This is a genomic window from Kineococcus sp. GCM10028916, from assembly GCF_042674865.1.
Classification (GTDB): domain Bacteria; phylum Actinomycetota; class Actinomycetes; order Actinomycetales; family Kineococcaceae; genus Kineococcus.
In genome coordinates this window covers 403,700-461,370 of sequence record NZ_JBHTFM010000016.1, presented here as the reverse complement: position 1 = coordinate 461,370, position 57,671 = coordinate 403,700, and the positions used below count along the sequence as shown (strand labels likewise).

Sequence of the window (57,671 nt, the reverse complement as noted above, 5' to 3'; positions counted from 1 at the left end):
TGCTGCGCACCGAGGGCGTCCGGCCCGGCGACCGCGTCGCCCTGATCCTGCCCAACGTGCCCCAGTTCCCCGTGTTCTACCACGGCATCCTCCGCGCCGGTGCGGTCGTCGTCCCGATGAACCCGCTGCTGCGCGGCCGCGAGGTGAACCACCACTTCGCCGACTCCGGCGCCGTCCTCGCCTTCGTCTGGCACGCCGTCGCGGACGCCTCCCACGCCGGCGCCGTCGGCACCCCGACCCGGGTGGTCGTCGTCGAACCGGAGGCCACCGCCGCCCTGCTCGCCGGCGTCGACCCCGACCCCGCGGCGCACGCACCGGACCCCGACGACACCGCCGTGATCCTCTACACCTCCGGCACCACCGGTTCCCCCAAGGGTGCGGAGCTGAGCCACCGCAACCTCTTCAGCAACGCCGTCACCTCCCAGGAGAGCCTCATCCGCCTCGGCGGGGACGACGTCATCCTCGGCGCGCTGCCGCTGTTCCACGCCTTCGGCCAGACCTGCGCCATGAACACCGCCCTCATCGCCGGGCGCACCATGACGCTGCTGCCGCGCTTCAGCGCCGCCGCGGCGCTCGCCGTCGTGCAGCGCGACCGGGTGACCCACTTCGCCGGCGTGCCGACCATGTACGTCGCGATGCTCAACGAACCCGACGCCGAGTCCTACGACCTGTCCTCCTGGCGTTCCTGCGTCTCCGGGGGCGCGTCGTTGCCGGTGGAGGTCCTGCGCGGTTTCGAGGCGCGCTTCGGCGTGGAGATCCTGGAGGGCTACGGGCTGAGCGAGACCTCCCCGGTCGCCTCCTTCAACCACCCCGGCACCGTCCGCAAACCCGGCACGATCGGGGTCCCGGTGCGCGGCTGCGAGATGGACCTGCGCGGCGCCGACGGCTCCGTCGTCACCGAGGGGGTCGGGGAGATCGTCGTCCGCGGGGAGAACGTCATGAAGGGCTACTGGCGCAACGCGACCGCGACGGCGCAGACGTTCGTCGACGGCTGGTTCCGCACGGGTGACCTCGCGACCCGCGACGAGGACGGGTACTACACGATCGTCGACCGGGCCAAGGACATGATCGACCGCGGTGGCTACAACGTGTACCCGCGCGAGGTCGAGGAGGTCCTCTACGAGCACCCCGCGGTCGAGCAGGTCGCCGTCGTCGGTTTCCCGGACCCGTTGGTGGGGGAGGAGATCGGCGCGGCCGTCGTCCTCAAGGAGGGGGCGCACGCGACGCCCGAGGAGTTGCAGCAGCACGTGAAGGACGCGCTCGCGGCGTACAAGTACCCGCGCCGGGTCTGGATCGTGGAGGAGCTGCCGAAGGGCCCCACCGGCAAGATCCTCAAACGCGAGATCCACCCGCCCGTCCGCAGCACCGAGCACGAGGAGCGCCCCGCATGACCAGCCCGACCGGAGTGGACTACTACGAGATCGCCGGCGACCTCACCGACGCCGAGCGCGAGGTCTGGGCGAGCGTCCGCGCGTTCGTCGACGAGAAGGTGATCCCGGTCGCGGGCGGGTACTGGGAACGCGCCGAGATGCCGCTGGACCTCCTCAAGGAGTACGCCCAGCTGAACCTCGTGGGCGACGGTCTGCAGGGACCGGGGATCCCGGCGCTGAGCCACACCGCAGCCGGTCTGATCACGATGGAACTGTCCCGGGGCGACGGGAGCTTCGCGACGATGCTCGGCGTCCAGGCCGGTCTCGCGATGCGCTCCATCGCGTTCCTGGGCTCGGAGGAGCAGAAGGAGCGCTGGCTGCCGCCGATGGCGCGCCTGGAGGTCCTCGGGGCGTTCGGGCTCACCGAACCCGACCACGGGTCCGACGCCGTGGCGCTGGCCACGACCGCCCGGCGCGAGGGTGACGAGTACGTCCTCGACGGCGCCAAGCGCTGGATCGGGTTCGGCACGATCTGCGACGTCTGCGTCGTGTGGGCCCGCGGTGAGGACGGCGCCGTCCAGGGCTTCCTCGTCGAACGCGGGACGCCGGGGTTCAGCGCCACCGCCATCCAGGGCAAGGCGTCGTTGCGCGCCATCCACAACGCCGACATCACGCTGACCGGCGTGCGGGTGCCGGCCGCGAACCGGCTGCCCGGTGGGAACTCCTTCCGCGACACCGGTCGCGTCCTGTCCGCGACCCGGGCCGGGATCGCCTGGGGGGCGCTGGGCCACGCGACGGCCGCCTACGAGACGGCGCTGGCCTACTCCCTGGAGCGCAAGCAGTTCGGCCAGCCGCTGGCGAGCTTCCAGCTCGTCCAGGACAAGCTGGTGCAGATGCTCGCCGAGGTCACCGCGATGCAGCTGTTCTGCCTGCGCGTCGGCAAGCTCGCCGACTCCGGCCGGCTCACCGACACCCAGGCCTCGCTGGCCAAGGTCAACGCCACCCGCAAGGCCCGCTTCGTGACGGCGATGGCCCGTGACCTGCTGGGCGGCAACGGGATCCTGCTGGAGCACCGCGTCGCCCGGCACATGGCCGACGTCGAGGCGCTGCACACCTACGAGGGGACGGAGTCGATCCAGACCCTCATCGTCGGCCGCCACCTCACGGGCATCTCCAGCTTCACCTGATCCTTCCCTCCTCGTGATCAGGCACGTTTGCAGGTGACAGCGTGCTCGATCACAAGGGTTGACCGTGGATCCTGTTGGATGTTGGATCGTTTGACTGGTCCAGCGAAGGAGACGAAACCGCCGTGAACGCGTTCCCCGCTCAGCGCACCGCCGTCGTCACGGGGGTCGGTGCCCCGCGCGGCATCGGTCGCGTGGTGGCCCGCCGCCTCGCCCGCGAGGGCTGGAGCCTCGCCCTCGTCGACGTCCGCGAGGACGGTGTCGCCGAGATCGCCGAGGAGCTGTCCGCCTCCACCTCGGTGCTCGGCGTGGCCGTGGACATCAGCGCCCAGGACGACGTCGTGGCCGCCTTCGCCCGCATCGACGACGCGCTGCCGCCCGTCGTGGGTCTCGTGAACCTCGCCGGGATCGCCTGCCCCACGCCGTTGATGGAGCTGACGGTGGCGGAGTGGAACCTCAGCTACGCGGTGAACGCGACGGGGTCCCTGCTGATGATCCAGTCCGCGGCGAAGCGGATGCAGGAGGTCGGGGTCGGGCGGATCGTCAACACCTCGTCGATCACCGCGCTCGACGGGGGCGGGACGTTCTCCAAGACCGCCTACGCGGCCTCGAAGGCCGCCGTCCTCGGGCTGACCAAGGGCGCGGCCCGTGAACTCGGCCCGTTCGGCATCACGGCGAACGCGATCCTGCCCGGTCCCGTCGACACCGACATCATGGGCGGGAAGCTCACCGACGAGCGGAAGGCCGACATGTCGGCCGGCATCCCCGTCGGCCGCGTCGGCCAGCCCGACGACATCGCTGCGATGGTCTCGTTCCTGGTGAGCGAGGACGCGGGGTACGTGAACGGTGCGGAGTTCCAGGTCGACGGCGGGAAGCTCATCCACTGACGGTTCAGGCGGGGACGGCGGACTCGCGGTCGTCGAGGGCGCGTTCGCGCACCTTCTCGAGGTGCTCGCGCACCGCGAGTTCCACCCCGTCCGGTTCCCGGCGGCCCAGGGCCTCGACGATGGCCGCGTGCTCGGCGATCGCCAACCCGGCGTCCGTGACCCCCACGCCGGGGACCAGGCGCAACCGGAACCGCTGGATCTGGCCGTTCAGCCCCTCGAACGCCTCGGCGAGGAACCGGTTCCCGCCGGCCCGGTTCAGGACGTGGTGGAACTCGTTGTCCGCCGCGTGGTACTCGCGGTACTCCGCGAAACCCGGTCCGGTGGGTGCCGCCGCCATGCGTTCCACGGTGGCCGCCAGCACGGTGAGCAGGGCGTCGTCCACGTGCGCCGCGGCCAGCGCGGCGTTGCGGCACTCCAGCAGCAACCGCGCGTCCATGAGGTCGTTCACCTCGGTCGCGCTCAGCATGTCCGCGACGAAGTACCCGCGCAGGGCCGCGCGGTGGATCAGGCCGGTGGACTCGATGCGGACCAACGCCTCCCGCACCGGCGTGGGGGAGACCCCGAGGTCGCGCGCGAGGCCGTCGATGCTCAACGAGGAACCCGGAGCGGCGTGCCCGTCCATCAACCACGTGAGCAACGAGGTGTGGACGGCGTCGGCGAGCGAGGCCCGGGACGGGGCGGTGGGGAGGGTGGGGACGTCGCGTGCCACTGCCACCACCCTCCCGGACCGAGAACTCTCGGCCGACAGGCTATCCCGCCGGGTGGAACCGCCGTCCGGTGACGCGCTCGGAGGCCCCGACGCGGTCGAGGTAGGGGGTGATCCCGCCGGTGAACAACGGGTGCCCGGTGCCCAGGACGAGGCAGACGTCGACGTCCTGCGGGCCCGCGACGACCCCCTCGTCCAGCACCCGGCGGATCTCGTCGGCGAGCGCGTCCTGCACGTTGCGCAGGACCTGCTCGCCGGTGAGCGGTTCGGTGGCCACCGAGAACAACCCCTCCGCGGCCCCGGTCTCGGCGACCGGGCCCTTCGGCGTGACGAGTTCCGGCGAACCGGCGTCCACCCAGCGCCGCAGGTTGTCCGAGACGCGGTAGCGGTCGGGGAAGGCCGCGGCGAGCGTCTCGTGCACGTGCAGCATGACCGCCGGCCCGACGAACGACGCCAACCGGAACGGTGACATGGGCAGCCCCAGCGGGTCGAGGCTGCGTTCCACCTCGAGCAGCGGGGTTCCCGCGTCGAGGGCCCGGACGACCTCGTCGAACATGCGCGTCGAGATGCGGTTCACCACGAACGCGGGTGCGTCCTGGACCAGGACGCACGTCTTCTTCAGCCGCTTCCCGACGGCGAACGCCGTGGCCAGGGCGGCCTCGTCGGTCGTCCCGGTGCGCACGACCTCGACGAGCGGGAGCACCGCGACGGGGTTGAAGAAGTGGAACCCGACGAACCTCTCGGGGTTCTTCAGGACCGAGGCCATCTCCGTCACCGACAGCGAACTGGTGTTGGTCGCCAGCACGGCGTCCTCACGCAGCAGGGGTTCGATCTCCCGCAGGACGTCCTGCTTGACGGAGAGTTCCTCGAACACCGCCTCGATGACGAAGTCCGCGTCGGAGAGCGCGCCCTTGTCGACCGAACCGGACACCGACGCCGTCAGACGGTTCGCGGTGTCCTGGGTGATGCGGCCCTTGCCGAGGAGTTCCCGCACACCGGTGCGGACGAACTCGACGCCCTTCTCGACCCGTTCGGCCGAGACGTCGGTGAGCACGACCGGGACCTGCAACCGGTGCAGGAACAGCAGCGCGAGCTGGGAGGCCATCAGACCCGCCCCGACGACGCCGACGCTCGTGACCTTCCGTGCCGCCTCGGCGGGCGGTGCACCGGCGGGCTTCTTCGCGTAGCGCTGGACGAGGTCGAACGCGTACAACCCGGCCCGCAGTTCACCGGAGACGATGAGGTCGCCCAGGGCGGCCTCCTCGGCGCTGAAGTGCGTCGCACGGTCGTTCGTGCGGGAGGCCTCGAGCAGGTCCAGGGTGCGGTAGGGCGCGGGTGCGGCGCCGTGGACGCGGGTGTCGGCGACGGCCCGGCCGCGGGCGATCGCGGCGTCCCAGGTCGGCGCGTCGACGAGTTCGCGACGCGCCACGGTGGTCGTGCCCGCGAGCACGGACGCCGTCCAGCGCAACGACTCCACGAGGAAGTCGGCGGGTTCGAACCCGGCGTCGACGATCCCCGCCTCGAGCGCCTGCGGACCCGAGAGCGTGCGGTTGTTCGCCAGCGCGTTCTCGATCGCGACCTTCACCGCGACGTCCGGGCCGGCGATCCGGGGGAGCAGGTACGTCCCGCCCCAGCCGGGGACCAGACCGAGGTGGGCCTCCGGCAACCCCAGACCGCGGACCGAGCTCGACACCGTGCGGTAGGTGCAGTGCAGGGCCGTCTCGAGGCCGCCGCCGAGGGCGAGCCCGTTGACGTAGGCGAACGTGGGGACCGGCGCGTCGGCGAAGCGGCCCAGCACCCGGTGGCCCGCTTCCGCCGTCGCGACGGCGTCCTCGCGCGAGGTGGTGTGCGCGACGGACTTCAGGTCGGCGCCGGCGCAGAACACCCCGTTGACCCCGGTGACGCCGATGGCGACGACACCCTCGTCGCGGACCAGCCGTTCGGCCTCGTCGATCGCCTGCTCGAGGGCGGGCAGGGTGTCGGAACCGAGGACGAAGGGCCGCCGCGGGTCGCCGGAGTCGAGAGTCAGCAGGGCCATCCTCCCGGGACCGACGACACCGGAGGAGGCGGGCAGGTCGAGGGTGCGGACGAAGACGGGCATCAGTTCGCTCCTCCGTCGAAGCCCTGCCAGGACGGGTTCTCCCAGACCACCGAACCGCCCTGACCCAGGCCCACGCACATGGCGGTGAGGCCGTAGCGGACCTCGGGGTGCTCGGAGAACTGCCGGGCGAGCTGGGTCATGAGCCGCACCCCGGACGCCGCGAGGGGGTGCCCGATGGCGATGGCGCCGCCGTAGGGGTTCACCCGCTCGTCGTCGTCGGCGATGCCGAAGTGGTCGAGGAAGCTGAGGACCTGCACGGCGAACGCCTCGTTGAGCTCGAACAGGCCGATGTCGTCGATGGTCAACCCGGTGCGCGCCAGGACCTTCTCGGTGGAGGGGATCGGGCCGAGGCCCATGACCTCGGGTTCCACGCCGGCGAACCCGAAACCGACGAGCCGCATCTTGGGTGTCAGGCCCAGTTCCCCGGCCACGTCCTCCGCCGCGATGAGGGACGCCGTCGCCCCGTCGGTGAGGGGAGAGGCGTTGCCGGCCGTGACCCGCCCGTGCGGCCGGAACGGGGTGCGCAGGTTCGCGAGCGCCTCCACGGTCGTCCCGGGGCGGGCCAGTTCGTCCTCGGTCGCGAGCCCCCAGCCGCGCTCGGAGCTGGCGGAGGCGACCGGGACGAGGTCGGCGCCGACCTGGCCGTTGGCGACGGCCTTGGCGAACTTCGCCTGGGAGTTCACCGCGAACTCGTCCGCGCGCTGCTTGGTGAGCTGCGGGAACCGGTCGTGCAGGGCCTCCGCGGTCTTGCCCATGTCCAGGGCGTCGGGGGAGACGATGCGTTCCACCAGGAACCGCGGGTTGGGGTCCATGCCCTGCCCGAGCGGGTGGTGGCCCATGTGCTCGACGCCGCCCGCGAGCGCCACGTCGAGGGCGCCGATCGCGATGGAGGCGGCGGTCGTCGTCACGGCCGTCATCGCGCCGGCGCACCAGCGGTCGATGGCGTAGCCGGGGGTGGTGACGGGCAGTCCCGCCAGCAGGGCCGCGCTGCGGCCCAGGACGAGGCCCTGGTCGCCGGACTGGGTGGCGGCCGCGATCGCGACCTCCTCGACCCGTTCGGGGGGTAGGGACGGGTTGCGCCGCAGGAGTTCGCGCAGGCAGGCGACGACCAGGTCGTCGGCGCGGGTCTGGGCGTGCAGGCCGTCGGGACGGGCCTTGCCGAACGGGGTGCGGACGCCGTCGGCGAAGACGACGCTCCGACCCGGGGCGGGCGTGTGGACCACAGGACCTCCTCGTCACTGGTGCTGGCGGGCACCACCGTACGCGGCGTCCGGTTTATCCGGTACCGGGAGTCCCGCTTAACGCCCGGGAGGAGGACAGCGCAGCCTGCAACGCGTCCTCGCTCAGTGCGGTCCCGGGCAACGGCGTGGGGTGGCGACGGGCGGTGCAGAGGCCGTCGAGCGCGATCGCGAGCTGGCGGCGCCAGGCCTCGCCGACGTCCAGCACGTGCACGGACTTCAGGAGCACCACGAGGTCGCTCGTCTCCACGTCGGGCCGCAGCCGGCCGGCGCAGCGGGCGCGCCGGACCAGCTCCTGCAACCGGGGCCCGAGCTCGGCGCGGGCCAGGGTGAGTCCGCTGCGGCCGTGCTCCGCGCAGAGGACCGCGTCGCGCAGCCCCCGGTCGGCGGCCATCCGCTCGCACGCGCCGGTGAGGAAGCTCACGACGGCGTCCCAGGGGTCGACCTCCGCGGCCGCCCTGTCCGCCAGGTCGACGAGCTCACGGATGCGTTCCTCGAAGAGCGCCTCGACCAGGGCGTCCTTGTCCGGGAAGCGGCGGTAGACCGTCCCCACCCCGAGGCCGGCGTGGCGCGCGACGTCGTCGAGGCTGGCGGCCAGGCCGCGGGTGGCGAACACCGCCCGGGCGGCGTCGAGCACCCGTCGGCGGTTCAGCTCGGCGTCGCGCCGCAGCGGGCGTGCCGCCGGGGAGGGGGTGGTGGTGCTCACGACCTGCCCATCGGCACGTCCGCGGACGAAGTGGAGGACGGGCCTCAACTTCCCGCGCGGCGCGGCCGAAGCAGAACGGGAGACCAGCAGACCCCCGTCACGGAAGAGAGCTCGTGAGCACCGAGGCCACCCCGGCAGACCCGCCCCTCGACCCGGTTCGTGAGACCGCGAGCGCGGTGCCGCCGCGTCCGCGCACCTCGCCCGAGAACGACGTCCCGGCACCCCCCGCCGACCGTTCGCGCTGGCTGGTCCTCGCGGTCCTCTCGCTGGCCCAGCTCATGGTGGTCCTCGACTCCACGATCGTGAACATCGCCCTGCCCACCGCGCAGGCCTCCCTCGGGTTCTCCGACGACGACCGCCAGTGGGTCGTGACCTCCTACGCCCTCGCCTTCGGTGGTCTGCTGCTGCTCGGCGGCCGCCTCTCCGACGTCGTCGGCCGCAAGCCGATGTTCCTCACCGGTCTGGTGGGTTTCGCCCTCGCCTCCGCCCTCGGCGGTGTCGCGCAGGGCTTCGGGATGCTCATCGTGGCCCGCGCCCTGCAGGGTGCCTTCGGCGCGATGCTGGCCCCGGCCGCGTTGTCGCTGCTCATGACGACCTTCACCGCACCGGGGGAGCGGACCAAGGCGTTCGGCATCTTCGGGGCGGTCGCGGGCGCCGGCGGCGGCATCGGGCTGCTCCTCGGCGGGCTGCTCACCGAGCACCTGTCCTGGCGCTGGTGCCTCTACATCAACGACGTCCTCGCCGTGGTGGCCGTCGTCGCCGCGTCCCTGCTGCTCAAGCACCAGCGGTCGGCGAACCCCGCCCCGCTGGACTGGTTCGGCACCGTGACCGCCGTCCTCGGTCTCGTCGGGATCGTCTACGGCCTCGGCAACGCCGAGACCCACGGCTGGACCTCCCCGAGCACGTGGGGGTTCCTCGTCGCCGGGATCGTCCTGCTCGTGGTGTTCTGCTGGTGGCAGACCCGCGCGGCGCACCCGTTGCTGCCGCTGCGCGTGGTCCTCGACCGCAACCGCGGTGGGTCGTTGCTGGCGATGGCCGTCGTGGGCGCGGGCATGTTCGGGGTCTTCCTCTTCCTCACCTACTACCTGGCCAAGCAGCTCGGGTACACCCCCGTGCAGACCGGGCTGGCGTTCCTGCCGATGATCGGCGCCGTCTCGGTCACCGCACCGTTCGTGGGGGCCCGGCTGCTGCCGCGCGTGGGTCCCAAGCCCCTCGTCCCCACCGGCCTCGTCCTCGCCGCGCTCGGCATGGCCCTGCTGACCCGCATCGACGTCGACTCCCACTATGCCTCGGTCGTCCTGCCCGGGTTGATCGTCGAGGGGGTCGGACTGGGCTTCATCTTCTCCGCGGCGATGGCCACGGCCACCCTGGGCGTCCAGCCCGCCGACGCCGGCGTCGCGGGCGCCATGGCCAACACCGTCCAGCAGATCGGTGGGTCCATCGGCACCGCGCTGCTCTCTGCGCTCGCCGGCAGCACCGTGACGAACTACCTCGCCGACCACGTCGACGGTGAGCCGTCCCCGGCCGACCTCGCCCAGGCCACGTTGTCGAGCTACCACGTCGCGTTCTGGGTCTGCTCGGGGATCTTCGTGGTCGGTGCCCTCGCCACCGGTCTCCTGCTGCGCCGCGGGGCGCCGCAGTTCGACCCCGACGCGGGTCCGGTCATCGCCCACTGACCACGCGTGTGACGCTGGGGCGGGCGTGCAGTTGACTGGGACCGGCACGGGTGGGGCACGGGTGGGGAGCACGGGTGAGGGAGAACGCATGAGCACCGAACAGGACGTCGACGCACCGGGAGCGACGCCGCCACCGCAGCCGTCCGCGGGCGGCAGGCTCTTCGCGGCCGTGCGCGAGGTCGTCCTCGTCGTGGCGGTGGCCCTGGTCGTCTCCCTCGTCGTGAAGACGTTCCTCCTGCAGGCCTTCTTCATCCCGTCGGAGTCGATGGAGCAGACCCTCGACGTCGGCGACCGGGTCATCGTCAGCAAGCTGACGCCGGGCCCCTTCGACCTCGCCCGCGGCGACGTCGTCGTCTTCCAGGACCCGGGGGGCTGGCTGCCCCCGGGCAGCACGGTCCAGCGCGGCGCGGTGGCGACGGCCGTCTCCGACGTCCTGACCTTCGTCGGTCTGCTCCCCGAGGACTCCGACGACCACCTCATCAAGCGCGTCATCGGCCTGCCCGGCGACCACGTCGTCGGCACCGACGACGGCAGCGAGATCACCGTGAACGGCACGCCCGTCGACGAGTCGGCCTACCTCGCCACCGGCGCCGAACCCACCGAGGTCGACTTCGACGTGACCGTCCCCGCCGGGGAGCTCTGGGTCATGGGCGACAACCGGCAGAACTCCCGCGACTCCCGCTACAACGCCGGGTCCACCGACGGCGGCTTCGTCCCGATCGACCTCGTCGTGGGTCGCGCCTACAGCGTCGTCTGGCCGGTCTCGCACTGGTCGTGGCTGGGCACCCCCTCCGCCTTCGCCGACGTGAAGGACCGGTAGCTCGCCCCATCGTCCCCCGGAAGGGGAACGTTCCGTGGCTGGGGTGGCGTCTGTCCGCCGCCGAACGTTCCACTCGCGGTGTGCGGAGGACGTGCCAGCATGCCGTCGTGCTCGAAGAACTCAGACGTCAGCTGGCCGAGGTCGGCCCGGCCACCTTCACCGCCCGCGACTACCGTCCCGCGACCGTGCGTCACGTGGTCCTGTTCCGCTACCGCGACGACGTCACCCCCGAGCAGCAGCAGGAGGTCCTGCGCCGGTTCCGGGCGCTCGCGGACTCCGAGCGCGACGGTGAGCGCTACGTCGTCTCGATCGAGGCGGGGGAGCAGGCCAGCGGTGAGGGAGCGGCACCGTTCCGCCACGGCATCGTCGTGACGTTCGCCTCGGAGGGCGACCGCAACTACTACGTGGGCACCCCCGTGCTCGACGACCCCGCGCACCTCGACCCCGCGCACGCGCGGTTCAAGGAGTTCGTCGGACCGTTGCTGCACCCCACCGACGGGGTGCTGGTCTTCGACGTCGTCGCCTGAGCAGAGCCCGGACGCACGAGAGCGCGGACAGGTCCGGGGACCTGTCCGCGCTCCCGGTGGTGGGTCAGGCGGTGAGCCCGCGGGTCGGGCGCAGCAGCTTGATGACGAGCAGGACGCTGGCGATGATCGTCACGGCGGCGAGGGTGCGCCAGCCGACGGTGAGCACCACGCGCTGGAACTCGATGCTGGCCTGGGTCAGCCAGTACCAGGCGCCGACGGAGGACGCGACGACGGACCCGACGATGGTGGCGAGCAGGGCGCCCGCGCCGCTGCCGCTGCGCTTGCCGGCCTCCGCGGCGGCCTGGTCGGCCCAGAGGTCGCGTCGCTTGCCGAGCAGGTGGGTGACCCAGGACTTCGCGGTGTTCCAGCCGGAGAACCACAGCCACATCTCACCGGGCAGCCAGAGCACGGCGAAGAGGTAGTCCGCGCGGGTCCGGTGGGGGGAGAGGTGGGCCATCTTCAGCTGGTAGAGCGCCGCGAGGGCGGTCGGGGTGATCCACCACCAGGACCAGACGAACTGCGAGACCGACAGCGACGCGGCGAGCAGGGCGACGAAGGCGAGACGCATGACGACGTTCAGGCCCAGGCCGATGTGCTGCAGCCAGAACGGCAGGGTGCGCTTGGACAGCGGCATGCTCGTCATGAGCGAGATGAGCCCGGCGTTCCACTTGGCGCGCTGACCCGAGAGGGCGCGGACGGTCGGCATGGCGCCGACCTGGGCGCGGGCGGTGGCCGACATGACCGTCGTCCAGCCGATCTCCTGCAGTTCCAGGCCGAGCTGAGCGTCCTCGGTGGCGGTCTCGTTCGTCCACGGCGCGGGGCGGCGGTGGCGGCGGGTGACCTCGTCGATGGCGCTGAAGCGGAAGGCCGAGCACTGACCGCCGACGATCGTGGTCTTGCGGGCGCGTTCGTTGGCGCGGACCTGGAACTGGGTGAAGTCCATCTTCTGGGCGCGGACGAGCTGGCGGTTGAACCAGCCGCCGGTGCCCTCGGCGAAGTGGTACTTCGCCGACACGGCGGCGGCGCTGGGGGTCTTGAGCAGCTCGGCCTCGAGGTCGGCGAGGCAGTCGGGGTCCAGCACGACGTCGGCGTCCATGCTGACCATGACGTCGAACGCGCCGCCGGCCAGGAACTCCGCGTAACCGGTGGCGAGGGCGCCGACCTTGGCGTCGGTGTTGCCGACGGTCTCGATGACCTTGACCCCGCGGTAGCGCTTGGCGATCTTCACGGTGGCGTCGGTGCAGTTGTCGGCGATGACGACGATGAGGTCGGGGGTCCTCGACTGCGCCATCAGCGACTCCAGGCACGCCTCGATGTCCTGCTCCTCGTTGTGCGCGGGGAGCAGCACGGCCATCTTGGCGGTGCGGCGGGTCGCCGGGCGGTAGCGCAGCCGGTGGATGGTGACCTCGAGGGCGCGGCGGGCGGTCACCGCGGTGTCCGCGATCCGGTCGGCGATGCTCGTCCGGGGAGCCGGCACGCTCAGGCGCGGCACGACGGTTCCTTCGACGACCCGGGGCTCGGGCTGGACCAGCAGGGGGGCGAGGTCTTGGACGGCCATGGGGGTTCCTCCGGGGGCGGGGGGAGTTCGGGGTACTGCGAGGGGCTCATCAGTGACGTTAGGTAGCCGATTGCTCCACCAACAGCTCCGTTCCGCCGCTAGAGGTAACGCTGCGGTGATGAACAGACCGCTTGGACCCTTGGTCATCACCCGGAGTGACGTCACCTCACGCAACCCTTGACGGGTGGTGACCGGAGTCGCGACATCCGTGACTTCCGGTGCCGAACGGGGAAGACCTGGACCTCGGCGACGGTTACGATGACCGCACAGGCGTCGATCCGGCCATCACCGGTGAGCCTCCGGAAGAACGGCCGCACCACCCAGCGGGTGGGACGGCTCACTAGAACCGGACGGGTGCGGCCCGTGACAGCCGGACGAGAGGTCGTCGTCGTCGGTCCTTCGGGGCGGTCGAGGACGGCAAGCGGGGTGGTACCGCGGCACCGCCGGCCCCGGCGGGAGTCGTCCTCGTGGCTGGAAGCATCAGTCGAGGAGACGCACGTGTCGCAGGACGTCACGCCGCCGGACGAGACCACCACCGTGGCCCCCGGGGACACCAGCGAGGCCGGCAGCAGCCCCCGCTTCCCCGAGATCGAGCAGCGCATCCTCGACTCCTGGGCCGCCGACGGCACCTTCCAGGCCAGCGTCGACGCCCGCAAGGGCTCCGCCGCCGGCGAGTTCGTCTTCTACGACGGCCCCCCCTTCGCCAACGGCCTGCCGCACTACGGCCACCTGCTCACGGGCTACGTGAAGGACCTCGTCCCCCGCTACAAGACCATGCGCGGACACCAGGTCGAGCGCCGCTTCGGCTGGGACACCCACGGCCTGCCCGCCGAGGTCGAGGCCGAGAAGCAGCTCGGGATCACCCACAAGTCCGAGATCGACGAACTCGGCGTCGCCGCGTTCAACGCCGCCTGCCGCACCTCCGTGCTGAAGTACACGAAGGAGTGGGAGGAGTACGTCACCCGCCAGGCGCGCTGGGTCGACTTCGACAACGACTACAAGACCCTCGACACCGACTACATGGAGTCGGTCATGTGGGCCTTCAAGACGTTGTGGGACAAGGGCCTCGTCTACGAGGGCTTCCGCGTCCTGGCCTACTGCTGGCGCTGCGAGACCCCGCTCAGCAACTCCGAGACCCGCCTCGACGACACCTACCGCAACCGGCAGGACCCGGCCGTCACCGTCGGCTTCCGGCTGCTGGGCGACGGGTCCCACGACGCCCTCGACGGCGTCCTCGCCCTCATCTGGACCACCACCCCCTGGACCCTCCCGAGCAACCTCGCGATGGCCGTGCACCCCGACCTGCGCTACGTCGTGGTCACGGGCACCGGTGAGCACGAGGGCCGGAGGTTCCTGCTCGCCGAGGACCGCCTCTCCCACTACGCCCGCGAACTCGGCGAGGACGCCGCCGAGCGCGTCGTCGGCCGCTACCGCGGTGAGGAACTGCTGGGCCGGCGCTACGTCCCGCCGTTCGACTACTTCGCCGGCCGCGAGAACGCCCACCAGGTCCTGGCCGCCGACTACGTCACGACCGACTCCGGCACCGGGATCGTGCACATCGCCCCCGCCTTCGGCGAGGACGACAAGCTCGTCACCGACGCCGCCGGCATCGTCCCCGTCGTGCCCGTCGCCTCCAACGGCACGTTCACGGCCGAGGTCACCGACTTCGCCGGGATGCACGTCTTCGACGCCAACAAGGAGATCAACCGCGCCCTGCGCGACGGGGTCCCCAGTGGCGCCCTCCTGCTGCGACTGGAGACCTACGACCACTCCTACCCGCACTGCTGGCGCTGCGGGAACGCACTGATCTACCGCGCCGTCTCCAGCTGGTTCGTCAAGGTCACGGCCATCCGCGACCGCATGGTCGAGCTGAACGAGGACATCACCTGGGTCCCCGAGCACGTCAAGCACGGCTCCTTCGGCAAGTGGCTGGAGGGGGCGCGCGACTGGTCGATCAGCCGCAGCCGCTACTGGGGCAGCCCGATCCCGGTGTGGATGTCGGACGACCCGACCTACCCGCGCGTCGACGTGTACGGCTCGCTGGACGACCTCGAGCGCGACTTCGGCGTGCGCCCGGCCGACCTGCACCGCCCCACCATCGACGACCTCACCCGGCCCAACCCCGACGACCCGACCGGGAAGTCGACCATGCGCCGGGTCCCGGAGGTGCTCGACTGCTGGTTCGAGTCCGGGTCGATGCCCTTCGCCCAGGTGCACTACCCCTTCGAGAACACCGAGTGGTTCGAGAGCCACTACCCGGGCGACTTCATCGTCGAGTACATCGGCCAGACCCGCGGCTGGTTCTACACGCTGCACGTGCTCGCGACCGCGCTCTTCGACCGGCCCGCGTTCCGCACCGCCGTCTCCCACGGCATCCTGCTCGGCGACGACGGCCGCAAGATGAGCAAGTCGCTGCGCAACTACCCCGACGTCTCCGAGGTCCTCGACCGCGACGGCGCCGACGCCATGCGCTGGTTCCTCATGAGTTCCCCCGTCCTGCGCGGCGGGAACCTCATCGTCACCGAGCAGGGCATCCGCGACTCCGTCCGCCAGGTCCTGCTGCCGCTGTGGAACACTTACTCGTTCTTCCAGCTGTACTCCGGCACCTCCAGCCACACCCCCCGCTGGCGGACCTCCTCGTCCGACGTCCTCGACCGCTACGTCCTCGCGAAGCTGCACGACACCGTCGTGGCCGTCACCGCGCAACTCGACGTCTACGACATCGCGGGGGCCTGCGAGACGTCCCGGCAGTTCCTGGACTCCCTCACCAACTGGTACGTCCGGCGCTCGCGGTCGGCGTTCTGGGACGGTGAGTCCGAGCGGGCCAGGGACGCCTTCGACACCCTCTACACGGTGCTGGAGACGACGACGCGGATGCTCGCGCCGCTGCTCCCGCTGTTCTCCGAGGAGATCTGGCGCTCGCTGACCGGTGGGCGTTCCGTCCACCTCACCGACTGGCCGGACGCGATGGACCTGCCCAGCGACCCGGCGCTCGTCGCCGCCATGGACGAGGCCCGCGTGACCTGCTCCAACGCGCTGGCGCTGCGCAAGGCCAACGGGTTGCGGGTGCGGTTGCCGTTGAACCGCCTCGAGGTCCTCGTCGCCGATCCGGCTGCCCTGCAGCCGTTCGCCCAGCTGGTGGCCGACGAGGTCAACGTCCGCGAGGTCGCCCTCGGGCCGATCGAGAAGGCCGTCGAGTACGGCGTCGTCGCGAAGCTGACCGTCAACGCCCGCGCCGCCGGACCCCGCCTGGGCAGGCAGGTGCAGCAGGCGATCAAGGGGTCGAAGTCCGGGGAGTGGGAGGAACGTCCCGACGGGACCGTCGTCTCCGGCGGGATCGAGCTCGTCGAGGGCGAGTACGAGCTGAGCACGGTCGTGGAGGGCGTCGATTCCGGTCTCGCCACGGCCGCGCTCGCCGGTGGGGGTTTCGTCGTGCTGGACACGACCGTCACCCCGGAACTCGCGGCCGAGGGCATCGCCCGCGACGTGATCCGGCTCGTCCAGCAGGCCCGGCGCGACGCCGGTCTGCACGTGTCGGACCGGATCCGGCTGACGGTCGCGGGCGACGGTCCGGTCTGGGAGGCGCTGGTGACCCACCAGAACCTCGTCGTCGAGGAGACGTTGGCGCAGCAGTTCGGGTCCAGCGGTTCCGTGGCGGCCGTCCCGGCCGGCACGGCGACGCTGGTGGGGCAGGTCGAGGGGCACGAGGTGCGCATCGTGGTGCAGAAGGCAGAGACGATCTGATGAGCGAAGGACCGCTCGACCCGTTCCTCGACCAGCCCGACGGCGAGGACGAGGAGCTCGACGACCTGATGGGACCCCTGTCCGACGACGACGAGGGCGAGGAGGGGTTCGGCACCGACGGGCTCCGTCGCGGCCGGGTCCCGCAGGACCGTCGTCCGCCGTCCCGGGAACCCGGGGCGGCGGTCGCGGCTGCGAACCCCGGCCCGCCGGTGGAGGACGACCCGCGCTTCGACGAGGTCGTGGCGCAGATCCTGTCCCGCAACCCCGAGCACCGGATCCACCCGACCCTGGAGCGCGTGCGCGAGGCGTGCGCGCTGCTGGGCGATCCGCAGAACGCCTACCGCGTCGTCCACCTCGCCGGCACCAACGGCAAGACGTCGACGGCGCGGATGGTGGAACGCCTGGTCCGCGAGCACGACCTGCGCACGGGCCGGTTCACCAGCCCGCACCTCGTCGACATCACCGAGCGGATCTCCATCGACGGCGACCCCATCACCCACGCGGCGTTCGTGCGGGCCTGGGACGACGTCGAAGCGGTCGTCTCGATCGTCGACGCGAAGGCGGCCGAACGCGACGAACCGCGGCTGAGCTTCTTCGAGGTCCTGACGCTCATGGCGTTCGCGGCCTTCGCGGACGCCCCCGTGGACGTCGCCGTCATCGAGACCGGGCTGGGCGGGACGTGGGACACCACGAACGTCGTGCAACCCGACGTCGCCGTCATCACCCCGGTGTCGATGGACCACGAGGCGTGGCTCGGGTCGACGCTGGAGGAGATCGCGGGCCAGAAGGCCGGGATCGTCAAGCACGGCTCGATCGTCGTCCTCGGCAAGCAGGAGGAGGAGGCCGCGGCCGTGCTCATGGCCAAGGTCGCCGCGGAACGCGTGAACGTCGTGCGGGAGGGGCTGGACTTCGGGATCGAGGAACGGACCCTGGCCCACGGCGGGCAGCTCGTGTCGTTGCGCACCCGCGGCGGCACCTACACCGACGTCTTCCTCCCGCTGCACGGGGTGCACCAGGCCGAGAACGCCGTGACGGCGCTGAGCGCGGTCGAGGCCCTGCTGGCCATGCCGGGCGGGACCCTCATGCCGGGTCTGGTCGAGGCGGCGTTCGCCGACGTCACCTCACCGGGACGGATGGAGGTGCTGCGGAACTCGCCGTTGATCCTCGCCGACGCCGCGCACAACCCGGCGGGGGCGCACGCCCTGGCCGTCGGCATCGCCGAGGCCTTCACGCTGAGCCGCCTCGTCGGGGTCATCGCCATCATGGGGGACAAGGACGTCGAGGGAGTTCTCAGCGCTCTCGAACCCGTCCTGGCCGAGGTCGTCGTGACCCGCTCGAGCTCCCCCCGCGGGCTGGAACCCGCCGAACTCGGTGAGATCGCCGAGGACGTGTTCGGCGAGGACCGGGTCCACGTCGTGGAACGCCTGGACGAGGCGATCGCGACCGCCGTCGACCTGGCCGAGTCGGAGTCGGGCGCCGGTGGCGGCATGGGTGGTTCCGGCGCCGGGATCGTCGTGGCCGGTTCCGTGGTGCTCGTCGGGGACGCGCGCGCCCTGCTGGGGAGGAGGACGCAGTGAGACGGTCCACGAAGCGGATGTTCGCCGCCACGACGTTGATCTGCGAGGCGATGCTGGTGTTCTTCGCGACCCTCGTCGCGTTCGCCCTCGAGCCGATCGGCCAGCGCCACACCAGCTACCTCGTCGTGGGCGGCATCCTCATGCTGCTCTGCGTGCTGTGCGCGGGGATGCTCCGTTCCCGCGTCGGGTACGCGCTCGGCTGGGTCCTGCAGGCCGTGATGATCGCGGGCGGGTTCGTGGTGCCGATGATGTTCGGCATCGGGGTCGCCTTCGCCGTCATCTGGTTCTTCGCCCTGCGCATCGGTGCTCGCGTCGACCGCGAGAAGGCCGAGGTCGCCCGCCGCCTGGCGGACAACCCCTGACCACCACCCCTCCCGATCCGTGATCCCGCTGGGAAACCCTGCGAGGCGAGATCACGGATCAGGAGGGGGGCCGACGTCAGCGCGCGGCGGCGGCCTCGTCCATGTCCTCGAGTTCGCGACCCTTCGTCTCCTGCACGGCGCGGCGGACGAACACGAAGGACAACAGGGCGATGACGGCGTAGAGGCCGTAGGCGTACTGCAGGCCGAGCTTCGCCAGCGACGGGAAGCTGGTGGAGACGGCGAAGTTCGCCAGCCACTGCGCGGCCGCGGCGACGGCGAGGCCCGCGGCCCGGATCTTGTTGGGGAACATCTCCCCGAGCAGGACCCACACGACCGGACCCCACGTCGCGCCGAAGGAGATGACGTAGACGTTCGCGGCGACGATGCCGACGATGCCCCAGTGGCCCGGCAGGCTGACGTCGTCTCCGCTGCCGACCGACTGCGAGAACGTGACGGCCATGACGGCCAGGGAGACGAACATCCCCGCCGACCCGATGGTGAGCAGCGGTTTGCGCCCGATCTTGTCGACGGTCGCGATGGCGATGAACGTCACGACGACGTTGGTCACGGAGGTGATGACCGAGGTGGTGAGGGCCTGCGACTCCTCGAAACCCACGGCCTTCCACAGCGTCGTGGAGTAGTAGAAGATCACGTTGATCCCGACGGCCTGCTGGAACACCGAGAGCAGGATGCCGACCCAGACGATGGGCAGCAGACCGAACCGCGGCCCGCGCAGGTCACGCAGGCTGGGGTCGTCCTCGCGCTTCATCGAGTTCTTGATCTCGGCGACCTTGCGCTGCAGGGCCTCCAGGCTGCGGTTGCCGAGGACCTCGCGCAGCACCTCGGTCGCCTTCTGAGTCTCGCCCTGGGCGATGAGGTAGCGCGGCGACTCCGGCACCTGCAGGGCCAGGAACGCCCAGACCGCCGACGGGATCACCCCGACGACGAACATCCAGCGCCAGGCCTCCCAGCCCAGCCACGTCGTCTGCGACGCGTCCCCGGCGGTGTTGGCGATGAAGGCGTCGGAGAGCAGAGCGGCGAAGATGCCGACGGTGATGGCCAGCTGCTGCAACGACCCCAGGCGACCGCGGAGGTAGGCGGGGGCGACCTCGGCGATGTAGGTCGGGGCGATGACGGAGGCCACGCCGACGCCGAGACCGCCGACGACGCGCCAGAGGATGAGGTCCCACACCGCGAAGGCGAAGGCCGAGCCGACGGCCCCGACGGCGAAGAGGACCCCGCCGATGACCATCACGGACTTGCGGCCGAACCGGTCGGCGATGCGGCCCGCGAACCAGGCCCCGACGGCCGCACCGAGGAGGGCGCAGGAGACGGCGAAACCGGAGAGCCACCCGGACAGGGCGAACTTCTCGGTGACCGCGTCGACGGCCCCGTTGACGACGGAGGTGTCGAAACCGAAGAGGAAGCCGCCGATGGCGGCCACGATCGAGATCAGCACGACCTTGGTCGTCGCGTGCTGCTGCTCCTCGCTGTCGCGGGCTGAACCGCTCGCGTCCTGCTGCGACATGGGGGTCCTCTCAGGGTGCGCGTGGCGCCCCGGCCGGAGCCCGTCGTCGATCTTCCTGCCGCACCTGCCTCACCGCACCCCGAGAGCGGTCAGGCGTCCTCGCCGCGGGCGGTCGCGAGGTCGTGCGCGGCGATGTCCACGTCCTCCTCCGCACGGCGGGCGGCGTCGATCAACCCGGCCAGCGCGGACCCGTCGGGGATCCGGGCGGAGCGGCCGCCGTAGGCCTTGCCGAGCGACCTCGCCTCGGCGGCGAGCTCGGCCATCACCGTCGCGGCCTCGTCGCGGGCGGCGCGCAGCGCCTCCTCCTGGGTGGTGGTGTCCTCACGGTCGTGACGCAGCGGCACAGCGGATCCCTTCCTCGCAACGGGGCCCACATCCTGGCACCGTGTCCGATCCGTCCAAGACACCCCGCGCGGCGCGCGGCAGGCTCACCTCCATGAGCACACCGACAATCGTCCCCCGGCTCGACCTCGTCGGCCTCGTCGTCGCCGACATGGCCCGCGCGCTGGCCTTCTACCGCCGGCTCGGTCTCGACCTGCCCGCGACGGCGGACGCCGAACCGCACGTCGAGGTCACCCTGCCGGGTGGTCTGCGGTTGGCCTGGGACACCGAGGAGGTCCTCCGGTCCTTCGACCCCGGCTTCGAGCCCGCCAGGGGTGGGAACCGCAGCGCCCTCGCCTTCGACTGCGCCAGCCCCTCGGGGGTCGACCAGGTGTTCGCGGACCTCACGGCGGCGGGGGCGCCGACGCACCTGGCCCCCTTCGACGCGGTGTGGGGCCAGCGCTACGCCGTGGTCCTCGACCCCGACGGCGGCTCGGTCGACCTGTTCGCCGCCCTCGGCTGAAACGACCGCGGCGAGGTCCCCGTGAAGGCCCGGACCTCGCGCGCGAGGTGCGCCTGGTCGGCGAACCCGGCCTCCTGCGAGACCCGGGCCGCGCTGAGCCCCGAGCGCAACCCCGCCACCGCGCGCTGCAGGCGCAGGACCCGCCCGAGCACCTGGGGCGGGTAGCCGAAGGCGGCCAGGCTGCGCCGGTGCAGCGTGCGCACCCCGAGGCCCAGCGCGTCGGCGACCTCGGCGACGCTGCGCCCGTCCGCCAGCAGCCGGACCGTCGCGACCGTGGCGGGATCGCGCGGGGGAGCCTGCGCCGCGATCTCCTCGAGCGCCGCCCCCGCGTGGACGGCGCGCGCGACCCGCTCGGCGAGGTCCCGTGCCCGCACGGGACCCCAGAGGTCGGCGAGGGGGACCCGCTCGTCGCGCAGCGCGTCGCCCGGCACGCCGAGGAACGAGGGTGCGTGGCCGGGGGCGAAGCGCAGTCCCGTCCAGGTGGTGGACGGGTCCCGTTCGACGGTCTGGGCCCGGGTGTCCGGGCCGGCGACCAGCAGTTCGCCGACGCCTCCCTCCGCCCGCCACAGCAGGTCGATGCAGCCGTCGGGCAGCACGAGGCCGCTCGAACGGTCGGTGGCGCTGCTCGACCAGACCCGGGCGCCGGGGACCAGCGACGCACGTTCGCGGTACACGCCCTCAGTTCAGCGCAGACCACCGACCCGCGTCGAGCGCTCCGGGAGCCGGAGCGGGCCACGTCGGCACGGCCTGGCGCGCAGTCGCGTCATCGTCGTCGTCAGCGCCGTCGTCAGCACCTCCCGGACACCGGCGGCGGTGGCGCCGCGCTCGCCGGTGACGACCACGGGGACCTCGACCAGCCGGTACCCGCCCTGGTGGGCCCGGTGGGCGGTGTCGACGCGGAAGGAGGAGCCCCTAGAGGTGAGGGCACTGATCCCGATCCCGAGCAGGACCTCGCGGCGGAACGCGCGGAACCCCGTGGTGACGTCGTGCACGGGGAGTCGCAGGACCGCGGCGAGGCACGCGTTCCCCGCGCGTGACAGCAGCGGCCCCAGCCGGTGGTCGTCGGCCGCGGCCACGGCGAGAGCGGTGGTGGTGGCGGCGGCGAGGTGGCGGGAGCCGAGCACGAGGTCGGCGTCCTCCAGCGCGGCGAGCACCGCCGGGAGCTGCTCGGCGGGGTGGGTCAGGTCCATCGTCACGAGGACCTGGTAGCCGCGTTCGAGGCCCCAGAGGAGTCCCTCCCGCTGGGGCGTGCCCACACCCTCCCCGCGGCGCCGGTGCAGCAGGTGCACCTCGAGGTGGCTGCGGGCGAACTCCTCGACCAGGTCGGTGACCGCGTGGTCGTCCTCCTCGAGCACGACGAGCACCTCGACGGGGGCCGCGGCCAGGACGCGCCGGAGCGACCCGATCACGGCGCTCCGCCCGTGAGCCGGGACCACGACCAGGGTGGCCGGACAGTCCACGGTCCTGGTTCGGAGCCGTCGGCCGCCCGGATGGGTCGGTCCACTAGGGTCGTTGCCGTGGCGACTGAAACGAACCTGCAGCGGACCCTCGTCCTCGTGAAGCCCGACGGCGTGCGGCGCAACCTCTCCGGGGAGGTGCTGCGGCGCATCGAGGCCAAGGGCTACACCCTGGTCGCCGTCGAACTGCGGACCGCGACCCCGGAACTCCTCGCCGGTCACTACGAGGAGCACCAGGGCAAGCCGTTCTACGAACCGCTCGTGGAGTTCATGCTCTCCGGCCCCGTGCTCGCCGCGGTCGTCGAGGGCCACCGCGCCATCGAGGGCTTCCGCTCGCTGGCCGGCACCACCGACCCGACGACCGCCGCGCCGGGCACCATCCGCGGCGACCTGGGCCGGGACTGGGGCCTGAAGGTCCAGCAGAACCTCGTCCACGGGTCCGACGCCCCGGAGTCCGCGGCCCGCGAGATCGGTCTCTGGTTCCCGAACCTCTGACCCGGCGATGAGTTCTCGGCCAGTCTGAGGTCGAAGGATCGAGAAGGCCGGACGGACGGCCTCAGACCCCGGGAGCACTCGTGCGCATGGCCTTCCTCAACGTGCCGGTCGCGAGCAAGGAGGCCTCCAAGGCCTTCTTCTCGGCGCTCGGGTTCGCGCCGAACCCGCAGTTCGAGAGCGACGACACGGCCTGCATCGTGATCGAGGAGAACATCTTCGTCCTCGTCCACGAGCCCTCGCGCTGGAAGGACTTCCTGCACTCGGAGTCCGCCCCCGCAGGCACGACCGAGTACGTGCTCGCGCTCTCGGCCGACTCCCGCCAGGAGTGCGACGACCTCGTGGCCAAGGCGCTGGCGAACGGCGGGTCCGTCTACGGCCCGGCCACGGACCTCGGCTTCACGTACGGCACCAGCTTCCGCGACCCCGACGGTCACGTCTGGGAGGTCAGCTGGATGGACCTCGCGGCGGCCGCCGAGGCCGGCAGCATCGGCGAACCCGCCTGACCACCCGCCCGGTCCGCGATCCTGCGGGGAACACCTGCACGATCGCGGACCGGGAAGGTCAGGGTCGGGACTGCACGTACTGCGCCCACGCCGTCTCGACCGCGGCGAGGGCGGTCTCGTCCTGCAGCGACGTCACGTCCCCGCCGGGGCGACCGGCGGTCATGTCGGCCATCAGCCGGCGCATGATCTTCCCCGACCGGGTCTTCGGCAGGTCCGGCACGACGACGACGTCGCGGGGTTTCGCGATCGCCCCCACGGCGCGCGCGACGTGTTCCCGCAGTTCCGCGCCGACCCCGTCGGAGGGACCCGTGCCGCGGAGGATGACGAACGCCACGATCCGCTGACCCGTCGTCTCGTCCGGCGCCCCGACGACGGCGGCCTCGGCCACCCGCGGGTGCGACACGAGGGCCGACTCGAGTTCGATGCTGGAGAGCCGGTGACCCGAGACGTTCAGGACGTCGTCGATGCGGCCGCCGATCCAGATGTAGCCGTCGGCGTCCTTGGTCGCGGCGTCCCCGGCCAGGTACCAGCCCTGGGCGGCGTAGGGCTCCCAGTAGCTCTTGACGAACCGCGCGTGGTCGCGCCACACCGTCCGGGCCATGCCGGGCCAGGGTTTCGTGATGACCAGGACCCCCTGCTCGCCCGGGGCGACCTCCTCACCCGCCTCGTCGACGACGGTCGCGGAGAACCCGGGCAGCGGGACCGTCCCGGAACCCGGTTTCAGCGGGGTGACGCCGGGCAGCGGAGCGACGACGGCCGCCCCGGTCTCGGACTGCCACCACGTGTCGACGATGGGGCAGCGTCCACCACCGACGTTGCGGTGCAACCACGTCCACGCCTCGGGGTTGATGGCCTCGCCCACGGAACCCAGCAGCCGCAACGACGACAGGTCGAAGCCCGCGGGCAGTTCCGGACCGTGCTTCATGAACGTCCGCACCAGGGTGGGGGCGGTGTAGTAGATCGTCACGCCGTACTTCTCGATGACCTCGAAGTGGCGACCGGGGTGGGGGGTCAGCGGTGAGCCCTCGTAGATGACCTGGGTGGTCCCGTTGGACAGCGGGCCGTACATCTCGTAGCTGTGCGCGGTGACCCAGGCGAGGTCCGCCTGGCACCAGTAGACGTCGTCGTCCTTGACGTCGAACACCGCCCAGTGCGACCAGGAGGTGTGGGTGAGGTACCCGCCGCTGGTGTGCACCAGCCCCTTGGGCCGGCCGGTGGTCCCCGAGGTGTAGATGATGAACAGCGGGTTCTCGCTGTCGAAGCTCGGCGCGACGTGCTCGACGGGCTGGCGGTCGACGAGTTCGTGCCACCAGACGTCGCGGCCCTCCGTCCAGGGGACGTCCGGCGTCCGCTCCCCGGTGCGGCGCAGCACGAGGACGTGCTCGACGTGGTCGAGCCCCTCGACCGCCGCGTCCGCGGCTCCCTTCACCGCGACGGCGGTACCCCGCCGGAACTGCCCGTCGGTGCAGACCAGGAGCTTCGCGCCGGTGTCCTCCACCCGGAACCGCAGCGCCTCGGCGGAGAAACCCCCGAACACCAGGCTGACGACGGCGCCGATGCGCGCGCACGCCATGGTCGTGACGATCGTCTCGGGCAGCACCGGCAGGTAGAGGACGACGCGGTCGCCGTGCCCGATCCCGAGTTCCTCCAGCGCGTTCGCGAGCCGGCAGACCTCGTCCTGCAGCTGCGCGTAGGTGATGGTGCGGGAGTCCCCGGGTTCGCCCTCCCAGTGCAACGCGACCTTCTCGCCCCGGCCCGCGGTGACGTGGCGGTCGACGCAGTTCACCGCGACGTTGAGCCTGCCGCCCGTGAACCACTGCGCGGTCGGCAGCGTCGAGCCGTCGAAGACGGTGTGGAACGGCTCGTCCCACTGCAGCCGCCGGGCCTGTTCGGCCCAGAACGCCTCGGGGTCCGCGGCCGCGCGCTCGTACTCACCCGCGCCGACGTTGGCCTGGGCGCTGAACTGCGCGGACGGCGGGAAGACGAGGTCCTGCGCGGGGTCGTCCAGGGGCGTGCTCGTCATGCGGTGCGTCCTCACGGGCGGGGCGGTCGGCGGACCGGCCGTCGGCCGGCTTGGCCACCAGGGTAGCCGCGCCGTAGGCTCGGACCGTGGAGAGCACCCGGGTGAGCGCGAGCACGCCCCCGGCGTCCGCGGTCGCCCGCCCCTTCTTCGCCGTGCAGCGTCGTCACGTCGACCTCTGCCGCACCCGCTCCTCCGCCTGTCGCTGACCCGCAGTGCACGTCGCCGGGAACACCCGGCGGCCCCCGGGTGCTCAGCCGAGCGACCCGGCCGGTCACGTCAGCAGCCCCGGAGGGGTACGCCATGTCCCGAGAGCCACTGCGCCTGGGCGTCGAACTCGACGCCGCCGGTCGCCACCCCGCCGCGTGGCGCCTGCCCGGCGCGCGCCCGGCCGAACTCTTCACCGCCGCCCACTGGCGCCGCCTCGGCGCGCTCGTCGAGCGCGCCGACCTCGACCTGCTCGTGGTCCCCGACTCCTTCCGCCTCGGCTCCAGTGACGAGCGCGACCAGCGCGGTCGCCTCGACGCCGTCGCGATCGCCGCGCACCTCGCGCCGCTGACCCGCCGGGTCGGTCTCGTGCCGGTCGTCACGACGACCCACACCGAGCCGTTCCACACGAACAAGGCCGTCGCGACGCTGGACTTCACCAGCCTCGGCCGCGCCGGCTGGCAGGTCGAGGTCTCCACCACCGCCGAGGAGGCGGACACCTTCGGGCGGACGGGGACCGCCCCGCCGGAGGAGCTGTGGCGCGAGGCCGCGGACACCGTCGAGGTCGTCCGTCGGCTCTGGGACAGCTGGGAGGACGACGCGGTGGTCCGCGACGTCGCCAGCGGCCGGTTCGTGGACCGCGACAAGCTGCACTACGTCGACTTCGAGGGGGAGCGGTTCTTCGTCCGCGGTCCCTCGATCACCCCGCGCTCCCCGCAGGGCCAGCCGCTCGTCGTGGTGCCCGTCCGGGACGAGCACTCCCTCGCGGTGGCCGCCGCGCACGCCGACGTCGCCCGGATCGAGGCCGGCGACGAACGCACCGCGGCCGAGACCGCGGACCGGCTGCGGACCCTGGCCGGCCGCGAGCTGACCGTCCTGCTCGACGTGGAGGTCCTGCTCCGCGGGACCGCCACGGAGGCCCTCGACGTCGCCGGCCGGCTCGACGAGCTGAGCCCCGGCGCCGCGCCGCGCTCGGTGCGCCACCTCGGCACCCCCGCCACCCTCGCCGCGGCCCTGGCCGAGCTGCCCGACGGCCTCGACGGCGCCGTCCTCGCGCCGCTGGACCTGCCCGCGACGCTCGAACTCGTCGTCAGCGGGGTCGTCCCCGCGCTGACCCGGCCGCCGGTCGCGGGCAGCACGCTGCGCGAACGCTTCGGCCTGCCCCGCCCCACCAGCCGCTACGCCAGGACCGGAGGCCTCCGATGACCCGCCGTGAGACCCCCCGTGAGACCCCTCGTGAGACCCCTCGTCAGATCCACCTCGGGGCGCACTTCCCGGGCGTCAACAACACCACCGTCTGGCGCGACCCCCGCTCCGGCAGCCAGGTGGACTTCTCCTCCTTCGAACACCTCGCCCGGACCGCGGAGCGGGGGTTGATGGACTTCTTCTTCCTCGCCGAGGGGCTGCGGCTGCGCGAACAGCGCGGGAAGATCCACGACCTCGACGTCGTCGGCCGTCCCGACACCCTCACCGTCCTGAACTCGATCGCGTCGGTCACGACCCACCTGGGCCTGGCCGGGACGATCAACGCCACCTTCAACGAGGCCGCCGAACTCGCCAAGCAGTTCGCCTCCCTCGACCACCTCTCCGGTGGGCGTGCGGCCTGGAACGTCGTCACCAGTTCCGACGCGTTCACCGGGGAGAACTTCCGCCGCGGCGGGTACCTCGCGCACGCCGACCGCTACGTCCGGGCCCGCGAGGTCCTCGACGTCGCGCGGGAGTTCTGGGACTCCTGGGCCGAGGACTCCCTGGTCGCCGACCCCGAGACGGGGGTGTTCGCCCGGGGGATCGCCGAGGTCGACCACCGCGGCCCGCAGTTCCAGGTCCGGGGGACCGGTGCGCTGCCGCGCAGCCCCCAGGGGCACCCGGTCCTGTTGCAGGCCGGCGACTCCGACGACGGCCGTGAGTTCGGCGCCACCTACGCCGACGCCATCTTCACCATGCACGGCTCGCTGGAGGCGGGGCAGAGGTTCACCGCCGACATGCGCTCCCGCGCCGTCCGCAACGGCCGCTCCGGTGACGACCTGAAGATCCTCCCCGGGGTCACGTTCGTCCTCGGTGACACCCCCGAGCAGGCCCGCGAGCACGCCCGGGAGATCCGGTTCCAGCAGGTCGGGCCGGCGCAGGCGATCGCGTTCCTCGAACAGGTCTGGGGCCGCGACCTGAGCGACCACGACCCCGAGGGACCGTTGCCCGCGCAGGACCCGGAGACGACCTCGACCATCGCCCAGGGCCGGACCCGGATGACGAAGGACCCGGTGGAGACCGCGCGCACGTGGCGCGACCTCGCCGAGGCCAACGGGTGGAGCAGCCGGGAACTCGTCGTCGAGGTCACCGGCCGCCAGCAGTTCGTCGGCACCCCTGCGCAGGTCGCGGAGGAGATGGACACCTACGTCCAGGCCGACGCCTGCGACGGGTTCATCCTCGTGCCCAGCCTCACCCCGGCCGGCCTCGACGAGTTCGTCGAGAAGGTCGTCCCGCTGCTGCAGGAACGCGGCAGCTACCGCACCGGGTACACCGGTTCGACCCTGCGCGAGCACCTCGGTGTGCCGCACCCGCACCGTCTCGCCCCCGCCGTCCGCGCCACCGCCTGAGGAGTCCGCCATGACCACGACCACCAGCACGCTCGACACCGCCCGCCAGACCTGGGACGCGTGGCGTGCCACCCGGACGGCCGACCTCAGCGCGCTGCACGGCTGGCTGAGCCTGACCGGGCTGCACTGGCTCGTCGGCGAGGCCGCCCCCGTCGCGGACCTGCCCGGCACCTGGGAGTCGATCGAGGGTGGTGTCCGACTCACCGCGACCGCGGCCGACGGGGTGGTGGTGGACGGTTCCGCCGTCGACGGGACCGTGCTCCTCGAGACGGTCGAGGGTGCCCCCGGGTTCCTCGTCGAGATCGGGGACCGGCGGGTGGAGGTCATGCAGCGCACCGGGATGCACGCCCTGCGGGTGCGCGACCCGAAGTCCCCGACGCTCGCGGCGTTCACCGGGGTCCCCGTGTTCGGGTTCGAGGACCGCTACGTGCTCGACGCGCAGTTCGTGCCGTACGCGGAGTCCCGGGCCGTCGTCGTCGGTGCCGTCGTCGAAGGGCTGCAGCACCACCACGAGGCCGTTGCCACCGTGCGCTTCGAGCTCGACGGTCCGCAGGAACTCACGGTCTTCCGCAGTGCGAAGGGTTCGACCATCCTGTTCACCGACGCGACCAGCGGCGTGAGCACGACGGGGACGACGCGCTCGATCTCCGTCCCCGAACCCGACGCCGACGGACACGTCGTGCTGGACTTCAACCGGACGACGAACCTGCCGTGCGCGTTCACCGACCACGCCACCTGCCCGCTGCCGCCCGCCGAGAACCGCCTCACCGTGCCCGTCGCGGCGGGGGAGAAGGATCCCCGGTGACCACCACCGAACTGCTCGCCGCCCCGTTCGGCGACGCCGAACTGGCCGCGCTGCGGGCGGACTTCCCGATCCTGGGCCGCTCGACCCGTTCGGGGAACCCGTTGGTGTACCTGGACTCCGGCGCCACGTCGCAGAAACCGCGGGCCGTCCTCGACGCCGAACGCCGGTTCTACGAGACCCACAACGCGGCCGTCCACCGCGGGGCGCACCAGCTGGCCGAGGAGGCCACCGACGACTTCGAGGCCGCCCGGGCCGCCATCGCCGGATTCGTCGGGGCACCCGCCCACGAGGTCGTGTTCACCAAGAACGCCACCGAGTCGCTCAACCTCATCGCGCACGCGTTCAGCACCACCACGGCCTACGCCGCCCGCGGCACCGCCCCCGACGGTCAGGCCGTCGACCCGCGGTTCGTCCTCGCCGAGGGCGACGAGATCCTCGTCACCGAGGCCGAGCACCACGCCAACCTCGTGCCCTGGCAGGAACTCTGCGCCCGGACCGGTGCCGTCCTGCGCTGGGTCCCCGTCACCGACGGGGGGTCCTTCGACCTCGACGCCCTCGACGCGCTGGTCGGGGAGCGGACCAAGGTCGTCGCCTTCGCCCACGCCTCCAACGTCCTCGGCGGGCTCGCCCCCGTCGCCGCGTTCGTCGCCGCGGCGCGCCGGGTGGGGGCGCTCGTCGTCCTCGACGCCTGTCAGTCCGTCCCGCACCTGCCCGTCGACCTCCCCTCGCTCGGGGTCGACCTCGCGGCGTTCTCCGGGCACAAGATGCTCGGGCCGTCGGGGATCGGGATCCTCTGGGGCCGGGCCGAGGTCCTCGACGCGATGCCGCCGTTCCTCACCGGCGGATCGATGATCGAACTGGTCCGGATGGAACGCTCCACCTTCGCCCCCGTCCCGCAGAAGTTCGAGGCGGGTGTCCCGATGACGGCGCAGGCCGTCGGGTTGCACGCCGCCGTCGACTACCTGCGCGGGCTCGGCCCCGACGGTTCGGGGATGGCCCGCCTCGAGGCCCACGAACGCGACCTCACCCGACGCCTGCTCGCCGAACTGGCGGAACTGCCCTGGGTCCGCGTCCTCGGCCCGCTCGACGCCGCCGATCGGGTCGCCCTGGTCTCCTTCGTGGTGGAGGACGTCCACGCCCACGACGTCGGGCAGCTGCTCGACGACGAGGGCGTCGCCGTGCGGGTCGGGCACCACTGCGCCTGGCCGCTGCACCGCCGGTTCGGCGTCGCGGCCACCACCCGGGTCAGCTTCGGGCCCTACAACCAGAGCTCCGACATCGACGCCGTCCTGCGCGGGCTGCACCGCGTCCGGGCGCTGTTCGCGTGAGAGCCTGACCGCCGTGGACCTGTACCAGCAGCTGATCATCGAGCACTCCAAACGTCCGCACGGCGAGGGTCTGCGCGACCCGTTCGCCGCGCAGGCCCACCACGTGAACCCGACGTGCGGCGACGAGATCACCCTGCGGGTGGCGCTCGCCGGCGACACGGTCGAGGACGTCTCCTACGACGCCCTCGGGTGCTCGATCAGCCGCGCCTCGGCCTCGGTGCTGCACGACCTCGTCGTCGGGCGCTCGCTCGAGGAGGTCGTCACGGTGCGGGACGCGGTGCAGCACATGCTGACCAGCCGGGGTGAGGACGAGGGTGACGAGGACGTCCTCGGTGACGCCGTCGCCCTCGCCGGTGTCGCGAAGTACCCCGCGCGGGTGAAGTGCGCCCTCCTCAGCTGGTCCGCCCTCGCCGACGCCCTGCTCCGCGCGCCGAGCCCCACCTGACGTCGCGCGGGCCCGAGGTTCAGCGGGGTGGGGCGGTCGAGTCCCGCACCACGAGTTCCGTGGCCAGCTCGATGTGGTGCGGGTCCACGGTCTCCCCGTCGATGAGGCGCAGCAGCATCTGCAGGGCGTAGCGACCCATGTCCTGCAGGGGCGTGTGCACCGTCGTCAGGGCGGGAGTCAGCCAGGGCGCCAGGTAGGTGTCGTCGAAGCCGACGACGGAGAGGTCCCCGGGCACCTGCACGCCCAGGGCGTGGGCGGCCTGGACCACTCCGAGGGCACAGACGTCGGTCACGGCGAAGATCGCCGTGGGGGGTTCCGCCAGCTGCAGCAGCCGGGTGGCCAGTTCACGTCCGGCCTCGAAGCCGAAGCCGCCGTCGACCACGAGGGCGGGATCGACGGGGATGCCCGCGTTCTCCATCGCCGCGCGGTACCCGTGCAGACGCGCCTGCGAGATCGCCGCCCCGGCCGGACCCCCGAGGTGCGCGATCCGCCGGTGACCCAGGGAGATCAGGTGCTCGGTGGCACTGAGACCGCCGGTCCAGTTCGTCGCGCCCACGCTGGCCACGTCCGACTGCGGTGTGTGCACCGGGTCGACCACGACGAGCGGGAGGTGGACCTCGGAGAAGCCGGCGACCTGCTGCGAGGTGAGGTCCGAGGTCACCACGAGGACCCCGTCCCGGCCCGACCCGACGAGCCGGCGAGCCCACTCCGCCCCGCCGCCGTAGCCCGAGGAACCGTCGGAGAAGCGACCGACGACGACGTCGGCGTCCGCGGCCGTGCCGGCGTCGGTGACCCCACGGATCAGTTCGGTGGCGTACGGGCTCATGAAGTCGTCGAAGACGAGCCCGATGGTGCGGTGGGCCACCAGCGGCTGCCGTTTGGGGGCGGGGAGGTACGCGTGCTCGAGCAGCAGGCGTTGGACGAGGGCGCGGGTCTCGGCTCCCACGTCGTCGCGCCCGTTCAGCACCTTGGAGACCGTGGCGGCGGAGACGCCGGCTTCGGAGGCGATCGCGGTGAGCGTCGGGCGCCTGCGCCGACCCACGTCTGTCACGGTTCCTCCTCGAGCTCGCCGAGAGGCCGGGTCCTCTCGTGCTCGGATCATCGCAGCACGAGGCCCCTGTCGACGATCGTGCGACGCGCGGACCCCGCGACACGGGGTCGGTCCGTCGATCTGCGAAACATTTCGTGGACGACGGTACGGGCTCCAAGCGCCGGTCTGCAACAGTTTCCCGCGGTCCTGGATTAGTCACTCGCAGGTGCTTGACGCCTTCCGAACGTCAGGTCTAGCGTCTCGGCACGTCGCATCTGCGAAAGATTGCGAAGACGCCGCGAGCATCTGCGACCACCCGACCCAGCCAGCTCCACGACGCCCGGCCACGCCGCCGGTCACGCCGGCCACGCGGACGTGGAGAGGCGACCACCCTGACGGAGGACACCTGTGCACGAGACCTCTCCCAGCTCCGAGTCCGGCCGGAACCGCCTCAGCCGACGGGGCCTGCTCGCCCTCGGTGCCGTCGCGGGTGCCACCCCGGCCCTGGCTGCGTGCGGCTCCGGCGACAGCGGCGACGGTTCGACCGAGATCGGGCTGTGGACCTGGGCGTCGGAGTTCGAGGACGCCTTCGCGGCCGCGGCCGCCGAGTACCACCAGCTGCACCCCGAGGTGACGGTCAAACCCCGCTACTGGAGCTTCGCCAACTACGCACCCTCGTTGCAGGCCGCGCTGACGGCGAAGGAGGAGGGCGACATCTTCATGCCCCTCGTCTCCACGCTGGCCCTGGCCGAGGCGGGACGCACCGTGGACCTGCGCAAGGCCCTGGGTGGGGACTTCCTCGACGGCTTCTTCCCGTCCACCAACGACGAGAACGTCTACCAGGACGGTCAGTACGCCGTCGGCTGGGCCGCCCAGACCTTCGGGCTCTTCCACAACACGACGATCCTGTCCCAGCTGGGGCTGATGCCGCCCGAGACGTGGGACGACCTCGCGGCGATGGCCCCGCAGATCAACGCGGCCGGCCTCGTGCCCATGTCCATCCAGGGCAACCCGTCCAACCAGCTCTCCGACTTCACGCTCCCGATCATCACCCAGATCACCGACGATCCCCAGGTCGTCCTCGACCTCGACACCCACACGGCCAAGGGCGTCTCGTGGGACAGCGAACCCGTCGTCCAGGCGCTCACGATCGTCAAGCAGCTCACCGACGCGGGGGTCTTCTCCGCCGGGGTGCTCGCCACCGACAGCGACACCGCGAACAGCACGTTCACCAGCGGCAAGGCGGCGATGCTGTTCACCGGGTCGTTCTTCCCGCCGGCCCTGCAGACCACGGCACCCGCGGAGTTCCTCACGCAGTACGGCATCGCCAAGACGCCCACGGTCGAACCCGGGGGGAAGCACTGGTGCGCGAACCAGGCCGGGTACACCTGGGCCGTCAGTTCCGGATCGAAGCACCAGGACGCGGCCGTCGACTTCCTCAAGTACCTCTACGACCCGGCGCGGTACCTCAAGATGATGAACGACACCTTCTCCATGCCCAGCACGAAGGCGGCGGCCGACGGGGTCGCGAGTCAGGACATCAAGACGATGACCTCGTGGTTGCTGGACGGGGAGGGTGCCCCGCACATCATGTTCGGGAAGGGGACCCTGGACTCCGTCACGAACGGGGTCGTCTCCGTCGTGAACGGTTCCGCCACACCGGCGCAGGCCGCCAAGGCCATCGAAGCGGCCGTGGTCCAGGCGCGGAAGATCTGATCTGCCCGTGGCCACCACCTCTGCACCGCACACGTCCCGCACCGCGCCGGACCGACGCCGTCGTTCCCGGCCGCTCACCGGCTGGTCCAACACCACCGGTCTGCTCTTCGTGGTTCCCGCCGTCGTCTTCTTCGGCGTCTTCATCGCCTACCCCGTCCTGCGGACGTTCTGGCTGTCCCTCACCACCGCCGACGGTTTCGGCGGTGCCTCGTTCGGCGGGCTGCACAACTACGGCGTCATGGTGACCGACCCGATCTTCCGCAAGGCGGCACTGGTCACCGTCGTCTACACCGTGGTGACCACGACCTTGCAGACCGTCCTCTCGATGGTGCTGGCGCTCCTCGTCAACGCCGGCCCGCGCCGCAGTGCGGTGGTCTACCGGACCCTGCTGTTCCTGCCGGCCGCCGTCTCGCTCACGGTCACCGGCCTCCTGTGGCGCATCGGGCTCACCCCGGTCTTCGGGGTGTTCAACCGGTGTCTGGAAGCCGTCGGACTCGGTGGGCTGCAGCACGCCTGGCTCGGGGACACGGCGACCGTCCTGCCCACGATCATCGTCGTGTCGCTCTGGCAGTCCACGGGGCTGTTCATGCTGATCTTCTACGCCGCTCTCGGCAACGTCGACCCGGCCATCTCCGAGAGCGCCCGGGTCGACGGCGCGGGGCCGTTCCGCGAGGCGTGGAGCATCACGGTGCCCATGCTCCGGCCGGTCGTCGAGGTCGTCGTCATGCTCAACGTCCTCAACGGTCTGAAGGTGTTCGACCTCAACTTCGTGATGTCCAACGGTGGACCGCTGCACGCCTCGGAATCCCTCAGCAGCTACACGTACCTGCTGACGTTCGGTTCCTCCACCGGCGGCGTCCCCTCGTTCGCCTACGGTTCCGCCATCAGCGTCGTCGTGTTCCTCGTCGCCGGTCTCGCGACGGTGCTGCTCTACCGCTTCCGGAAGGGAGAACAGTGAGCACCACGACCCTGGAACGGCCACCCTCCGCCTCAACCGGTCGGCCGCCGCGCAGCGCCGGAGCGGTCGGCCGCCGCGTCCTGTGGCACGTCGTGATGATCGTCGTGGCCGCTGCCGCCGTCGCGCCCCTGGTGTACATGGTCCTGACCTCGATCCGACCGCAGGCGACCGCGTTCTCCGGTCCGGTGATCCCGGACTCGTTCTCCGGGTCGGGGTACGCCTTCGCCTGGAACCAACTGCAGATCTGGCGCAACTTCCTCAACAGCGTGCTCATCACGGGGGCGACGCTGGCCCTCACCATCGCGGCCGCGACGCTCGCCGGGTACGCGTTCTCCCGGATCGGTTTCACCGCCCGGAACCTGCTGTTCTTCGTCGTCACGAGCGCGCTCTTCCTGCCCGGGGTCGCGACGCTGATCCCGGTCTACCTGGAACTCCAGACCTTCGGGTTGCTCGGCAGCCGGCTGGGTCTGATCCTCGTCTACACCGCGGGGGGAGTCTCGTTCTCGTTGTTCCTCATGCGGACGTTCTTCGACGCGCTGCCGAACGAACTCGGTGAGGCGGCACGCCTCGACGGGGCGACCGAGCTCCAGATCTTCTGGCGCGTCATGCTGCCGTTGTCCGCTCCGGGCATCGCCACCGTCGCGATCTTCCAGATGATCAGCGTCTGGAACGAACTCCTCTTCGCGAGCGCCCTCGTCTCCGACCCGGCCTCGCGTCCGATCCAGCCGGTCGCCAACTCGCTCATCGGTCAGTACGGCACCAACTGGCCCGCGCTGACGGCGACCATGACCCTGACCGCGTTGCCGATGGTGATCGCCTACGTCGTCTTCCAGCGGTGGTTCGTCGCCGGGCTGACCGCCGGGGCGGTGAAGGCGTGAAGGCGCGCGGCACGATCGACGTCCTCGCTCCCCGTCGCCTGGGACGCACCGGGTTCGAGGTCACCGCGCTCTGCGTCGGGACCGCCGAGCTGGGCGACATGACGAACGTCTACCAGCCCGTGCCGGAGGACCGGGCGCTTGCCACGGCGCGTCGGGCCTTCGCCGGACCGTTGACCTTCGTCGACACCTCCAACGGTTACGGCTCCTCGGAACGCCGCCTCGGCACCGTCCTGCGCGAACTGGGCGGGGTCCCGGACGGGATCCTGCTGGCGACCAAGGTCGACCCGGTGGGCGACGGTCCCTTCGACGGGCCCCGGACCCGCGCCTCGGTCGCGGAGAGCCTGGACCGGCTGGGGCTGGACCACCTGCCGTTGCTGCACCTGCACGACCCGGAGCGGATCGGGTTCGAGGCGGCCACGGCGTCCGGCGGACCGGTCGAGACCATGCGGGCCCTCGTCGAGGAGGGCGTGGTGGGCCACCTCGGGGTCGCGGGCGGCACCGTCGACCTGCTGCGCCGCTTCGTGGACACGGGACTCTTCTCCGTCGTCCTCAACCACAACCGGTGGACGTTGCTGGACCGCTCCGCGGAACCCCTGCTCGCCGACTGCGAGGCCTCCGGGACGGCGTTCCTCAACGGAGCGCCCTTCGGCGGCGGCATCCTCGCCAAGGGGCCGGCCGCCGTCCCGAGGTACTGCTACGCACCCGCCTCCGAGGCCGTCCTCGCTGCGGCCGAGGCCATCGAGGCCTCCTGCCGCCGCTACGACGTCCCGCTCGCGGCCGCCGCGCTGCAGGACTCGCTGCGCGAGGAGCGCATCACCTCCACCGTGGTCGGGTCCTCCCGACCGGAGCGACTGGACCAGACCCTGGCCCTGGCCGCCCACCCCGTCCCCGACGAGCTCTGGTCCGAGCTCGACGACCTCGTCCTCCCGAAGGAGCACTGGCTCGCGTGAACACCCCCACGGACACCCCCGCACGCCCGACGACGTTCGCCGTCATCGGCAGCGGCTGGCGGTCGGAGTTCTTCCTCCGTCTCGCCCAGGCCGCGCCGGAACGGCTGCGCGCCGTCGGCGTCGTGACCCGCAGCGCCGAGAGCGGCGCGCGGCTCACCGACCGGTGGGCGGTGCCCACCGTCCGCACCGTCGACGAGCTGATCCGCAGCGACCGACCCGACTTCGTCATCGCCTCGGTGCCGTGGGCGCAGATGCCGATCACCGTCCGCGAACTCGAAGCGGCCGGCATCGCGACGCTCGCGGAGACCCCGCCGGCCCCGGACCTCGACGGGCTGCGTTCGCTCTGGCACGACGTCGGCGCCGGCGGCCGGGTCCAGGTCGCCGAGCAGTACCTGCTGATGCCCGGTCACGCGGCCCGGCTCTCGCTGGTGCGCGCCGGGGTGATCGGCGAACCCACCCAGGTCCAGCTGTCCTCGACGCACATGTACCACGCGGTCTCGCTCGTCCGCGGTCTGCTCGGCGTCGACTTCGACGAGGTCGTCGTCAACGCCCGCACCTTCACCGCCCCGCTGGTGGATCCGCTGAGCTTCGGGGGCTGGGACACCTCCGCGACGCCGGAACCCCGCTCGAACGTCCTGGCCACCCTGGACTTCGGTGGGAGGTCGGCTCTCTACGACTTCAGCGACAACCAGTGGTGGAACCCGTTGCGAGCCCGGCGCATCGTCGTCCGCGGCTCGATCGGGGAGATCGTGGACGACGCCGTGACGCGGATGGTCGACCCGACCAGCCCGGTCACCTCGACGCTGTCCTACCGCCGTCGCGGGGTCGACATGAACCTCGAGGGCGTCGACCTGGACACCGTGAGCTTCGACGGGGAGGTCGTCTACCGCAACGCCTGGGCAGGTACCCGGATGTCGGAGGACGACATCGCGGTCGCGCAGATCCTGTCCGACACCGGCGCCTGGGCCCGGGGTGAGGGTCCCGCGCCCTACCCGTTGGCCCAGGCCTGCCAGGACCACGCCATCGCCCTGGCGATGGGGACCTCGGCGGCCACCGGCACCGACGTGCGCGTCGCGAAGGAGGTGTGGGCCTGATGCCCCTCGTCCGCATCGACCTGCCCGACACCACCTCCGTGGAGCTGCGCCGCGCCATCGGTGACGCCGTGCACGCCGGCCTCGTCGAGGGACTGCAGATGCCCCTCGAGGACCGGTTCCAGATCCTGCGTGCGCTACCGGCGGAGGACTTCTCCTTCGACCCGCACTTCATGGGCGGTACCCGTCGCGACGTGGTGTTCCTGCAGGTCCTGATGGTCCGCGGGTACTCCACGGAGGTGAAGAAGGCGACCTTCGCCGCGATCGCCTCCCGGTTGGAGGCCGCCGGTGTGCGTCCGGACGACGTGTTCCTCGCCGTCACCGAGAACGGTGGTGAGGACTGGTACGTCGGTCGCGCCGGCGACGCGGACCAGGCCCCGTGAGAGCGCTGGTCCTGCGCGAACCCGGGACCCGGCCCGTCGTCGAGGACGTCGACCTCGACGGCCCCGGCCCGGGGGAGCTCCTGGTGCGCGTCGAGGCGGCCGGCGTCTGCCACACCGAACTGCACTACGTCAGCGGTGACATCCCCTGCCCGCTCCCGATCGTCCTCGGCCACGAGGGCACCGGGATCGTCGAGGAGCTCGGCGGCGGGACCGGCGGGCCCGACGGCCTGCACGTCGGTCAACGGGTCGCCTTCACCTGGCGCCCGCGCTGCGGACAGTGCGAGTTCTGCGTCACGGGTCGGCCGGTCATGTGCGTCTACGGCCGGGTGCAGGCCCGCAGCGGCGGGCTGATGGACGGGACCAGCCGGTTGCGCCACGGGGACGAGCAGCTGCACCACTTCCTCGGGGTGTCCTGCTTCGCCGAACGCGCGGTCGTCTCGCGCCGCGCCGTCGTCGTCCTCCCGGACGACGTCGCGCCGACCCTGGCCGCCGTGGCCGGGTGTGCCGTGGTCACCGGGGTCGGTGCGGTCGTCAACGTCGCCGCTGCCGACGGCTCGCTGGCCGGGCGCCCGGTGCTCGTCGTGGGGGCCGGTGGAGTGGGGTTGTCCGCCGTCATGGGGGCGACCCTCGTGGGTGCCGGTCCCGTCGTCGTCGTCGACGTCTCCGCGGACAAGCTGGCCCTGGCGCGGCGGCTGGGGGCCACCCACACCGTCGACGCGTCCGGGCTGAGCCCCGCCGAGGTCGTCGAGGCCGTGCAGGAGGTGACGCACGGCGGTGCCGACGTCGCGGTCGAGGCGGTCGGGAATCCGGCGACGCTAGCCCAGGCGTTCGCCGCCGTGCGTCCCGGCGGCACGGTCGTGGCCGTCGGGCTGTCCTCGGTGACGGCCACCGTCGCCGTCCCCGTCAACGAGCTCGTCCAGCAGCAGAAGCGGTTGGTGGGCAGTCTCTACGGCTCGGCGAACCCGCCCGTCGACCTGCCCCGACTGCTGGCCCTGCACCGCGCCGGGCGGCTGCCGCTGGAGGAACTGCTGGGCGCGACCTACTCCCTGGAGGAGACCGTCGACGCCTACGACGCGCTGCGGGCCGGGGCCGTCGGCCGTGCCGTGGTCCTGCCTGGAACCGTTGCGGCGGTGGCTGCGTGAGCCGCTACGCGACCTACCCCAGCCTGCGCGGTGCGGGTGTGGTGATCAGCGGTGGAGCCACCGGTCTCGGCGCGGAGTTCGTCACCGAGTTCGCCGCCCAGGGGGCCCGGGTCGGGTTCGTCGACGTCCAGGAGGACGCCGGGCGCGTCTTGGTGGAGACGGTCGCCGCGGCCGGCCACCCGCGGCCGGAGTTCCGTCGTGCCGACGTCCGCGACCTCGCGGCCTACCAGGAGGTCCTGCGGGACCTGGGCGGGGAACTCGGCGGAGACCACGGCCGGGTCAGCGTGCTGGTCAACAACGCCGCCGACGACACCCGGCACGATACCGCCACCGTCGACCCGGCGAGCTGGGACGCGGGTTTCCGGGTGAACCTGGACCACCAGTTCTTCGCGACCCAGGCCCTCGTCCCCGCGCTGCGGGCCGCGGGTGGGGGATCGGTGGTCAACCTGGGCTCGATCAGCACCCACGTCAAACTGCGCGACCTCGTCGTCTACCGGACGGCCAAGGCGGCGGTGGAGGGCCTGACGCGCTCGCTCGCGCTGGAACTGGGACGCGACGCGATCCGGGTGAACTGCGTGATCCCCGGGTGGGTCATGACGGACCGCCAGCTCACGCACTGGGTCGACGCGGAGGCCGAGGCCACCCTGGACCGGGAGCAGTCCCTGGCCCGTCGGGTGGTGCCCGCGGACGTCGCCCGGATGGTGCTGTGGCTGGCCGCCGAGGACAGCGTCGCCTGCACCGGACAGAACTGGATCGTCGACGGAGGGTGGATGTGAACGACGTGCAGCAGGGAACACCGGGGCGCAGCCGGGCCTGGTTCGGGGCCACCGGACGCTCGGGCATGCTCTACCGGTCGTGGTTGCGCAACCAGGGCTACGGTGCGGACGTCTTCGACGGCCGCCCGGTCATCGGGATCGCCACCACCTGGTCGGAACTCTCCCCGTGCAACGCCCACCTGGACCGGGTGGCCGAGGCGGTGAAGCGCGGGGTGTGGATGGCGGGAGGTTTCCCGCTGGTGTTCCCCGTGATGTCGACGGGGGAGACGCTGATCCGCCCCACCGCGATGCTGTACCGCAACCTCATGGCGATGCAGGCCGAGGAGCTCATCCGGGGCAACCCCCTCGACGGGGTGGTGTTGCTCTCCGGCTGCGACAAGACCACACCGGCACTGCTGATGGGCGCGGCCAGCGTCGACCTGCCGACGATCATGGTGACCGGTGGCCCGATGCTCAACGGCAAGTTCCGCGGCCAGGACGTCGGCTCGGGGACCCACGTGTGGCGTTTCGAGGCCGAGATGAAGGCCGGACGGATGAGCGCGGCGGAGGGGGCGATGGCCGAGGGGTGCATGGCCCGGTCCAACGGTCACTGCATGACCATGGGCACGGCCTCCACGATGGCCTGCGTGGCCGAGGCTCTGGGGATGCAACTGCCGGGCTCGGCCGCCTGGCCCGCCGTCGACGCCCGCCGCTTCGAGGTCGCCCAGGCGGCCGGCCAGCGCATCGTGGCGATGGTCGAGGAGGACCTGCGCCCGAGTGCGATCATGACCCGCGCGGCGTTCGAGAACGCCATCCGGGCCACCGCCGCCATCGGGGGTTCCACCAACGCGATCGTCCACCTCCTCGCCCTGGCGGGTCGGCTCGGGGTCGACCTCGCGCTGGAGGACTTCGACACCCTGGCCCGCGACGTCCCGACCGTCGTCGACCTGATGCCCTCGGGCCGCTTCCTCATGGAGGACTTCTGCTACGCCGGTGGGCTGCCCGCCGTGCTGCGCGACCTGGCCGAGCACGACCTGCTGAACACCGGGCAGATCACCGTCACGGGCCGACCCCTGGGCGAACTCGTCGCCGACGCCGAGTGCTGGAACCGCGACGTCATCCGGGAGTTCGACGACCCGCTCCTGCCGGCGGGTTCCGGGACGGCCGTCCTGCGCGGGAACCTCTGCCCGCGCGGGGCCGTCCTCAAGCAGTCGGCCGCCTCGCCGCACCTGCTGAAGCACACCGGCCGTGCCGTGGTCTTCGACTCGCCCGAGGCCTACCACGCGGTCTGCGACGACGACGACCTCGACATCACCGCGGACGACGTCATCGTCGTCCGCGGCGCCGGACCGCGGGGGTACCCGGGCATGCCCGAGGTGTCGAACGTCCCGTTGCCCGCGAAGCTCCTGCGCGCGGGGGTGAGCGACATGGTGCGCATCAGCGACGGTCGTATGAGTGGAACCGGTTTCGGGGCGGTCGTCCTGCACGTGGCCCCCGAGGCGGCCCTCGGCGGCCCGCTGGGGCTGCTGCGCACCGGCGACGTCATCACCCTCGACGTCACCGCCCGCCGTCTCGACGTCCACCTCAGCGACGACGAGCTCGCGGCCCGGGAACCGTCGTGGCGCCAGAGCGCCCTCGCCCCCCGGGGTGGCTGGCCGTGGCTCTACGCCGAGCACGTCCTGCAGGCCGACGAGGGCGCCGACCTGGACTTCCTGGTCGGGGGCCGGGGCAGCGACGTCCCCCGCGACTCGCACTGACGACCGAACCCACCCGAGCACCGGAGCACCCCCTCATGACCGACTTGACGCAAGAACCCGCCGCCGTGGACCGGGTCGAGGAACTCCTCACCGCCATGACCCTTGAAGAGAAGCTGGCCCAGCTCGTCGGTCTGTGGGAAGGCCGCGGCGGGACCGGTGAGGGCGGGGACGTCGCGCCCATGCAGGACACCATGCAGGCCGCCGAGGACACCCTGGAGGGTTTCGCCCACCACGGTCTCGGACAGCTGACCCGGGTGTTCGGCACCACCCCCGTCGAACCCGTCGAGCAGGCCCGGGCGCTCATCGCCAAGCAGCGCTGGCTGCAGCGGAACACCCGACTGGGGATCCCCGCCCTGGTGCACGAGGAGTGTCTGACCGGGCTGGCGGCCTGGCGGGCCACGACGTTCCCGGCACCGTTGTCGTGGGGTGCCAGCTTCCACCCCCAACTCGTGCAGGAGGTCGGGGCCGCGATCGGTGCGTCGATGCGCAGCCTCGGGGTGCACCAGGGACTCGCCCCCGTCCTGGACGTGGTGCGCGACGCCCGGTGGGGCCGCGTCGAGGAGTGCATCAGCGAAGACCCCTACGTCGTGGGCACCATCGCGTCCGCCTACGTGCGGGGCGTCCAGTCCACCGGGGTGGTCGCCACCCTCAAGCACTTCGTCGGGTACTCGAACTCCCGCGCGGGTCGCAACCTCGCGCCGGTGCACGCCGGTCCCCGCGAACTGGCCGACGTCCTGCTGCCGCCCTTCGAGATGGCCGTCCTCGACGGGGGCGCGCGGTCCGTCATGAACTCCTACGCCGAGGTCGACGGGGTTCCCGTGGCGGCCGACGAGCAACTGCTCACCGATCTCCTGCGGGAGGAGTGGGGTTTCGCCGGGACCGTCGTCGCCGACTACTTCTCCGTCGCGTTCCTGCAGCGGCTGCACGGGGTCGCGGGATCCCCGGCGGACGCCGCCGCGCAGGCGTTGACCGCGGGGATCGACGTGGAACTCCCCACCGGGGTCGCCTACCTCGGACCGTTGGCCGAAGCCGTCCGGGCCGGCGAGGTCGAGGAGGCCCTCGTCGACCGCGCCCTGCGCCGGGTACTGCGGCAGAAGGCGGAACTGGGGTTGCTCGACCCCGACCACGATCCCGCGGCCGGGATCGACCTCGACCGCATCGACCTCGACCCGCCCCACCACCGCGACCTGGCCCGGGAGCTCGCCGAGGAGTCCGTCGTCCTGCTGTCCAACGACGGGACCCTCCCGCTGCGGGTGCCGGACGGCGGGAACCCCACCCGGGTCTGCGTCGTCGGCCCGAACGCGGACGACACCTCGGCCCTGTTCGGCTGCTACAGCTTCGCCAACCACGTGCTGGCCCAGCACCCCGGAGTCGAACTCGGCCTCGACGTGCAGTCCGTCCTCGCCGCGCTGGACGGGGAGTTCGGGATCGGTGCCGAGATCACGCACGTGCGTGGCGCGGACGTCGACACCGACGACACCAGCGGGTTCGAGGCGGCGGTGGCCGCGGCGGCGCAGGCCGAGGTCTGCGTCGCCGTCGTCGGCGACCGCGCCGGGTTGTTCGGGCGTGGCACCTCGGGGGAGGGCTGCGACGCCGACTCCCTGGAACTCCCCGGTGTCCAGCGCCCCTTCGTCGAGGCCCTGCTCGCCACCGGGACCCCGGTGGTCCTCGTGCTGCTCACCGGTCGCCCCTACGCCGTGGACTGGGCGCTGGAGCGTTGCGCCGCCGTCGTGCAGGCCTTCTTCCCCGGGCAGGAGGGGGCAGGCGCGATCGCCGGGGTCCTCTCGGGCCGGGTGAACCCCTCCGGTCGCCTGCCCGTGTCGCTGCCCCGCTCCGTGGGGGCCCAGCCCTACAGCTACCTGCACCCGAAGCTGGGGGCGGCCAGCCCGGTGTCGAACATCGACACCGCCCCCGTCCGGCCCTTCGGGCACGGTCTCTCCTACACGACCTTCGAGCACGCCGACCTGCGCCTGGCCGCGACCGAGGCCCCCTGCGACGGCTCGGTCGTCGTCACGGTGCGGGTCACCAACACCGGCACCCGGCCGGGGGCCGACGTCGTCCAGCTCTACGGCAGCGACCCCGTCGCGTCGGTGACCCGCCCCGTGGTCCAGCTCCTGGGCTACGCGCGGGTGCACCTGGAGGCCGGGGCGAGCGTCGACGTCACCCTCGACGTCCCGACGCAGCGCCTCGCGTTCTCCGACCGGCGCCTGGTGCGGGTCGTCGAACCCGGCCGCATCGACCTCTTCGTGGGGCGTGACTGCGCCACCCCGGAGCTCGAGGCCGTCGTCGACCTCGTGGGCGCGGTCCACGAGGTCACCGCCGCCGACCGCCGCCTCGTCGAGGTCGGCGTGACGCCGTGAGCACCAGGTCAGACCGGGGGAGGACCCGGAGGGAGGAAGCGCACGGTCAGACCGTCGCGGTCCACGACGCTCCCCCCGGGGCCTCCCGGTCGTCCACCCCGGGCCACGACGAGTTCCGCCGCCGCCGCAGGGTCCGCCACCGTCAGCCCGACCACGCGCAACCCCAGGCGGTGGTCGTCGACGTCCGCGGGGGCGTCCAGCGGTTCCACCGCGTAGGAGAACACCTCCAGCACACCGCTCCCGGCCGCGAGGTAGCTGCGCACGTAACCGCGCTCGTCGTCCGGGTGGGGAACCTGCCCCAGCCGACCCAGGCCCAGACCGTCGGCCCAGGTCGCCAACGCGGCGGTCAGGTCGGACACGGTGGTGGCCGCGTGGTCGAGGGTGGGTCCGGCGCCGCCGGGGGTGCGCAGGCGGTGACGGTCCACGAGTTCCTCGTCCCAGACCTCGGTGTAGCGGAGTTCCCCGGAGACCAGCTCCACCAGGGCACCGTCGGGATCGCGGAAGAAGACGATCCGCACGTCGCCCAGGGCCGTCATCGGGGCGATGGTGAACTCGACCCCGTGCCGACGCAACCGGTCGGCCCACCGGTCGACGTCGTCCACCGTGAAACCGACGTGGCGGAAACCTCTCTGGTGGTTGACCGTCTGCCAACCGCCGAGGTCCCCGCCCTCCACCCGGACCAGCCGCACCAACCCGGGACCGGCCGCGAGCCAGGCCTCGTCCCGGGTCCAGGCGTGTCGCAGGGCGGGCTGCAGGCCCAGGGTCTCGACGTGGAACTCGAGGCTGCGGGCGAGGTCGGAGACCCCGAGTTCGACGTGGTGCAGTTCGACGGGTGCTTCGGTCATGAACTCACTGGACCGCGTCCAGCGGTCCTCGGCAACCCGGAGGAACGTCCGTGACCCTCGCTCTCGTCGTCCGCTTCGACCTCCCCGACGCTGCTGCAGCGCGACGTTTCGACGCCCTGCTGGGGGCCGCCCTGCCCGCCGTGGCCCAGGAACCGGGGACCCTCCTCTACCTCCCGCACACCAGTCCCTCGGATCCGCTGCTCCGGCTGGTCTACGCGGTCTACACCGATCACCCCGCTCACGAACGGCACAACGCCGCCCCGGCGATGGCGGAGTTCCTGCGGGAACTCCCGGGCCTCGAGGCCGTCGTCCGGGTGGAAGAACTCGTGCCCACCCCCTCCTGAGGAGATCCCTTGTCGAACGACAGCACCGCCCCCCGCGTCGCGTCCCCGGCGGCCACCCGTCCCGACCTCGCGGACCGCTACGCCCACCGCCTCGCCTCGAGCGAGGTCACCGTCCTCGGCCCCGACGGCGCCCCGTTCGCCGACCGGGAGGTGACGGTGTCGCAACGACGCCACGAGTTCCTCTTCGGCTGCATCGGTTTCGACTTCATCGCCCACGCCAACGGGGAGGACCCCACCGCCGTCGCGGGTTCCTCGTCCTTCTTCGGGTCCTCGGCCCCGGCCGAACAGGTCGAGGACCTCGCGCACGCGTGGTTCGAGCTGTTCAACACCACGACCCTGCCGTTCTACTGGGGGGAGTTCGAACCCCGGCGCGGGCAGCCCGGGACGCGACGACTGCTGCAGACCGCCCGGTGGTTCGCCGACCGCGGCGTCACCGTGAAGGGCCATCCGCTGACCTGGCACACCGCGGCCCCGGACTGGCTCCTCGATCTCCCGACCGCCGACGTCGTCGAGGCGCAACGGGCGCGCATCCGTCGCGAGGTGGGTGACTTCGCCGGCCTCGTGGACACCTGGGACGTGGTCAACGAGTCGGTGATCATGCCGGTCTACGACAAGTACGACAACGGCCTCACCCGGGTCGCCCGGGACCACGGGCGGACCGCGACGCTGGCGATGGCCTTCGCGGAGGCCCGCGACGCCAATCCCGGGGCCACGTTGCTGCTCAACGACTTCGACATGTCCCCCGCCTACGAGCGGGTGATCGAGGAGGCTCTGGAGGCCGGTGTCGGCATCGACGTCCTCGGGTTGCAGAGCCACATGCACAAGGGCTACTGGGGCGAGGAGCGGACGCTCGAGGTCCTCGGTCGCTTCTCCCGGTTCGGCCTCCCGCTGCACTTCACCGAGAACACCCTGGTGTCGGGGGAGCTCATGCCGGCGGAGATCGGCGACCTCAACGACCACCAGGTCGAGCACTGGCCGTCCACCCCCGAGGGGGAGGAACGACAGGCCGACGAGATCGTCCGGCACGTCACGACCCTGGTGTCCCACCCCGCGGTCGGGGCGATCAACTACTGGGGTCTCAGCGACGCGACCACCTGGCTCGGCGCACCGGTCGGTCTCGTCCGCGCCGACGGGACGCGCAAACCGTCCTACGAGGCGTTGCACGGACTGGTCAAGGGGCAGTGGTGGCTGTCTCCGACGACGGTGCGGACCGATGCGCGCGGGCGGGTGCAGGTCCACGGGTTCCGCGGTGGCTACGAGGTCGCCGCGGCCGGGGCCACCGCGGGTGTCGTCCTCGACGGGCGTTCCCCCTCGACCACGGCCCGACTCGGCGGCGGGAGCGACCGGTGACGACCGGACCGCTGCCGGTCCAGGAGATCCACGGGTTCAACTACGCCGGCTCCTGGGGGACCTCGGGGCTCGACCTGTGGCAGCACCACGACCACGGCCTGATGGCGGTGGAGGTGTCCCGGGGCAAGGCGGCCTTCCCCGGCTGGAACACCGCCCGCTGGTGGTTGTCCCACGAGGCCCACCAGCGCCACCCGGAACGGTTCCTCGCCAACTTCGAGGCCGGTCTGGGGATCTTCGCCGCCCACGGGATCGCCGTGGTCCCGGTGCTGTTCAACCGGTGGCGGGACCCGGTGTGCGACTTCGGCGGTGTTCCCCTGGACCACCTGCTGCCGCACGCCAGTGCCTGGACCCGGACCGACGACCTCTTCGCGGACGCGGCGGCGGACGGCCCGGACGTGGCCGCCGTGCAACGGCTGTTCCGCCGCTACCTGGTCGACGTCGTCTCGGCCCACGCCGACGACGCGCGCATCCGGTTGTGGGACCTCTGCAACGAGCCGCTCATGGGCGCCTACGTCCACGACGAGCGGAGCCCGCTGCGGATCGCGGAGCTCCGGTGGCTCACGTGGTGCCGCGAGGTGGTCCTGGCGTCCGGGGCGCGCCAGCCGCTGACCGTGGGCAACTACGCCGAGGTGGCCGCGCTGCGGGCCACCGAGCCGCTCAGCGACGTCCTGGGGTTCCACCCCTACTGGATGTGGCAGGGCATCGGGCCGGAGACGGGCGTGCACACCCACGAGGGGTTCGAGTCCTACCTGGACGAGTGCGTGGGCTTCGCCCGGTCCGTCGGCAAGGAGCTCTACGCGAGCGAGACCGTCTGGGGTGCGCGGGACGACGCCAAGCACGTCGAGGTCATGCGCTACACCCTGTCCCGGCTGGCGGAACGGGGGATCGGGTACACCGTCCACGCCCTGCACCACAGCGGGGTCGCGGACCTGCACCGCGACAGCCACGGACCCGTGGGTCACCCGGAGTGGCTGCACTTCCTCGACGCCGACGGCAGCCTGCGCCCCGGCCACGAGGCGTTCAACGACTTCGGGCCGGCGCCGGACCGTGGGTAGCCTGCGGGCGTGGAGATCCGCGAGTTCACCGACGCCGACTGGGCGCAGATCTGGCCGTTCTTCGACGAGATCGTCGCCGAGGAGGAGACCTACGCCTACCCCCGCGGTCTGACCTCGGAGCGCGCGCGCGACCTCTGGGTCGAGTCCCCGCCGGGGGTGACGGTGGTGGCGCTCGAGGACGGGCAGGTGCTCGGCACCGCGAAGACGGGGCCGAACCGGCCGGGTCCCGGGGCCCACGTCGCCACCGCGAGTTTCATGGTCTCGCCCGCCGCGCGCGGTCGCGGCGTCGGACGCGCCCTCGGTGAGCACGTCCTCGCCCTCGCCGCGTTCCGCGGGTACCGCGCCATGCAGTTCAACGCCGTCGTCGAGACGAACACCGCGGCGGTCGCGTTGTGGCGCTCGCTGGGGATGAGCATCGTCGGCACCGTTCCCGAGGCCTTCGACCACCCCGAGCACGGTCTCGTCGGCCTGCACGTCATGCACCGCTTCCTCGTCGAGGACTGACCCCGCTCCGGCGCGGACCCTCGGGCGTTACGGTGGCCTCCCGCACCGGCGAGGGCGCCGGCCCAGCACAGGAGTCGACGTGAACCCCACCGCCCGCACCTCCGCTCTGACCCTCGGGCCGGAGGGGTTCCTCGCCGACGGGCGTCCCCACCGGTTGTTGTCCGGTGCGCTGCACTACTTCCGCGTCCACCCCGCCCAGTGGCGCGACCGGTTGCGGTCGGTGCGTCAACTGGGGCTGAACACGGTGGAGACCTACGTGCCGTGGGACCTGCACGCCCCACGACGCGGGGAGTTCCGCACCGACGGGTCCTGCGACCTCGCGGGGTTCCTCGACGCGGCGGCCGCGGAGGACCTCGACGTGGTCGTCCGGCCGGGTCCCTACATCTGCGCCGAGTGGACCAACGGCGGGTTGCCGGTCTGGCTCACCCGTTCCGGGGTCCGGCTGCGCATCGACGACCCGGACTACCTCGAGGCCGTCGACGAGTTCCTGACCCGGGTCTACGAGGTGGTCGCTCCCCGGCAGGCCGACCGGGGCGGACGGGTCGTCCTGGTCCAGGTGGAGAACGAGTACGGCGCCTACGAGACCGGTTCCGGCGCAGCGGACAGCGCCGCGACGGACAGCGCCGCCCGGACCGCCTACCTGGAACACCTGGTGGCCACCACGCGCCGCTGCGGGATCACCGTGCCGCTGACGACCGTGGACCAGCCCACCGACGGGATGCTGGCCGCGGGGACCCTGCCCGGACTGCTGACGACGGGGTCCTTCGGCGGCCGGGCGGCCGAGCGGCTGGACACCCTGCGCCGCCACCAGCCCGAGGGACCGCTGGTCTGCTCGGAGTTCTGGGTCGGCTGGTTCGACCACTGGGGTTCCCACCACCGGACGACGCCCCCGGAGGCGGCCGTCGCCGAACTGACGACGATGCTGGAACGCGGTGCCGGGGTGAACGTCTACGTCGTGCACGGGGGCACGAACTTCGGGTTCACCAGCGGCGCCAACGACAAGGGCACCTACCAGGCGACGACGACGTCCTACGACTACGACGCGCTCCTCGACGAGGCCGGCCGGCCCACGCCGAAGTACTGGGCGTTCCGCGAGGTCCTCGGCGGGTACGTCGAACTCGGTGCCGACGTGCCGTCGCCGGCGCGGCCGGCGCCGGTCCTGCGGGCTCCGCTCGTCGGTGCGCTCCCGCTGGTGGAGGCCGTGGACGGTCTCGAGCCGGTGGCGGGGGAGGAGGTCCCGTTCCTCGACGACCTGGCGACGGAGAGCGGGGTGCCCGCCCCCTTCGCGTGGGTCAGCGCCACCTCGCCCGGGTCCCCGGGGCCGACCGTCCTGCACGTGGGCGAGGTGCGCGACCGCCTCACCGTGCTGCTCGACGGGGTGCGGCTGGGCACCCTGTTCCGGGAGGACCACGACACCACGCTCGCCCTCCCGCCGCACCCCGCCGGCGCCCGGCTCGACCTGGTCCTCGAGGACGCGGGCCGGGTGAACTACGGTCCGCGCCTCGGCGAGCCCAAGGGCGTCGTCGGCCCCGTCCGCGTCGGGGACGCGGCGGTGCGCGACCTCCGGGTGCAGGCGCTGGACCCGGACCGGCTGGCGATCGCCTCGGCGGGGCGGACGGGTGCGGTGACGTTCCTCGCCGGGCCGGTGCTCGCCCGCGCGGAGCTGGAGGTGGCGGAGCCCGTCGACCTCTTCCTGGACACGGCCGGCTGGGGTCGCGGGGTCGTCTGGGTCAACGGGTTCTGCCTGGGGCGCTACTGGCGGCGCGGACCGCAGCGGACGCTCTACGTCCCGGGGCCGGTCCTGCGGGCGGGGACCAACGACGTGACGGTCCTGGAACTCGACGCCGCCGCGGACCCGTGGGTCCGCACGCTGCCCGACCTGGACCTCGGCCACACCGAGGAGTAGCCACCCACTCTGCTCCGCCCGTCCTGCCCCTCGTCGCGATGCCCTACGCTGACGGGACCATCCAGAGCGGCCGAGAGACCTGGCTCGTCGACGCCGCAGCAACCCCCACGCCCTCACCGGCGGGGAGGGTGCTCATGCCAGGACCGATGGGAGGAAAGAGTGGGTTACGCCGGCGACCTCACCCCGCGTGAGGCCTTCGACCTGGTCCGGGACACCCCGGACGCGGTCCTCGTGGACGTCCGCACCGACGCCGAATGGCGATTCGTCGGGGTTCCCGACACCAGCGGGACCGGCCGGGAGCCGGTCCTCGTGTCCTGGCTCCCGGTCGACCCGCCGCGGTTCCTGGCCGAACTCGCCGCCGCGGGGATCACCCCGGGAGCGGGCGCGCCCGTCGTGTTCCTGTGCCGCTCCGGGCAGCGTTCCGTCGGTGCGGCCGAGGCCGCCACCGCCGCCGGGATCGCGCCCAGCTACAACGTCCTCGAAGGGTTCGAGGGTCCGCTGGACGACGCCGGTCACCGCGGTGCGGTGGGTTGGCGCGCTGCGGGCCTGCCCTGGCGCCAGTCGTGAGCGAGGGCTGGCGCCCGGACACCACCGCCGTCCGCGGCGGCCTCGTCCGGTCGCAGTTCGAGGAGACCGCCGAGGCCATGTACCTCACGTCGGGGTACACCTACGCGACCGCGGCCGACGCCGAGGCCGCGTTCACGGGCGACGTCGACCGCTACGTCTACTCCCGCTACGGGAACCCGACGGTGTCGGTGTTCACGGAACGGCTGCGGCAGCTCGAGGGGGCGCAGGCCTGCTACGGCCTCGCCAGCGGGATGTCCGCGGTGTTCTACGCCCTCGCCGCGCTCCTCGGCGCGGGTGACCGGGTGGTGGCGGCCCGGAGCCTCTTCGGCTCCTGCTTCGTGATCCTCGACGAGATCCTCCCCCGGTGGGGCGTCACCACGGAGTTCGTCGACGGCGAGGACCTGGCGCAGTGGGAACGCGCGCTCTCGACCCCGGCGCAGGCGGTGTTCTTCGAGACCCCGGCGAACCCGATGCAGACCCTCGTCGACATCGCCGCGGTGAGCGAACTCGCGCACGCCGCGGGGGCGACCGTCGTGGTCGACAACGCCTTCGCCAGTCCCGTCGGCCAGCACCCGCTGGAGTTCGGGGCCGACGTCGTCGTGTACTCCGCGACCAAGCACATCGACGGCCAGGGCCGGGTGATGGGCGGCGCGGTCCTCGGGACCTCGGAGTTCATCGACGGCAGGTTCCGTGAACTCACCCGGCACACCGGGCCGACGCTCAGTCCGTTCAACGCGTGGACCCTGGCGAAGGGCCTGGAGACCATGAGCCTGCGGGTGCGGCACGCGGCGGCCACCACCCTGCGCCTCGCGGAGCACCTGGAGCAGTCCCCGGGGGTGCGCTGGGTCCGTCACCCGATGCTGGTCAGCCACCCGCAGTTCGACCTGGCGAAGCGGCAGATGGAACTCGGCGGGACGGTCCTCACGTTCGAGCTCGACGCCCCGCGCGGGCGCGGCAAGGACCGAGCCTTCGAGGTCCTCGACGCCCTGCGGATCGTGGACATCTCCAACAACCTCGGCGACGCCAAGTCGCTCGCCACCCACCCCGCCACGACGACGCACCGTCGTCTGGGGGCCGAAGGCCGTGCCGCCATCGGTCTGACCGACGGGGTGCTGCGGTTGTCGGTGGGCCTGGAGGACCCCGACGACCTGCTGGAAGACCTCGACCGCGCGTTGCGCGCGAAACCCTGATCGGAGAACCCCTGTGACCGAGCGTCAGATCCCCGTCTCCCACGCCGGGAGCCTGCCCCGCACCCCGGAACTCATCGCCGCGAACGAGGCCCGCCGCATCGGCGACGACGGTTTCACCCTCGAACGCACCCCCGAGTTCGACGCCCTGCTGACCGACGCGGTCGTGGACCTGGTGAAGCGCCAGGAGGCCCTCGGCGTCACCATCGTCGGTGACGGCGAGTACGGCAAGGCCATGTCCAGCGCCGTCGACTACGGCGCCTGGTGGTCCTACTCCTTCCAGCGGGTGTCGGGGCTCGAGGTCACCGGCGAGGACCTGTTCACCCAGCCCGTCGTGCGCTCCGAACCCGGCCACGTGCGGTTGACGAGCTTCCCCGACCGACGCGACTGGGTGACGTTCCGCGAGGCCTACCAGGACCCGGCGTCGGGGATCTCGACGGGCAAGAACGCCACCGCGTTCCCCGCGACGGTCGGGCCGTTGGCCTACACCGGCCAGACGGCCATCGCCTCCGACATCGCCAACCTCAAGGCCGGTCTCGCCGCGGCCGGGGTCACCGAGGGGTTCATCACCTCGCTCTCCCCGGGCAGCGGGGCGCGCATCGCGAACCGCCACTACGCGACCGAGGAGGAACACATCTGGGCGTGGGCGGACGTGCTGCGCGAGGAGTACCGGGCGGTCGTCGAGGCCGGGCTCACCCTGCAGATCGACGACCCCTCCATCGCGGAGAACTTCGACCAGATCAACCCCGAACCCTCCATCGAGGACTACCGCGCGTTCACCCGCATCCGGGTCGAGGCGCTGAACCACGCCCTGCGCGGTCTGCCGACCGAGCAGATCCGCTTCCACCTCTGCTGGGGTTCCTGGCACGGCCCGCACACCACCGACGTCGAGTTCAAGCACATCGTCGACCTCATGCTGGAGATCAACGCGGGGTCCTACTCGTTCGAGGCCGCCAACGTGCGCCACGAGCACGAGTGGAAGGTCTGGAAGGACGTGGCGCTGCCCGCGGGCAAGAAGATCGTCCCCGGCATCGTGAGCCACGCGACGAACGTCGTGGAGCACCCTGAACTCGTGGCCGACCGCATCGAGCGGTTCGCCTCGGTCGTCGGCCCCGAGAACGTCGTGGCCTCCACCGACTGCGGTCTCGGCGGGCGCATCCACCCGCAGATCGCGGTCGCCAAGCTCGCGACCCTCGGCGAGGGTGCGCGACTCGCAGGCGAACGACTCTTCGGGTGAGTCCCCGGTGACCCGGGACCGGGCCTCGGGGGAGGCCGCCGCGTGGGCGTTGTGGCAGGACTCCCCGTGGGGCCGGCTGCGCTACCGCGTCGTCGCCCGGGTTCTGCAGGAGTGGTGCGCGGACCTCGGCGAGGGGCCGCTGCGGGTGCTCGACGCGGGCGGGGGCGACGGTCGCGACGCCGTCCAGTTCGCCCTCGCCGGGCACTCCGTCACGGTGCTCGACCGCTCCCCGGAGATGCTCGCGCTGGCCCGGGCGGCCGCCGCCGCCGCCGGCGTGGGGGACCGCCTGCACACCGTCGCGGCCGACCTGGAGGACCTCACGGCCCTGGCCGCGCTGACCCGCCACCGCGAGGGCGGTTCGGGGTCCTTCGACGTCGTCCTCTGCCACGACGTGCTGCAGCACCGGGAGTCCCCGGGCCAGGTGCGGGCCGACGTCGCGACGCTGGTCTCCTCGGCGCGCCCCGGCGGCCTGGTGTCGTTGCTGGCGCCGAACCCCGCCGCCGACGTCGTCGCGAGCGTCCTGCGCGAGGGGCCCGCCGCGGCCTGGGTCGCGCTCGACGGGGAACGCGCGCTGGACCCGGGCACGGGTCACACCGCGCTGCGGCTGTCCCCGGAGTTCGTCGAGGACGCGCTGGCGGCGGTCGGCTGCGACGTGACGCGACGGGCCGGGGTCCTCGCGGTGACGACGTTGCTCGAGGAGTCCGACCGGGTCGACGACCGGGTGGCCGCCGACCTGGAGGAACTCGAGGTCGAACTCAGTCGACGCGAACAGTTCCGCGGTGCGGCGCGCTACTGGCTGCTCGGGGGCCGACGACGCTGACCGGTCCGTGCGGCCGGGTCGCGGTCAGCAGGGACGCTGCGATCCGGTCGTTGAGCCGGAAGAACCCGGCGTCCACGCCGGGACGGGCGAACGCCGCCGCCCAGCCACCACCCGCGACCCACGGGCCGACGGCGTAGCGGTGCGGGTGCACGGAACCGTCCGTGGCGACCAGGCGCTGGTCCGGGTCGACGACGAGACGACCGTTGCCGATCTCGGTCACCTCCCCGCGAGCGGCCAGTCCGGCCAGCAGCGGGTCCGCGCTGTCGGCGATGCTGGGCGTGGGCAACCGCGCGTCGACCAGGACCCGCGCCGAGATCCCGGCCGGTGAGTTCCCCGACCGGGCGCTCCAGCACCGGCCGACCTCGTCCGCCCGCACCTGCACGTCACCGCCGAGGAAGCGGACGACCCCGGCGTCGGCCAGGGCGAGGAGTTCGCGCAGCCGCTGCGGGGGCGGGCCGGAGGCGACGTAGCTGAAGAACCCGTGCCACCACCCGTCGACCTCGAGGGTCGACTCCTCGTCGAGCAGGCCGCGGTGGGCGAGCCCGGCGACGGTGACGTAGCAGGACAGCAACGCGAAGAACACGGCGGCGTCCATGCTGCGGGCCGGGTCGCCCCGGCGTTCCACGTCCGCGGCGACGTGCGCGCGGACCCGGTCGTGGACCTCCTGCGCCGACGTCGCCCGCCACCCGTCCAGCGGCCGGTCGAGGCGGCCCAGGTCGAGGCGGTCCGCGGGGTCGGGCACCGCGGTCGCCACCAGGTCGTCGAGTTCCGCGCTGCCCCAGGCGGCGGCCGCGAACCGGGTCTCGAACTCCGTGCGGGCCAGTGCCGTGCGCTCCGGGTGGGCGCGGAACAGTTCGTGGTAGTGCGCCCCCGCCAGTTCCTTCGCCGCGACCGGCCACAGGTCGGCCCGCAGGTTCAGCGGCCGCGTCGAGCCCAGGAACGGCTCCGCCGTGAAGAACCGGGGGAGCGGCGGACGTTCGTCGAGGACGTAGGTGATCTTCGAGCGGTACGGAACCCCTCGCCGGCTGCCCACGTGCAGCACGGGTTCACGGCCGCTGCGGTGGTAGACGAGTCCGTCGGGTCCCTCCGAGAACCGCCCGCCCCGACCCTGTCCGACGAGCACCGCGAGGTCGACGAAGGCCAACCCCATCCCCGCCACGATCACGTCGGCGCCCGGGGGCAACCTCACCTCGTCCTCCGTGAGACCGAGGTCGCTGGTGTACCCGGGGGCGACGTAACCCAGTCCGTGCCGGTCCGCGAACTCCTGCGCGGTGACCTCCCGCGCGCCGGGGACGACGTCCGGGTGGCCCTGCGCGAGGACCACCGCGTCGACGTCGAGCGTCCCGCCGTCCTCGAGCACCACCTGCCGGCCGCGCAGGTCGACCGCCCGGGTGCGGTGCACGTGCACGCGCAGGTTCGCCGGCAGCCCCGCGAGCGTCCGGTCCCACGCCCAGGAGAGGTAGCGGCTGCCCAGCGCCCGGGAGACGAACGTGCCCTCCTGCACCCCCAGCACCTCGCGGTGGAGTTCCACCTCGCCCGCGGCCTCGAACTCCGCGGCCAGGTCGTCCCGGTGCTCGTCCAGCCAGGCGAACAGCGTCGGCCCGGTGCGCACCGGGCCGGGCAGCACCGAGGAGTCGTCGGGCAGGACCGTGACGTCGGCCGCGCGGGAGTTCATCCACAGCAGCGGGTGCTGGTCGGCCCGCCAGATCCGTCCCGCCCCCGGCGGGTGGGGGTCGACGACGTGGACGTCGACGACCCGGGTCGGGTCGTCGAGGACGCGGGCGGACAACCGGTCGAGGACGCCGAGGGTCCGGGGACCGGCCCCGACCAGGCAGAGGGAGAGGTCGTCGTCGGACGGGGTGCGCAGGGACAGGCTCACGTGGGCTCCAGAGGAGAGATCCGGTGGGGGACTCGTCCTCAGGAACAGGTGGCGCCGTGGGTGCGGCACAGGTCGACGTGGCGACGGCGCACCAGTCGCCCGTTCGTCGCTCCCGCGGTCCGCACGGCTCCAGGGTAGGCGTCGCGACCCCGTCCGCCCAGCCGACCTCGGTCGACGGGACACACCGCTGCGGTCGCAGGGTCAGCGACGGTGGCCGAGGACGAACGTGCGGATCGCGGTGACGGCCGCACCGCGGGCCCACTCGGTGAAGCCCGTGGGCTGGACGTCGATGTCGAGCCGGGAGGCGAAGGGACTGCGGTGCTCGCGGATCCCCGCCCACAGCGCGTCCTGCCCGACGACGGCGAGGCGGATCCCCTCACCGGACAGGATCAGCTTCTCCGGCATGGTGAGGTTCCCGATCGCCGCGACCAGCGTCCCCAGGGCGTGCGCGGAATCGTCGACGATGCGCCGGGCCAGCGGGTCCCCGCCGTCGGCGAGGTCGAGGACCTCCTCGTAGCGGACCGGTCGACGCAGCGCGGCCGCGGCCCGGGCCTCCACGGCGGCGACGGTGAGCAGGGCGTCGGCGCAGCCCTGGTGCCCCAGCGGGCACAGCGGCCCACCGGGCAGCAGGGGGAAGTGACCGAGCAACCCCACGCCCGCGTCGGGTCGGTCCACGATCTCGTCGTGGACGACCAGGCCGTACCCGAGGCCCTCACCGATCGTCAGCACCGCGAAGTGCCGGCACCGTCGGGCCGTCCCGAACCACTGCTCCGCGCGGGTGAAGGACAGCAGGTCGTTGTCGACGACGACGGGCAGTCCGAGCTGCTCCTCCAGCACGGGACCCAGCGGGACGTCCTTCCAGCCGAGGAAGCTGGCGTTCAGCACGTGCCCGCCCTCGCCGACCAGACCGCCGAGGCTCACCCCCACGGCCCGCAGGGAGGCCTTCGCCCCGTGCTCGGCCAGCAGCGACCGGACGAGCCCGACGACGGTGGCGACCACCGCCTCGGGTGAGGTGTCGCCGAGGACGGCCTCGTCACTGGCCAGCACCGTGGCCCGCAACGAGGTGAGGACGGCGTGCGCGGTGCGGGCGGTGAGCTTCACCCCGACGAAGAGGTGGGAGTGCTCGTCGACGTCCATCGGGCGGGTGGGTCGCCCCGTCACGGGGTCGTAGGCGCTGCCGGTCTCCTGCAGCAACCCGGAGTCGAGCAGGGGTTTCGACAGCCGGGTCAGGGTCCCGGCCGAGAGGTCGAGGCGGCGGGCGAGCTCGCTGCGCGGCAGGGGTCCGTCGAGCAGGACCTCGAGGGCGATGCTGTGGGCGGTCCCGGTCAGAGGCGTCCAGGACACCGTGGACGGGGTGGTGCGAGGCGGTGCGTCCACGTCCTGCCCTCTCGTCGTCGTGAGTGTTGGAGTGAAACCTACCCGAGGGTCTTGCGTCGAGGAGTCGCCACGCTGGACGGGTGATTGACGCCGTGGAGCTTTCAGCGTAGAAGTGTCACCGTCCCGCCACACCGACGTGCCCGACGGAGTTCCTGTGACCTCACCGCACGACCCCCAGCGCAGCACCCCTCCCGCGACCCCGGGGGCCACCACCGGTGCGCTCGGCCGCGTCCTGCACCTGCGGGCGGCGGGGGTGAGCCTCGTCGTGGACCTGCACGCCACCTCCACCCCGACGCTGGTGCACTGGGGAGCCGACCTCGGTGAGCTCTCCGAGGCCGCTCTCGCCGACCTCGTCACCTCCGGACGGACCGCCCGGGCCAACAACGACCTGGACGTGCCGCAGCCCACCCGGCTGCTGCCCGAGCAGGCCTGGGGCTGGAACGGCCGTCCCGGCCTGTCCGGTCACCGCGCCGGCACGGCGTGGTCCACGCGGTTCGTCCCGACCGGGGCCCTCGTCGAGGAACGGACCGACGGTGGCCGCCTCGTGCTCGACACCGCCGACCCCGAGGCCGGTCTGGCGTTGACCCTCGAGCTCGAACTGCTCCCGTCGGGGTTGCTGCGCCACCGCGCGACGCTGACGAACACGGGCGAAGGGGACTACGAGGTCGCCGACCTCGCCCTGGCGCTCCCCGTCCCACCGGTCGCGACCGAGATCTTCGACCTGGCGGGTCGCTGGGCGAAGGAACGCATCCCGCAGCGGCGTCCGCTGGTCTTCGGCGCCCACGTGCGGGAGAACCGCCGCGGCCGCACCGGTCCCGACGCGCCCCTGGTGCTCGCCGTCGGGACCCAGGGGTTCGGCTTCCGCGACGGGGAGGTCTGGGCGACCCACACCGCGTTC

51 protein-coding genes and 1 riboswitch (2 of these 52 running past the window's edge) are annotated in these 57,671 nt (G+C 72.3%); of the genes, 37 read left to right on the top strand and 14 right to left on the bottom strand.

Going from position 1 to position 57,671, the window contains the following annotated elements:
* The 3 genes from ACFQ46_RS15940 to ACFQ46_RS15930 form a co-directional block, all read left to right on the top strand.
* Positions 1 to 1,391: the 3' portion of a long-chain fatty acid--CoA ligase gene (locus ACFQ46_RS15940; protein WP_380260349.1), read on the top strand. 130 nt of this gene lie to the left of the window's left edge; 1,391 of the gene's 1,521 nt are visible here — the last part of the coding sequence; the start codon falls outside the window, past its left edge; the stop codon is at positions 1,389 to 1,391.
* Positions 1,388 to 2,557: an acyl-CoA dehydrogenase family protein gene (locus tag ACFQ46_RS15935; RefSeq protein WP_380260348.1), complete on the top strand. Its 1,170-nt coding sequence runs from the start codon at positions 1,388 to 1,390 to the stop codon at positions 2,555 to 2,557. Before ACFQ46_RS15940 ends, ACFQ46_RS15935 begins: the two co-directional genes overlap by 4 nt.
* A gap of 122 nt (positions 2,558 to 2,679) precedes the next feature.
* Positions 2,680 to 3,441 carry an SDR family NAD(P)-dependent oxidoreductase gene (locus ACFQ46_RS15930; protein ID WP_380260347.1) on the top strand — a complete coding sequence of 254 codons (762 nt, stop codon included), beginning with the start codon at positions 2,680 to 2,682 and terminating at the stop codon, positions 3,439 to 3,441.
* A gap of 4 nt (positions 3,442 to 3,445) precedes the next feature.
* On the opposite strand, the gene ACFQ46_RS15925 is transcribed toward ACFQ46_RS15930, so the two are convergent.
* The 4 genes from ACFQ46_RS15925 to ACFQ46_RS15910 are packed head-to-tail and all read right to left on the bottom strand — an operon-like array spanning position 3,446 to position 8,192.
* Positions 3,446 to 4,150: a GntR family transcriptional regulator gene (locus tag ACFQ46_RS15925; RefSeq protein WP_380260346.1), complete on the bottom strand. Its 705-nt coding sequence runs from the start codon at positions 4,148 to 4,150 to the stop codon at positions 3,446 to 3,448.
* Between the two features lie 40 nt (positions 4,151 to 4,190).
* Positions 4,191 to 6,248 (bottom strand): 3-hydroxyacyl-CoA dehydrogenase NAD-binding domain-containing protein, encoded by a 2,058-nt coding sequence (locus ACFQ46_RS15920; protein ID WP_380260345.1) that lies wholly within the window; start codon positions 6,246 to 6,248, stop codon positions 4,191 to 4,193.
* Positions 6,248 to 7,471 (bottom strand): thiolase family protein, encoded by a 1,224-nt coding sequence (locus ACFQ46_RS15915; RefSeq protein WP_328295355.1) that lies wholly within the window; start codon positions 7,469 to 7,471, stop codon positions 6,248 to 6,250. The genes ACFQ46_RS15920 and ACFQ46_RS15915 overlap by 1 nt, the downstream gene beginning before the upstream one ends.
* Positions 7,472 to 7,523: 52 nt before the next feature.
* Positions 7,524 to 8,192 carry a TetR/AcrR family transcriptional regulator gene (locus tag ACFQ46_RS15910; protein ID WP_380260344.1) on the bottom strand — a complete coding sequence of 223 codons (669 nt, stop codon included), beginning with the start codon at positions 8,190 to 8,192 and terminating at the stop codon, positions 7,524 to 7,526.
* 176 nt (positions 8,193 to 8,368) lie between these two features.
* Here ACFQ46_RS15910 and ACFQ46_RS15905 point away from each other — a divergent pair, with 176 nt between their 5' ends.
* From ACFQ46_RS15905 to ACFQ46_RS15895, 3 genes are all read left to right on the top strand, one after another.
* On the top strand, positions 8,369 to 9,868 hold the full coding sequence (locus ACFQ46_RS15905) for an MFS transporter (protein WP_380260454.1): 1,500 nt from the start codon (positions 8,369 to 8,371) through the stop codon (positions 9,866 to 9,868).
* 88 nt (positions 9,869 to 9,956) lie between these two features.
* Entirely contained in the window at positions 9,957 to 10,688 is a 732-nt protein-coding gene (gene lepB / locus ACFQ46_RS15900) for a signal peptidase I (RefSeq protein WP_380260343.1), read from the top strand.
* A gap of 107 nt (positions 10,689 to 10,795) precedes the next feature.
* On the top strand, positions 10,796 to 11,215 hold the full coding sequence (locus tag ACFQ46_RS15895) for a Dabb family protein (protein WP_380260342.1): 420 nt from the start codon (positions 10,796 to 10,798) through the stop codon (positions 11,213 to 11,215).
* Between the two features lie 64 nt (positions 11,216 to 11,279).
* Here the strand turns inward: ACFQ46_RS15895 and ACFQ46_RS15890 are convergent, their stop codons facing one another.
* Positions 11,280 to 12,773, bottom strand: coding sequence for a glycosyltransferase family 2 protein (locus tag ACFQ46_RS15890; protein ID WP_380260341.1), 1,494 nt, complete (start codon positions 12,771 to 12,773; stop codon positions 11,280 to 11,282).
* A 537-nt stretch (positions 12,774 to 13,310) separates the two neighbouring features.
* Between ACFQ46_RS15890 and ileS the strand changes: the two genes are divergently transcribed.
* From ileS to ACFQ46_RS15875, 3 genes are read left to right on the top strand one after another with little or no spacing between them, the layout of a single operon-like run.
* Positions 13,311 to 16,517 (top strand): isoleucine--tRNA ligase, encoded by a 3,207-nt coding sequence (ileS, locus tag ACFQ46_RS15885; RefSeq protein ID WP_380260453.1) that lies wholly within the window; start codon positions 13,311 to 13,313, stop codon positions 16,515 to 16,517.
* Positions 16,517 to 18,094, top strand: coding sequence for a bifunctional folylpolyglutamate synthase/dihydrofolate synthase (locus tag ACFQ46_RS15880; protein WP_380260340.1), 1,578 nt, complete (start codon positions 16,517 to 16,519; stop codon positions 18,092 to 18,094). The genes ileS and ACFQ46_RS15880 overlap by 1 nt, the downstream gene beginning before the upstream one ends.
* Complete coding sequence (locus ACFQ46_RS15875; RefSeq protein WP_380260339.1) at positions 18,091 to 18,456, top strand: DUF4233 domain-containing protein; 366 nt, start codon at positions 18,091 to 18,093, stop codon at positions 18,454 to 18,456. The genes ACFQ46_RS15880 and ACFQ46_RS15875 overlap by 4 nt, the downstream gene beginning before the upstream one ends.
* 76 nt (positions 18,457 to 18,532) lie before the next feature.
* Here ACFQ46_RS15875 and ACFQ46_RS15870 read toward each other — a convergent pair whose 3' ends face one another.
* A complete protein-coding gene (locus ACFQ46_RS15870) occupies positions 18,533 to 19,984 on the bottom strand; it encodes a sugar porter family MFS transporter (RefSeq protein ID WP_380260338.1) in 1,452 nt (483 codons plus the stop codon).
* An 89-nt stretch (positions 19,985 to 20,073) separates the two neighbouring features.
* Positions 20,074 to 20,328, bottom strand: coding sequence for a hypothetical protein (locus tag ACFQ46_RS15865; RefSeq protein ID WP_380260337.1), 255 nt, complete (start codon positions 20,326 to 20,328; stop codon positions 20,074 to 20,076).
* A 92-nt stretch (positions 20,329 to 20,420) separates the two neighbouring features.
* On the opposite strand from ACFQ46_RS15865, the gene ACFQ46_RS15860 reads away from it, so the two are divergent.
* On the top strand, positions 20,421 to 20,828 hold the full coding sequence (locus ACFQ46_RS15860) for a VOC family protein (protein WP_380260336.1): 408 nt from the start codon (positions 20,421 to 20,423) through the stop codon (positions 20,826 to 20,828).
* Here the strand turns inward: ACFQ46_RS15860 and ACFQ46_RS15855 are convergent.
* Complete coding sequence (locus ACFQ46_RS15855) at positions 20,768 to 21,502, bottom strand: helix-turn-helix domain-containing protein (protein WP_380260335.1); 735 nt, start codon at positions 21,500 to 21,502, stop codon at positions 20,768 to 20,770. The genes ACFQ46_RS15860 and ACFQ46_RS15855 overlap by 61 nt on opposite strands.
* A 9-nt stretch (positions 21,503 to 21,511) precedes the next feature.
* Positions 21,512 to 22,264, bottom strand: coding sequence for a glycosyltransferase (locus ACFQ46_RS15850; protein ID WP_380260452.1), 753 nt, complete (start codon positions 22,262 to 22,264; stop codon positions 21,512 to 21,514).
* A gap of 81 nt (positions 22,265 to 22,345) precedes the next feature.
* On the opposite strand from ACFQ46_RS15850, the gene ndk reads away from it, so the two are divergent.
* A complete protein-coding gene (gene ndk / locus ACFQ46_RS15845; protein ID WP_380260334.1) occupies positions 22,346 to 22,780 on the top strand; it encodes a nucleoside-diphosphate kinase in 435 nt (144 codons plus the stop codon).
* Between the two features lie 80 nt (positions 22,781 to 22,860).
* Positions 22,861 to 23,283, top strand: coding sequence for a VOC family protein (locus ACFQ46_RS15840; RefSeq protein ID WP_380260333.1), 423 nt, complete (start codon positions 22,861 to 22,863; stop codon positions 23,281 to 23,283).
* A 58-nt stretch (positions 23,284 to 23,341) separates the two neighbouring features.
* Here the strand turns inward: ACFQ46_RS15840 and acs are convergent, their stop codons facing one another.
* Positions 23,342 to 25,306: an acetate--CoA ligase gene (gene acs, locus ACFQ46_RS15835; protein ID WP_380260332.1), complete on the bottom strand. Its 1,965-nt coding sequence runs from the start codon at positions 25,304 to 25,306 to the stop codon at positions 23,342 to 23,344.
* 300 nt (positions 25,307 to 25,606) lie between these two features.
* Between acs and ACFQ46_RS15830 the strand changes: the two genes are divergently transcribed.
* The 5 genes from ACFQ46_RS15830 to sufU are packed head-to-tail and all read left to right on the top strand — an operon-like array spanning position 25,607 to position 30,682.
* A complete protein-coding gene (locus tag ACFQ46_RS15830) occupies positions 25,607 to 26,716 on the top strand; it encodes an LLM class flavin-dependent oxidoreductase (RefSeq protein WP_380260331.1) in 1,110 nt (369 codons plus the stop codon).
* Positions 26,713 to 28,104, top strand: a complete 1,392-nt coding sequence (locus ACFQ46_RS15825; RefSeq protein ID WP_380260330.1) for an NtaA/DmoA family FMN-dependent monooxygenase — start codon at positions 26,713 to 26,715, stop codon at positions 28,102 to 28,104. The genes ACFQ46_RS15830 and ACFQ46_RS15825 overlap by 4 nt, the downstream gene beginning before the upstream one ends.
* A gap of 10 nt (positions 28,105 to 28,114) precedes the next feature.
* Positions 28,115 to 28,909: a DUF1684 domain-containing protein gene (locus ACFQ46_RS15820; protein WP_380260329.1), complete on the top strand. Its 795-nt coding sequence runs from the start codon at positions 28,115 to 28,117 to the stop codon at positions 28,907 to 28,909.
* On the top strand, positions 28,906 to 30,237 hold the full coding sequence (locus ACFQ46_RS15815) for a SufS family cysteine desulfurase (RefSeq protein ID WP_380260328.1): 1,332 nt from the start codon (positions 28,906 to 28,908) through the stop codon (positions 30,235 to 30,237). Before ACFQ46_RS15820 ends, ACFQ46_RS15815 begins: the two co-directional genes overlap by 4 nt.
* A 4-nt stretch (positions 30,238 to 30,241) precedes the next feature.
* Complete coding sequence (gene sufU / locus ACFQ46_RS15810; RefSeq protein WP_380260451.1) at positions 30,242 to 30,682, top strand: Fe-S cluster assembly sulfur transfer protein SufU; 441 nt, start codon at positions 30,242 to 30,244, stop codon at positions 30,680 to 30,682.
* Positions 30,683 to 30,701: 19 nt separating this feature from the next.
* Here sufU and ACFQ46_RS15805 read toward each other — a convergent pair whose 3' ends face one another.
* The gene (locus ACFQ46_RS15805) at positions 30,702 to 31,733 is read right to left on the bottom strand and encodes a LacI family DNA-binding transcriptional regulator (RefSeq protein ID WP_380260327.1); all 1,032 of its coding nucleotides are present in this window, start codon (positions 31,731 to 31,733) and stop codon (positions 30,702 to 30,704) included.
* A 387-nt stretch (positions 31,734 to 32,120) separates the two neighbouring features.
* On the opposite strand from ACFQ46_RS15805, the gene ACFQ46_RS15800 reads away from it, so the two are divergent.
* The 10 genes from ACFQ46_RS15800 to ACFQ46_RS15755 all read left to right on the top strand — a co-directional run bounded on the left by ACFQ46_RS15800 (position 32,121) and on the right by ACFQ46_RS15755 (position 43,702).
* Positions 32,121 to 33,428: an ABC transporter substrate-binding protein gene (locus tag ACFQ46_RS15800; RefSeq protein ID WP_380260326.1), complete on the top strand. Its 1,308-nt coding sequence runs from the start codon at positions 32,121 to 32,123 to the stop codon at positions 33,426 to 33,428.
* Positions 33,429 to 33,435: 7 nt separating this feature from the next.
* Positions 33,436 to 34,386, top strand: a complete 951-nt coding sequence (locus ACFQ46_RS15795) for a carbohydrate ABC transporter permease (RefSeq protein WP_380260325.1) — start codon at positions 33,436 to 33,438, stop codon at positions 34,384 to 34,386.
* A complete protein-coding gene (locus ACFQ46_RS15790) occupies positions 34,383 to 35,264 on the top strand; it encodes a carbohydrate ABC transporter permease (RefSeq protein WP_380260324.1) in 882 nt (293 codons plus the stop codon). The genes ACFQ46_RS15795 and ACFQ46_RS15790 overlap by 4 nt, the downstream gene beginning before the upstream one ends.
* On the top strand, positions 35,261 to 36,214 hold the full coding sequence (locus ACFQ46_RS15785; RefSeq protein WP_380260323.1) for an aldo/keto reductase: 954 nt from the start codon (positions 35,261 to 35,263) through the stop codon (positions 36,212 to 36,214). The genes ACFQ46_RS15790 and ACFQ46_RS15785 overlap by 4 nt, the downstream gene beginning before the upstream one ends.
* Positions 36,211 to 37,308, top strand: a complete 1,098-nt coding sequence (locus ACFQ46_RS15780; protein ID WP_380260322.1) for a Gfo/Idh/MocA family protein — start codon at positions 36,211 to 36,213, stop codon at positions 37,306 to 37,308. The genes ACFQ46_RS15785 and ACFQ46_RS15780 overlap by 4 nt, the downstream gene beginning before the upstream one ends.
* Positions 37,308 to 37,688, top strand: coding sequence for a tautomerase family protein (locus ACFQ46_RS15775; RefSeq protein WP_380260321.1), 381 nt, complete (start codon positions 37,308 to 37,310; stop codon positions 37,686 to 37,688). Before ACFQ46_RS15780 ends, ACFQ46_RS15775 begins: the two co-directional genes overlap by 1 nt.
* Complete coding sequence (locus ACFQ46_RS15770) at positions 37,685 to 38,830, top strand: zinc-binding dehydrogenase (protein ID WP_380260320.1); 1,146 nt, start codon at positions 37,685 to 37,687, stop codon at positions 38,828 to 38,830. The genes ACFQ46_RS15775 and ACFQ46_RS15770 overlap by 4 nt, the downstream gene beginning before the upstream one ends.
* On the top strand, positions 38,827 to 39,606 hold the full coding sequence (locus ACFQ46_RS15765) for an SDR family NAD(P)-dependent oxidoreductase (protein ID WP_380260319.1): 780 nt from the start codon (positions 38,827 to 38,829) through the stop codon (positions 39,604 to 39,606). Before ACFQ46_RS15770 ends, ACFQ46_RS15765 begins: the two co-directional genes overlap by 4 nt.
* A gap of 65 nt (positions 39,607 to 39,671) precedes the next feature.
* Complete coding sequence (locus tag ACFQ46_RS15760) at positions 39,672 to 41,342, top strand: IlvD/Edd family dehydratase (RefSeq protein WP_380260450.1); 1,671 nt, start codon at positions 39,672 to 39,674, stop codon at positions 41,340 to 41,342.
* Positions 41,343 to 41,377: 35 nt separating this feature from the next.
* Positions 41,378 to 43,702 carry a glycoside hydrolase family 3 N-terminal domain-containing protein gene (locus ACFQ46_RS15755; RefSeq protein ID WP_380260318.1) on the top strand — a complete coding sequence of 775 codons (2,325 nt, stop codon included), beginning with the start codon at positions 41,378 to 41,380 and terminating at the stop codon, positions 43,700 to 43,702.
* An 8-nt stretch (positions 43,703 to 43,710) separates the two neighbouring features.
* Here the strand turns inward: ACFQ46_RS15755 and ACFQ46_RS15750 are convergent, their stop codons facing one another.
* A complete protein-coding gene (locus tag ACFQ46_RS15750; protein ID WP_380260317.1) occupies positions 43,711 to 44,547 on the bottom strand; it encodes a VOC family protein in 837 nt (278 codons plus the stop codon).
* Between the two features lie 50 nt (positions 44,548 to 44,597).
* Between ACFQ46_RS15750 and ACFQ46_RS15745 the strand changes: the two genes are divergently transcribed.
* The 9 genes from ACFQ46_RS15745 to ACFQ46_RS15705 all read left to right on the top strand — a co-directional run bounded on the left by ACFQ46_RS15745 (position 44,598) and on the right by ACFQ46_RS15705 (position 53,517).
* Positions 44,598 to 44,891, top strand: a complete 294-nt coding sequence (locus ACFQ46_RS15745; protein ID WP_380260316.1) for a putative quinol monooxygenase — start codon at positions 44,598 to 44,600, stop codon at positions 44,889 to 44,891.
* Between the two features lie 9 nt (positions 44,892 to 44,900).
* The gene (locus ACFQ46_RS15740) at positions 44,901 to 46,241 is read left to right on the top strand and encodes an endo-1,4-beta-xylanase (RefSeq protein ID WP_380260315.1); all 1,341 of its coding nucleotides are present in this window, start codon (positions 44,901 to 44,903) and stop codon (positions 46,239 to 46,241) included.
* Complete coding sequence (locus ACFQ46_RS15735; protein ID WP_380260314.1) at positions 46,238 to 47,296, top strand: hypothetical protein; 1,059 nt, start codon at positions 46,238 to 46,240, stop codon at positions 47,294 to 47,296. Before ACFQ46_RS15740 ends, ACFQ46_RS15735 begins: the two co-directional genes overlap by 4 nt.
* A 9-nt stretch (positions 47,297 to 47,305) precedes the next feature.
* Positions 47,306 to 47,800 carry a GNAT family N-acetyltransferase gene (locus ACFQ46_RS15730; protein ID WP_328295378.1) on the top strand — a complete coding sequence of 165 codons (495 nt, stop codon included), beginning with the start codon at positions 47,306 to 47,308 and terminating at the stop codon, positions 47,798 to 47,800.
* A 79-nt stretch (positions 47,801 to 47,879) separates the two neighbouring features.
* Positions 47,880 to 49,706, top strand: coding sequence for a beta-galactosidase family protein (locus ACFQ46_RS15725; protein WP_380260313.1), 1,827 nt, complete (start codon positions 47,880 to 47,882; stop codon positions 49,704 to 49,706).
* 54 nt (positions 49,707 to 49,760) lie between these two features.
* A riboswitch (SAM riboswitch) is annotated at positions 49,761 to 49,859 on the top strand.
* A 6-nt stretch (positions 49,860 to 49,865) separates the two neighbouring features.
* Positions 49,866 to 50,273 carry a rhodanese-like domain-containing protein gene (locus ACFQ46_RS15720; RefSeq protein ID WP_328295380.1) on the top strand — a complete coding sequence of 136 codons (408 nt, stop codon included), beginning with the start codon at positions 49,866 to 49,868 and terminating at the stop codon, positions 50,271 to 50,273.
* On the top strand, positions 50,270 to 51,463 hold the full coding sequence (locus ACFQ46_RS15715; protein ID WP_380260312.1) for an O-succinylhomoserine sulfhydrylase: 1,194 nt from the start codon (positions 50,270 to 50,272) through the stop codon (positions 51,461 to 51,463). Before ACFQ46_RS15720 ends, ACFQ46_RS15715 begins: the two co-directional genes overlap by 4 nt.
* Before the next feature lie 13 nt (positions 51,464 to 51,476).
* Positions 51,477 to 52,697, top strand: coding sequence for a cobalamin-independent methionine synthase II family protein (locus ACFQ46_RS15710; protein WP_380260311.1), 1,221 nt, complete (start codon positions 51,477 to 51,479; stop codon positions 52,695 to 52,697).
* Positions 52,663 to 53,517, top strand: a complete 855-nt coding sequence (locus tag ACFQ46_RS15705) for a class I SAM-dependent methyltransferase (protein ID WP_380260310.1) — start codon at positions 52,663 to 52,665, stop codon at positions 53,515 to 53,517. The genes ACFQ46_RS15710 and ACFQ46_RS15705 overlap by 35 nt, the downstream gene beginning before the upstream one ends.
* Here ACFQ46_RS15705 and ACFQ46_RS15700 read toward each other — a convergent pair.
* Together ACFQ46_RS15700 and ACFQ46_RS15695 are read right to left on the bottom strand one after the other, a co-directional pair.
* The gene (locus ACFQ46_RS15700; RefSeq protein ID WP_380260309.1) at positions 53,453 to 55,396 is read right to left on the bottom strand and encodes an FAD/NAD(P)-binding protein; all 1,944 of its coding nucleotides are present in this window, start codon (positions 55,394 to 55,396) and stop codon (positions 53,453 to 53,455) included. The genes ACFQ46_RS15705 and ACFQ46_RS15700 overlap by 65 nt on opposite strands.
* Positions 55,397 to 55,597: 201 nt before the next feature.
* On the bottom strand, positions 55,598 to 56,740 hold the full coding sequence (locus ACFQ46_RS15695) for an ROK family protein (RefSeq protein ID WP_380260308.1): 1,143 nt from the start codon (positions 56,738 to 56,740) through the stop codon (positions 55,598 to 55,600).
* A gap of 187 nt (positions 56,741 to 56,927) precedes the next feature.
* Between ACFQ46_RS15695 and ACFQ46_RS15690 the strand changes: the two genes are divergently transcribed.
* Positions 56,928 to 57,671 carry the start of an alpha-galactosidase gene (locus ACFQ46_RS15690; RefSeq protein ID WP_380260307.1) on the top strand. The gene runs 1,458 nt beyond the window's last position, so 744 of the gene's 2,202 nt are visible here — the first part of the coding sequence; it begins with the start codon at positions 56,928 to 56,930; the stop codon falls past the right edge of the window.

What these genes read in the sequence shown, in the direction of transcription:
- ACFQ46_RS15760 (WP_380260450.1), top strand. Translation starts at nt 39,672, where the DNA reads ATGCTCTACCGGTCGTGGTTGCGCAACCAGGGCTACGGTGCGGACGTC.
- ACFQ46_RS15880 (WP_380260340.1), top strand. Translation starts at nt 16,517, where the DNA reads ATGAGCGAAGGACCGCTCGACCCGTTCCTCGACCAGCCCGACGGCGAG.
- ACFQ46_RS15750 (WP_380260317.1), bottom strand. Translation starts at nt 44,547, where the DNA reads ATGACCGAAGCACCCGTCGAACTGCACCACGTCGAACTCGGGGTCTCC.
- ACFQ46_RS15890 (WP_380260341.1), bottom strand. Translation starts at nt 12,773, where the DNA reads ATGGCCGTCCAAGACCTCGCCCCCCTGCTGGTCCAGCCCGAGCCCCGG.
- ACFQ46_RS15825 (WP_380260330.1), top strand. Translation starts at nt 26,713, where the DNA reads ATGACCCGCCGTGAGACCCCCCGTGAGACCCCTCGTGAGACCCCTCGT.
- ACFQ46_RS15935 (WP_380260348.1), top strand. Translation starts at nt 1,388, where the DNA reads ATGACCAGCCCGACCGGAGTGGACTACTACGAGATCGCCGGCGACCTC.
- ACFQ46_RS15830 (WP_380260331.1), top strand. Translation starts at nt 25,607, where the DNA reads ATGTCCCGAGAGCCACTGCGCCTGGGCGTCGAACTCGACGCCGCCGGT.
- ACFQ46_RS15870 (WP_380260338.1), bottom strand. Translation starts at nt 19,984, where the DNA reads ATGTCGCAGCAGGACGCGAGCGGTTCAGCCCGCGACAGCGAGGAGCAG.
- ACFQ46_RS15775 (WP_380260321.1), top strand. Translation starts at nt 37,308, where the DNA reads ATGCCCCTCGTCCGCATCGACCTGCCCGACACCACCTCCGTGGAGCTG.
- ACFQ46_RS15860 (WP_380260336.1), top strand. Translation starts at nt 20,421, where the DNA reads ATGAGCACACCGACAATCGTCCCCCGGCTCGACCTCGTCGGCCTCGTC.
- lepB (WP_380260343.1), top strand. Translation starts at nt 9,957, where the DNA reads ATGAGCACCGAACAGGACGTCGACGCACCGGGAGCGACGCCGCCACCG.
- ACFQ46_RS15755 (WP_380260318.1), top strand. Translation starts at nt 41,378, where the DNA reads ATGACCGACTTGACGCAAGAACCCGCCGCCGTGGACCGGGTCGAGGAA.
- ACFQ46_RS15920 (WP_380260345.1), bottom strand. Translation starts at nt 6,248, where the DNA reads ATGCCCGTCTTCGTCCGCACCCTCGACCTGCCCGCCTCCTCCGGTGTC.
- ACFQ46_RS15820 (WP_380260329.1), top strand. Translation starts at nt 28,115, where the DNA reads ATGACCACGACCACCAGCACGCTCGACACCGCCCGCCAGACCTGGGAC.
- acs (WP_380260332.1), bottom strand. Translation starts at nt 25,306, where the DNA reads ATGACGAGCACGCCCCTGGACGACCCCGCGCAGGACCTCGTCTTCCCG.